This is a genomic window from Ruegeria sp. HKCCA4008, from assembly GCF_013033125.1.
Classification (GTDB): Bacteria; Pseudomonadota; Alphaproteobacteria; order Rhodobacterales; family Rhodobacteraceae; genus Ruegeria.
In genome coordinates, this window is sequence record NZ_WQDM01000001.1 from 339,218 (window position 1) to 394,964 (window position 55,747).

At 57.9% G+C, this 55,747-nt stretch carries 57 protein-coding genes (2 of these 57 cut by a window edge); 32 read left to right on the forward strand and 25 right to left on the reverse strand.

Features of this window, described 5'->3' with window-relative positions; translation table 11 throughout:
- The 9 genes in view from GOW60_RS01675 to GOW60_RS01715 are tightly spaced (at most 37 nt apart) and all read left to right on the forward strand, a layout consistent with a single transcriptional unit that may run on beyond the window.
- On the forward strand, window positions 1-205 hold the final stretch of the coding sequence (locus GOW60_RS01675) for a carbohydrate ABC transporter permease (RefSeq protein WP_171228010.1). The gene continues 743 nt to the left of window position 1, outside the view; only the last 205 of its 948 coding nucleotides appear in the window; its start codon lies off the left edge, out of view; the stop codon is at window positions 203-205.
- The gene (locus tag GOW60_RS01680) at window positions 202-1,140 is read left to right on the forward strand and encodes a carbohydrate ABC transporter permease (protein WP_171115165.1); all 939 of its coding nucleotides are present in this window, start codon (window positions 202-204) and stop codon (window positions 1,138-1,140) included. The genes GOW60_RS01675 and GOW60_RS01680 overlap by 4 nt, the downstream gene beginning before the upstream one ends.
- Window positions 1,137-1,325: a hypothetical protein gene (locus tag GOW60_RS01685; protein WP_058274732.1), complete on the forward strand. Its 189-nt coding sequence runs from the start codon at window positions 1,137-1,139 to the stop codon at window positions 1,323-1,325. Before GOW60_RS01680 ends, GOW60_RS01685 begins: the two co-directional genes overlap by 4 nt.
- A 2-nt stretch (window positions 1,326-1,327) precedes the next feature.
- A complete protein-coding gene (locus tag GOW60_RS01690; RefSeq protein WP_152458515.1) occupies window positions 1,328-2,425 on the forward strand; it encodes an ABC transporter ATP-binding protein in 1,098 nt (365 codons plus the stop codon).
- The gene (locus GOW60_RS01695) at window positions 2,418-3,410 is read left to right on the forward strand and encodes an ABC transporter ATP-binding protein (protein WP_171228011.1); all 993 of its coding nucleotides are present in this window, start codon (window positions 2,418-2,420) and stop codon (window positions 3,408-3,410) included. The genes GOW60_RS01690 and GOW60_RS01695 overlap by 8 nt, the downstream gene beginning before the upstream one ends.
- 11 nt (window positions 3,411-3,421) lie before the next feature.
- Complete coding sequence (locus GOW60_RS01700) at window positions 3,422-5,044, forward strand: dihydroxyacetone kinase subunit DhaK (RefSeq protein ID WP_171205509.1); 1,623 nt, start codon at window positions 3,422-3,424, stop codon at window positions 5,042-5,044.
- Window positions 5,045-5,081: 37 nt separating this feature from the next.
- Window positions 5,082-6,110 carry a LacI family DNA-binding transcriptional regulator gene (locus GOW60_RS01705; RefSeq protein WP_371808009.1) on the forward strand — a complete coding sequence of 343 codons (1,029 nt, stop codon included), beginning with the start codon at window positions 5,082-5,084 and terminating at the stop codon, window positions 6,108-6,110.
- Window positions 6,111-6,137: 27 nt separating this feature from the next.
- Complete coding sequence (locus GOW60_RS01710; protein ID WP_171228012.1) at window positions 6,138-7,193, forward strand: sugar phosphate isomerase/epimerase; 1,056 nt, start codon at window positions 6,138-6,140, stop codon at window positions 7,191-7,193.
- Window positions 7,193-8,347 (forward strand): Gfo/Idh/MocA family protein, encoded by a 1,155-nt coding sequence (locus tag GOW60_RS01715; RefSeq protein ID WP_171115177.1) that lies wholly within the window; start codon window positions 7,193-7,195, stop codon window positions 8,345-8,347. Before GOW60_RS01710 ends, GOW60_RS01715 begins: the two co-directional genes overlap by 1 nt.
- A gap of 111 nt (window positions 8,348-8,458) precedes the next feature.
- Here GOW60_RS01715 and GOW60_RS01720 read toward each other — a convergent pair whose 3' ends face one another.
- The 4 genes from GOW60_RS01720 to GOW60_RS01735 are packed head-to-tail and all read right to left on the reverse strand — an operon-like array spanning window position 8,459 to window position 11,451.
- Complete coding sequence (locus GOW60_RS01720) at window positions 8,459-9,025, reverse strand: TetR/AcrR family transcriptional regulator (protein WP_171228013.1); 567 nt, start codon at window positions 9,023-9,025, stop codon at window positions 8,459-8,461.
- Entirely contained in the window at window positions 9,016-10,092 is a 1,077-nt protein-coding gene (locus GOW60_RS01725; protein ID WP_171228014.1) for an NAD(P)/FAD-dependent oxidoreductase, read from the reverse strand. Before GOW60_RS01725 ends, GOW60_RS01720 begins: the two co-directional genes overlap by 10 nt.
- A 3-nt stretch (window positions 10,093-10,095) precedes the next feature.
- Window positions 10,096-10,779, reverse strand: coding sequence for an SDR family NAD(P)-dependent oxidoreductase (locus GOW60_RS01730; RefSeq protein WP_171228015.1), 684 nt, complete (start codon window positions 10,777-10,779; stop codon window positions 10,096-10,098).
- A gap of 3 nt (window positions 10,780-10,782) precedes the next feature.
- Window positions 10,783-11,451 (reverse strand): cupin domain-containing protein, encoded by a 669-nt coding sequence (locus GOW60_RS01735; RefSeq protein ID WP_171228016.1) that lies wholly within the window; start codon window positions 11,449-11,451, stop codon window positions 10,783-10,785.
- A 603-nt stretch (window positions 11,452-12,054) separates the two neighbouring features.
- Between GOW60_RS01735 and GOW60_RS01740 the strand changes: the two genes are divergently transcribed.
- From GOW60_RS01740 to GOW60_RS01755, 4 genes are all read left to right on the forward strand, one after another.
- Entirely contained in the window at window positions 12,055-13,005 is a 951-nt protein-coding gene (locus GOW60_RS01740; RefSeq protein ID WP_152458505.1) for a glycine betaine ABC transporter substrate-binding protein, read from the forward strand.
- Window positions 13,006-13,083: 78 nt separating this feature from the next.
- Window positions 13,084-14,121 carry a glycine betaine/L-proline ABC transporter ATP-binding protein gene (locus tag GOW60_RS01745; RefSeq protein ID WP_152458504.1) on the forward strand — a complete coding sequence of 346 codons (1,038 nt, stop codon included), beginning with the start codon at window positions 13,084-13,086 and terminating at the stop codon, window positions 14,119-14,121.
- Window positions 14,114-15,703 (forward strand): proline/glycine betaine ABC transporter permease, encoded by a 1,590-nt coding sequence (locus GOW60_RS01750; RefSeq protein ID WP_171228017.1) that lies wholly within the window; start codon window positions 14,114-14,116, stop codon window positions 15,701-15,703. Before GOW60_RS01745 ends, GOW60_RS01750 begins: the two co-directional genes overlap by 8 nt.
- Before the next feature lie 54 nt (window positions 15,704-15,757).
- Entirely contained in the window at window positions 15,758-16,738 is a 981-nt protein-coding gene (locus tag GOW60_RS01755; protein ID WP_152458502.1) for an arginase family protein, read from the forward strand.
- Here GOW60_RS01755 and GOW60_RS01760 read toward each other — a convergent pair.
- Together GOW60_RS01760 and GOW60_RS01765 are read right to left on the reverse strand one after the other, a co-directional pair.
- On the reverse strand, window positions 16,735-17,703 hold the full coding sequence (locus tag GOW60_RS01760) for an agmatinase (protein WP_152458501.1): 969 nt from the start codon (window positions 17,701-17,703) through the stop codon (window positions 16,735-16,737). The two genes, GOW60_RS01755 and GOW60_RS01760, sit on opposite strands and share 4 nt — an antisense overlap.
- Before the next feature lie 73 nt (window positions 17,704-17,776).
- Complete coding sequence (locus tag GOW60_RS01765; RefSeq protein WP_171228018.1) at window positions 17,777-19,297, reverse strand: trimethylamine methyltransferase family protein; 1,521 nt, start codon at window positions 19,295-19,297, stop codon at window positions 17,777-17,779.
- A 181-nt stretch (window positions 19,298-19,478) separates the two neighbouring features.
- Here GOW60_RS01765 and GOW60_RS01770 point away from each other — a divergent pair, with 181 nt between their 5' ends.
- The 5 genes from GOW60_RS01770 (at window position 19,479) to GOW60_RS01790 (ending at window position 26,470) form a co-directional block, all read left to right on the forward strand.
- Window positions 19,479-21,914 carry an FAD-dependent oxidoreductase gene (locus GOW60_RS01770; RefSeq protein ID WP_171228019.1) on the forward strand — a complete coding sequence of 812 codons (2,436 nt, stop codon included), beginning with the start codon at window positions 19,479-19,481 and terminating at the stop codon, window positions 21,912-21,914.
- Between the two features lie 90 nt (window positions 21,915-22,004).
- Complete coding sequence (locus tag GOW60_RS01775; protein ID WP_171228020.1) at window positions 22,005-22,976, forward strand: LysR family transcriptional regulator; 972 nt, start codon at window positions 22,005-22,007, stop codon at window positions 22,974-22,976.
- A 222-nt stretch (window positions 22,977-23,198) separates the two neighbouring features.
- The gene (locus tag GOW60_RS01780) at window positions 23,199-23,807 is read left to right on the forward strand and encodes a carboxymuconolactone decarboxylase family protein (protein ID WP_171228021.1); all 609 of its coding nucleotides are present in this window, start codon (window positions 23,199-23,201) and stop codon (window positions 23,805-23,807) included.
- Window positions 23,808-24,068: 261 nt separating this feature from the next.
- On the forward strand, window positions 24,069-24,992 hold the full coding sequence (gene ppk2, locus GOW60_RS01785; RefSeq protein WP_171205518.1) for a polyphosphate kinase 2: 924 nt from the start codon (window positions 24,069-24,071) through the stop codon (window positions 24,990-24,992).
- Between the two features lie 119 nt (window positions 24,993-25,111).
- Complete coding sequence (locus GOW60_RS01790; RefSeq protein WP_371813317.1) at window positions 25,112-26,470, forward strand: MATE family efflux transporter; 1,359 nt, start codon at window positions 25,112-25,114, stop codon at window positions 26,468-26,470.
- Here GOW60_RS01790 and GOW60_RS01795 read toward each other — a convergent pair.
- Complete coding sequence (locus tag GOW60_RS01795; RefSeq protein ID WP_171228023.1) at window positions 26,467-26,868, reverse strand: hypothetical protein; 402 nt, start codon at window positions 26,866-26,868, stop codon at window positions 26,467-26,469. The genes GOW60_RS01790 and GOW60_RS01795 overlap by 4 nt on opposite strands.
- A gap of 2 nt (window positions 26,869-26,870) precedes the next feature.
- Entirely contained in the window at window positions 26,871-28,073 is a 1,203-nt protein-coding gene (locus GOW60_RS01800; RefSeq protein ID WP_171228024.1) for a pyridoxal phosphate-dependent aminotransferase, read from the reverse strand.
- A gap of 92 nt (window positions 28,074-28,165) precedes the next feature.
- On the opposite strand from GOW60_RS01800, the gene GOW60_RS01805 reads away from it, so the two are divergent.
- From GOW60_RS01805 to GOW60_RS01815, 3 genes are all read left to right on the forward strand, one after another.
- The gene (locus tag GOW60_RS01805; protein WP_152458492.1) at window positions 28,166-28,558 is read left to right on the forward strand and encodes a helix-turn-helix domain-containing protein; all 393 of its coding nucleotides are present in this window, start codon (window positions 28,166-28,168) and stop codon (window positions 28,556-28,558) included.
- Between the two features lie 29 nt (window positions 28,559-28,587).
- On the forward strand, window positions 28,588-28,812 hold the full coding sequence (locus GOW60_RS01810; RefSeq protein ID WP_170344713.1) for a succinate dehydrogenase assembly factor 2: 225 nt from the start codon (window positions 28,588-28,590) through the stop codon (window positions 28,810-28,812).
- Between the two features lie 77 nt (window positions 28,813-28,889).
- Complete coding sequence (locus GOW60_RS01815; protein ID WP_371807722.1) at window positions 28,890-29,387, forward strand: MarR family winged helix-turn-helix transcriptional regulator; 498 nt, start codon at window positions 28,890-28,892, stop codon at window positions 29,385-29,387.
- A gap of 117 nt (window positions 29,388-29,504) precedes the next feature.
- Here GOW60_RS01815 and GOW60_RS01820 read toward each other — a convergent pair whose 3' ends face one another.
- A complete protein-coding gene (locus GOW60_RS01820; RefSeq protein WP_171228025.1) occupies window positions 29,505-30,206 on the reverse strand; it encodes a DUF1194 domain-containing protein in 702 nt (233 codons plus the stop codon).
- Window positions 30,203-30,631: a VOC family protein gene (locus GOW60_RS01825; protein WP_170343834.1), complete on the reverse strand. Its 429-nt coding sequence runs from the start codon at window positions 30,629-30,631 to the stop codon at window positions 30,203-30,205. Before GOW60_RS01825 ends, GOW60_RS01820 begins: the two co-directional genes overlap by 4 nt.
- A 175-nt stretch (window positions 30,632-30,806) precedes the next feature.
- Here GOW60_RS01825 and thyX point away from each other — a divergent pair, with 175 nt between their 5' ends.
- The gene (gene thyX, locus GOW60_RS01830) at window positions 30,807-31,715 is read left to right on the forward strand and encodes an FAD-dependent thymidylate synthase (protein ID WP_171228026.1); all 909 of its coding nucleotides are present in this window, start codon (window positions 30,807-30,809) and stop codon (window positions 31,713-31,715) included.
- 362 nt (window positions 31,716-32,077) lie between these two features.
- Here thyX and GOW60_RS01835 read toward each other — a convergent pair whose 3' ends face one another.
- Window positions 32,078-32,284: a cold-shock protein gene (locus GOW60_RS01835; RefSeq protein ID WP_152458488.1), complete on the reverse strand. Its 207-nt coding sequence runs from the start codon at window positions 32,282-32,284 to the stop codon at window positions 32,078-32,080.
- Between the two features lie 215 nt (window positions 32,285-32,499).
- Between GOW60_RS01835 and GOW60_RS01840 the strand changes: the two genes are divergently transcribed.
- Together GOW60_RS01840 and GOW60_RS01845 are read left to right on the forward strand one after the other, a co-directional pair.
- Window positions 32,500-32,817, forward strand: a complete 318-nt coding sequence (locus GOW60_RS01840; protein WP_171228027.1) for an ArsC/Spx/MgsR family protein — start codon at window positions 32,500-32,502, stop codon at window positions 32,815-32,817.
- Between the two features lie 40 nt (window positions 32,818-32,857).
- Window positions 32,858-33,226 carry a hypothetical protein gene (locus GOW60_RS01845; RefSeq protein WP_171228028.1) on the forward strand — a complete coding sequence of 123 codons (369 nt, stop codon included), beginning with the start codon at window positions 32,858-32,860 and terminating at the stop codon, window positions 33,224-33,226.
- Between the two features lies 1 nt (window position 33,227).
- Here GOW60_RS01845 and GOW60_RS01850 read toward each other — a convergent pair whose 3' ends face one another.
- From GOW60_RS01850 to thrS, 5 genes are all read right to left on the reverse strand, one after another.
- On the reverse strand, window positions 33,228-33,746 hold the full coding sequence (locus GOW60_RS01850) for a DoxX family protein (protein WP_152458485.1): 519 nt from the start codon (window positions 33,744-33,746) through the stop codon (window positions 33,228-33,230).
- Window positions 33,743-34,504, reverse strand: coding sequence for a DNA-binding domain-containing protein (locus tag GOW60_RS01855; protein WP_171228029.1), 762 nt, complete (start codon window positions 34,502-34,504; stop codon window positions 33,743-33,745). Before GOW60_RS01855 ends, GOW60_RS01850 begins: the two co-directional genes overlap by 4 nt.
- Window positions 34,501-35,358 (reverse strand): DUF692 family multinuclear iron-containing protein, encoded by an 858-nt coding sequence (locus tag GOW60_RS01860; protein WP_171228030.1) that lies wholly within the window; start codon window positions 35,356-35,358, stop codon window positions 34,501-34,503. Before GOW60_RS01860 ends, GOW60_RS01855 begins: the two co-directional genes overlap by 4 nt.
- 71 nt (window positions 35,359-35,429) lie before the next feature.
- Complete coding sequence (locus tag GOW60_RS01865; protein WP_152458482.1) at window positions 35,430-35,732, reverse strand: DUF2282 domain-containing protein; 303 nt, start codon at window positions 35,730-35,732, stop codon at window positions 35,430-35,432.
- Window positions 35,733-35,953: 221 nt separating this feature from the next.
- Window positions 35,954-37,912, reverse strand: coding sequence for a threonine--tRNA ligase (gene thrS, locus GOW60_RS01870; RefSeq protein WP_171205528.1), 1,959 nt, complete (start codon window positions 37,910-37,912; stop codon window positions 35,954-35,956).
- Window positions 37,913-38,105: 193 nt separating this feature from the next.
- Between thrS and GOW60_RS01875 the strand changes: the two genes are divergently transcribed.
- From GOW60_RS01875 to GOW60_RS01890, 4 genes are all read left to right on the forward strand, one after another.
- Complete coding sequence (locus tag GOW60_RS01875; RefSeq protein ID WP_171228031.1) at window positions 38,106-38,855, forward strand: alpha/beta fold hydrolase; 750 nt, start codon at window positions 38,106-38,108, stop codon at window positions 38,853-38,855.
- Window positions 38,855-39,847 (forward strand): carboxylesterase, encoded by a 993-nt coding sequence (locus GOW60_RS01880; RefSeq protein WP_171228032.1) that lies wholly within the window; start codon window positions 38,855-38,857, stop codon window positions 39,845-39,847. Before GOW60_RS01875 ends, GOW60_RS01880 begins: the two co-directional genes overlap by 1 nt.
- A gap of 44 nt (window positions 39,848-39,891) precedes the next feature.
- Window positions 39,892-40,506, forward strand: coding sequence for a hypothetical protein (locus GOW60_RS01885; RefSeq protein ID WP_171116493.1), 615 nt, complete (start codon window positions 39,892-39,894; stop codon window positions 40,504-40,506).
- Window positions 40,507-40,590: 84 nt separating this feature from the next.
- Window positions 40,591-41,301 (forward strand): alpha/beta fold hydrolase, encoded by a 711-nt coding sequence (locus GOW60_RS01890; RefSeq protein ID WP_171228033.1) that lies wholly within the window; start codon window positions 40,591-40,593, stop codon window positions 41,299-41,301.
- Here the strand turns inward: GOW60_RS01890 and GOW60_RS01895 are convergent.
- The gene (locus GOW60_RS01895) at window positions 41,298-41,891 is read right to left on the reverse strand and encodes a DUF6151 family protein (RefSeq protein ID WP_254430048.1); all 594 of its coding nucleotides are present in this window, start codon (window positions 41,889-41,891) and stop codon (window positions 41,298-41,300) included. The genes GOW60_RS01890 and GOW60_RS01895 overlap by 4 nt on opposite strands.
- Window positions 41,891-43,162, reverse strand: coding sequence for a polyhydroxyalkanoate depolymerase (gene phaZ, locus GOW60_RS01900; protein ID WP_152458477.1), 1,272 nt, complete (start codon window positions 43,160-43,162; stop codon window positions 41,891-41,893). The genes GOW60_RS01895 and phaZ overlap by 1 nt, the downstream gene beginning before the upstream one ends.
- Before the next feature lie 111 nt (window positions 43,163-43,273).
- Here phaZ and GOW60_RS01905 point away from each other — a divergent pair, with 111 nt between their 5' ends.
- The 3 genes from GOW60_RS01905 (at window position 43,274) to phaR (ending at window position 46,340) form a co-directional block, all read left to right on the forward strand.
- A complete protein-coding gene (locus GOW60_RS01905; RefSeq protein ID WP_171228034.1) occupies window positions 43,274-45,076 on the forward strand; it encodes an alpha/beta hydrolase in 1,803 nt (600 codons plus the stop codon).
- 130 nt (window positions 45,077-45,206) lie between these two features.
- Complete coding sequence (locus GOW60_RS01910; protein WP_171228035.1) at window positions 45,207-45,653, forward strand: phasin family protein; 447 nt, start codon at window positions 45,207-45,209, stop codon at window positions 45,651-45,653.
- A 135-nt stretch (window positions 45,654-45,788) separates the two neighbouring features.
- Entirely contained in the window at window positions 45,789-46,340 is a 552-nt protein-coding gene (gene phaR, locus GOW60_RS01915) for a polyhydroxyalkanoate synthesis repressor PhaR (protein ID WP_171115229.1), read from the forward strand.
- Window positions 46,341-46,404: 64 nt separating this feature from the next.
- Here phaR and GOW60_RS01920 read toward each other — a convergent pair whose 3' ends face one another.
- From GOW60_RS01920 to GOW60_RS01950, 7 genes are all read right to left on the reverse strand, one after another.
- A complete protein-coding gene (locus GOW60_RS01920) occupies window positions 46,405-47,619 on the reverse strand; it encodes a DegT/DnrJ/EryC1/StrS aminotransferase family protein (protein ID WP_171228036.1) in 1,215 nt (404 codons plus the stop codon).
- 113 nt (window positions 47,620-47,732) lie between these two features.
- On the reverse strand, window positions 47,733-49,037 hold the full coding sequence (locus GOW60_RS01925) for an FAD-binding oxidoreductase (protein WP_171228037.1): 1,305 nt from the start codon (window positions 49,035-49,037) through the stop codon (window positions 47,733-47,735).
- 8 nt (window positions 49,038-49,045) lie between these two features.
- A complete protein-coding gene (locus GOW60_RS01930; RefSeq protein ID WP_171228038.1) occupies window positions 49,046-50,404 on the reverse strand; it encodes a glutamine synthetase family protein in 1,359 nt (452 codons plus the stop codon).
- Window positions 50,404-51,084, reverse strand: a complete 681-nt coding sequence (locus GOW60_RS01935) for a type 1 glutamine amidotransferase (protein ID WP_171228039.1) — start codon at window positions 51,082-51,084, stop codon at window positions 50,404-50,406. The genes GOW60_RS01930 and GOW60_RS01935 overlap by 1 nt, the downstream gene beginning before the upstream one ends.
- Window positions 51,085-51,142: 58 nt before the next feature.
- Window positions 51,143-52,462, reverse strand: a complete 1,320-nt coding sequence (locus GOW60_RS01940; RefSeq protein ID WP_171228040.1) for a glutamine synthetase family protein — start codon at window positions 52,460-52,462, stop codon at window positions 51,143-51,145.
- Between the two features lie 133 nt (window positions 52,463-52,595).
- Window positions 52,596-54,782: a xanthine dehydrogenase family protein molybdopterin-binding subunit gene (locus GOW60_RS01945; protein WP_171228041.1), complete on the reverse strand. Its 2,187-nt coding sequence runs from the start codon at window positions 54,780-54,782 to the stop codon at window positions 52,596-52,598.
- 3 nt (window positions 54,783-54,785) lie between these two features.
- Entirely contained in the window at window positions 54,786-55,250 is a 465-nt protein-coding gene (locus GOW60_RS01950; RefSeq protein ID WP_171228042.1) for a (2Fe-2S)-binding protein, read from the reverse strand.
- A gap of 141 nt (window positions 55,251-55,391) precedes the next feature.
- Here GOW60_RS01950 and GOW60_RS01955 point away from each other — a divergent pair, with 141 nt between their 5' ends.
- On the forward strand, window positions 55,392-55,747 hold the 5' portion of the coding sequence (locus GOW60_RS01955) for a TetR/AcrR family transcriptional regulator (RefSeq protein ID WP_171228043.1). It continues 247 nt past the right edge of the window; 356 of the gene's 603 nt are visible here — the first part of the coding sequence; its start codon is at window positions 55,392-55,394; the stop codon falls past the right edge of the window.

The following is a 55,747-nucleotide window of genomic DNA, read 5'->3' on the forward strand; positions in this document are numbered from 1 at the left end:
CTTCAAAATGTTTGATCTGGTGGTGCAGTTGACCGGCGGTGGGCCGGGGTCCGTTACGGAACTCACTTCGATCAATCTCAAGCGAGAGGCGTTTGAGAAGTGGCGTACAGGGTATGCATCGGCTTATGCAATCATCCTGTTCGTCACCGTGTTCGGCCTTGCGTCGATTTACGTCAAAGCCCTGAACAAGGTGAAGCAGAGATGAGCGGCTTTTCCGTCACTGAACCTTCGAACCGGTCCAAATGGATCGCAGGAATCCTGGTCATCACTTATGCGCTGATCACGATGATCCCGCTGGTGTGGATTTTGCTGACCGGGTTCAAATCCCCTGCCGACGCGATCAGCTACCCGCCCAAAGTGGTCTTTGACCCAACGCTCGAAGGTTACGTCAATCTTTTCACTACGCGCACCAGGCAGACGCAGGAGTTTCTGGAAGCCAACCCGCCGCAGAACTGGGCCGATGAGATCGTCCGCCAATATGACATGGTGATCGTTGGGCCCTCCAAGTTCGGCGAGCGTTTCATGAATTCGGTCATCATCGGATTTGGATCCACGTTCTTGAGTATCTTCCTTGGCACGCTGGCCGCCTATGCATTCAGCAGGTTCAAGGTACCGCTCAAAGACGACCTTCTGTTCTTCATTCTTAGTACAAGGATGATGCCTCCGGTCGCTGTCGCCATCCCGATCTTCCTTATGTTCAGAAACCTTGGGCTGAGCGACACGCATCTGGGGATGATCCTCCTGTATACGGGCGTGAATATCTCCCTGGCGGTTTGGTTGCTGAAGGGTTTCATCGACGAAATTCCAAGAGAGTACGAGGAAGCCGCCCTTATAGATGGCTACACGAGGTTTCAGGCCTTCTACAAAGTGGTGCTGCCGCAAGCCGCCACAGGCATTGCGTCAACTGCGATCTTCTGCCTGATCTTCGCATGGAATGAATATGCTTTCGCCGTGCTGCTGACTTCGGCCAACGCGCAGACAGCGCCACCGTTCATCCCCACCATCATCGGTATTGGCGGTCTGGATTGGCCTGCGGTTGCGGCCGGTGCGACGATCTTCCTGATCCCTGTTATGATTTTCACCATCCTGATGCGCAAACACCTGCTGCGCGGGATCACATTCGGAGCCGTACGCAAATGAGCGAGTTTCTTACCGGATTGATGCGGCTCCGCCGCGGCCCGTGGGAGATGGTCGCCACCATCCTGATCGCACTGGGTGTCTTCATGCTGATGCAGCCCTTTGTCCTTTGGGCGTTCACCTATTCCTTCATCGTCACGCTGATCGGAACCGTCATGTTCATCATCGTCAGCCATTTTCCGGAGTAGAAATGGCCCAGATCATAGTCAAAAACGTAAAGAAGATGTTCGGCGATTTCACTGCTGTGCGCGAGAGCTCTTTTACAATTGAGGACGGTGAGTTCTTCATGCTGCTTGGGCCGTCGGGATGTGGAAAGACGACAACGCTCAGGATGATTGCGGGGCTGGAACTTCCGACTTCCGGCGAAATCTATCTGGATGGTGAAGAAATCAGCCAAAAGCCACCTTCAGAACGTGACATAGCGTTCGTTTTCCAGATGTTCGCGCTGTATCCGCACATGAATGTTCGCAAGAACATCAGCTATCCACTGATTTCACAAGGCATGTCACGTGCAGCCGTCAAAGCCAAAGTCGAAGAAGTTGCCGGAATTCTGGGGATAACTGACATTCTGGAAAGCCCGGTGGGGGGGCTTTCGGGTGGCGACAGGCAGCGCGTTGCACTTGGGCGGGCGATCGTTCGCGAGCCCAAGGCGTTCATGATGGACGAACCTCTTGGCGCTTTGGACGCCGAATTTCGCGAGCATATGGCCGAAGAGTTGCGCGCGCTTCACGATCGAATGGGAGCGACAACGGTTTACGTCACACACGATCAGCTAGAGGCCATGCAGATGGGCGACAAGATTGTTGTCATGAATAACGCAGTGATCGAACAATTCGGAACGCCGCAAGAAATCTACGACAAACCTGCGACCATGTTTGTGGCGGATTTCATAGGATCTCCGTCAATGAACTTCTTGCCGTTTCAGGGAAAAGTGGCACCCGGCTCTGAAAGGGTCAGGCTGAACGGCCATGACGAAGCGGTCCCGAAGCTGATGGAGGGGGCGGAAGGGGAACTGGTCTTCGGTGTCCGGCCGGAACATGTATTTTTGTCCGACGACAGTGACTATCGGGCCAAAGTTCTGGCAGCTGAATACCTGGGGACAACCCAGATCGTGACATTGCAAAGCCCGAACGGTGAGTTGAAGGCCCGCATCGGCGCAGGTGAAAAGGTTGCGCCGGGTGAAACCGTGGGATTGGATTTCCGTTCGACAACGGTGACTCTTTTTGAGCGCTCCACGGGCCGGGCGCTGAAGTCCGCGCTGAACGAAGAGGTGCTGAGCAATGGCTGAAGTCATTTTGCAGAACATCTCGAAGTCATTCGGAACTGTTCAAGCCGTCGACGGTATCTCGATGACAATTCCCGATGGTGCCTTCGTCGTGCTTTTGGGTCCGACAGGTGCGGGAAAAACGACAACGCTTCGATTGATTTCCGGACTCGAGAAGATGGACTCGGGATCGGTACGCATCGCCGGCCGAGATGTTGGCCTGGAAACGCCTGCCCAACGCGATGTGGCGATGGTTTTTCAGCAATATTCGCTGTACCCGCATATGACGGTACGCGAGAATCTGTCGTTTCCACTGCGTTCGCCGATCCTGAAAACCCCTGAGGATCAGATCAAGAAAAAGGTGAACGAAGTCGCGGAAATCCTGCAAATCCCGAACAAGCTGGACAACAAGGCCACGGAATTGTCCGGCGGAGAGATGCAGCGTGTTTCGATTGGCCGCGCATTGGTGCGGGATCCCCAAATTTTCTTGATGGACGAGCCGCTTAGTTCACTGGATGCCAAGCTGAGAGCGGATCTGCGCGTCGAGCTCAAGAGAATTCAGGCCGACCTTGGGTCTACGCTTTTGTATGTGACTCATGATCAGGTTGAGGCCATGACAATGGCAACGCATATCGGAGTTCTGGAAGAGGGCAGGCTGGTTCAGTACGGCACGCCAAGGGACATCTATGAAAACCCGTGCAGTGTTTATGTTGCCAGTCGATTGGGTCTGCCGCGGATAAATATCCTTCCGTCGGAGTTGTTCGGAGGAGATCACAAGGGCCCGCAGATTGGTCTTCGCCCGGAAAACATCATTGAAGGCGAAGGCAGTGACGCGCGCGTGATACGTGCCGAACACCTGGGTGACCAAACCCGACTTCATCTGGACTTGAATGGCCACCCGGTCGTGACGCTGATCGATGTCCATCAAGATTACCCCGCAGGTAAGACTATCAAAATTAGCCCACAAAACCCGTTGTATTTTGACGCGTCCGGCGCGCGCGTGAATTAAGGAGCAAAAGCATGGCCCAGTTCCTCAACACAAAAGAAACCCTCGTGACCGAGGCGATAGATGGTCTTCTTGCATCCTCAGGTGGGGCACTGACCAGATTGGATGGGTACCCTCATATCAAGGTTGTCTACAGATCGGATTGGGACAAATCGAAAGTCGCCCTGGTTTCGGGCGGAGGTTCCGGCCACGAACCTGCCCATGCCGGGTTTGTGGGCGCGGGAATGTTAACTGCGGCCGTATGCGGAGAGGTTTTCGCTTCCCCATCGGTAGAAGCTGTCCTGGCGGGCATTCTGGCCGTGACCGGTGAGGCGGGGTGTTTGCTGATCGTCAAGAATTATACTGGCGACCGGCTGAATTTTGGACTTGCGGCCGAGCGCGCCCGCGCATTGGGGCGCAAGGTGGAAATGGTGGTGGTCGATGATGACATCGCCCTTCCTGACCTTCCGCAACCGCGTGGCGTGGCAGGGACCTTGTTCGTGCACAAGATTGCCGGAGCATTGGCAGAACGTGGGGCTGATCTGGAAACTGTAACCAAGGCCGCTAAGAACGTAGTCGAGAAAGTAGTCAGTATCGGGATGAGTTTGGACACCTGCACCGTTCCGGGTTCCCCGAAAGAAGACAGGATTGCCCCCGGCAAAGCAGAGCTCGGGTTGGGTATTCACGGCGAGCCAGGTGTTGAGCAGGTGGAGTTCGCAAATGCCGTGACCGCAATGTCCACCGTCGTGGAAAAGTTGCAGCAGCGAGTGGGGGCGGGTGACTGCGTGGCGCTGGTAAACAATTTGGGGTCTACAACACCGCTTGAGATGTCTGTTTTGACGCACGCCTTGTCCGAAACCGGTATCGCGGGACATATTATCGGTCCGGCACCGCTGATGACTTCGCTGGACATGCATGGATTTTCTGTTTCGATTCTGCCGGTTGATCCGAGTGACTTGTTGGCGCTGGAAGAACCGGTCGAGTTGGTGGCATGGCCAGGGGTCAAAACGATAAAGCCGGTTCGAATTGCCCCTTTGCCTGATGGTTTGACCCCGATTGACCCCATCCCGTCGAACAACCCGACGACCAAGGAAACAATAAATCGCTTGGCCGAACTGCTGATCCAAGCCGAGAAAGACCTGAACGAATTGGACGCGAAATCCGGAGATGGAGATACAGGCAGTACCTTGGCGACAGCAGCCAGATCATTGCAGGGAAGCCTGGATCGAATGCCTCTTGCGGATCTGACGCAATTGTTTCCCGCGCTGGGCAATGAGCTGAGCCAGACCATGGGGGGATCTTCCGGTGTGATCCTGGCGATCTTTTTCAATGCCGCCGGAGATGCCTGTGCCAGTGGCGCTTCCATATCAAAGTCTTTGGTCGAAGGCCTGAACCGGGTCAGCCAGGTAGGTGGGGCCAAAGTTGGCGACAGGACAATGATTGATGCTCTGGCACCTGCGCTTGAGGCGCTGCCTTCAGGGCTGGTGCAAGCCGCGCAAGCCGCGCGCGAAGGAGCTGACAAAACCGCAAATATTCACCGTGCCAAGGCAGGCCGCGCAGCCTATGTTCCCGAAGAAAACCTGATCGGACATAACGACCCGGGTGCAGAAGCTGTTGCATTGTTGTTCGAAGGCTTGGCACGGGAGATTGAGGGCTGAAAGACACGTGGAAGACCAAAAGCAAAAACTAGAATTGGTGAAAAAGCCAACCGTAAACGACATCGCGCGCGTTGCGGGTGTCAGTCTGGCGACTGTTGACCGGGTCTTGAACAGGCGTCCCGGTGTGCGGGCGGTGACCGTGCAGAAAGTGCAAAAGGCGATTGATGAACTTGGGTATGTGCGCGACACCGCGGCTGCCAACCTCGCGCGGAACCGTGTCTACAATTTCGTCTTTATTCTGCCGGATGCCGGTAATGAATTTGTCGAGGCAATATGCGATCAGATAGCTGAACAATCGCGCGATCAGTTCATCGAAAGAACACGGGTCACGATAAAAAAGGTCGCTCCGTTCGAGCCTCAGGACATAGTCAACATTCTGGATGGGGTCGACCGCCTGAACGTCGACGGAGTGGCCGTATTCGGGCCGGAAACGCCTTCGGTCCGCGACGCTGTGAAGAGGGTCAGGGACAAAGGCATTCCAGTGGTTGCATTGGTGTCCGACTTGCCAAGCTCGGACAGAGATCATTTTGTCGGGATCGATAACGTTTCGGCCGGGCGAACCGCAGCTCAGTTGATGGGGCGCTTTGTGCATCGTCCGGGTAAGGTTTTGGTTCTGACGGGCTCACGTTTGGCACGTGATCATCTGGAGCGGCGCCAGGGATTTGATCTTGTTGTCGCTGAAGAATTCCCTCATCTGGAAGTCGTGGCGTCTGTCGAGGGCAGGGATGACCCGGATCTGATCTACAAGATGATGCCTGGGATATTTGAGACCTACCCCGACCTGGTCGGAATATACTCTTCCGCCGCCGGCAATGCGGGTTTGGTTCAATTTCTGTCAGAGAGCAGGATCAGCAAGGATCTGGTCATTATCGCGCATGAACTCACGCCGCTTAGTCGTGACGCGCTTCGCCGTGGCACCTTTGACGCGCTGATCTCGCAGGACTCCGGGCATCTGGTGCGGTCCGCCGTGCGTCTGTTGCGTGCAACATCGGACAAAGTGCCTTTCAACAAATCACAGGAACGCATCCGCATCGACATCTATCTGAAGGAAAACTTGCCGCCATAGAGGCATTGGTTTCGGGGAGGAAACTGAATGAAGACGATCAAAGGGCCTGCATTATTTCTTGCACAATTTGCCGGTGACGAAGCGCCGTTCAATTCATGGGACGCCATAACCAAATGGGCGGCGGATTGCGGATACAGGGGCGTTCAAGTGCCCAGTTGGGACGGGCGGTTGTTCGACCTTGAAACGGCCGCGACAAGCAAAGACTATTGCGATGACTTCAAGGGCAAAGCCCAAGAGAACGGCGTTGAAGTCACAGAATTATCGACGCACCTGCAAGGCCAACTTGTCGCTGTTCACCCGGCCTATGATTCGGCGTTTGATGGTTTTGCGGCCGAAAGCGTCAGGGGAGATCCCAAAGCCCGGCAGGAATGGGCCGTTGATCAGGTCAAGAAAGCGCTTTCAGCCTCACGGAATTTGGGTATCTCGGCTCATGCAACATTCTCTGGCGCGCTGGCCTGGCCTTACGTGTATCCCTGGCCCCAACGTCCTGCTGGTCTAATTGAAACCGCATTTGATGAGCTCGCCCGTCGTTGGGTGCCGATCTTGGACCACGCCGAAGACTGTGGCGTTGATGTTTGCTATGAAATCCACCCCGGCGAGGATCTTCATGACGGGGTGACATACGAAATGTTCCTTGAACGAACAGGCAACCATGCGCGGGCGTGCATGCTGTACGACCCGTCGCATTATGTCCTGCAATGCCTCGATTACCTTGACAATATCGACATCTATAAAGATCGCATCCGGATGTTTCACGTAAAGGATGCCGAGTTCAATCCGACCGGAAGGCAAGGTGTCTATTCCGGCTATCAAAGCTGGGTCGATCGCGCAGGGCGGTTCAGGTCACTTGGTGATGGACAGGTGGATTTCGGGGCTGTCTTTTCTAAGATGGCGGCAAACGACTTTGATGGCTGGGCCGTGGTCGAATGGGAATGCTGCCTGAAACATCCCGAGGATGGCGCGCGTGAAGGTGCTCAGTTCGTTTCCGATCACATTATTCGCGTGACCGAGAAGGCCTTTGACGATTTTGCCGACGGCGGCACCGACGAAGCGGCCAATCGGAAAATGCTGGGGATAGGCTGATGGTAACAGGACGCAACGAAGAAAGAACGGGGCGCATTCGCCTTGGTATGGTCGGCGGTGGAAACGATGCTTTCATCGGTGGTGTCCACCGCATAGCCGCGCGACTGGATGACAAGTTCGAGCTGGTTGCAGGCGCGTTGTCCTCGACGCCCGAAAAATCCCGGGAAAGCGGCGAGGCGCTGGGCCTCGAGCGGGTTTACGATGACTTCAAGCAGATGGCGATGCGAGAAGCGCGTTTGAAATCCGGGATCGAAGCTGTTTCGATCGTCACGCCAAATCACGTTCACTATGCTGCCGCGCGTGAGTTTCTGAAACGCGGCATTCACGTGATTTGCGATAAGCCGCTTACGTCGACCCTTGGTGATGCGAAGAAACTGGTCAAAACCGCTGAAAACTCAAACGCGCTGTTCATCCTTACCCATAACTACACGGGCTATCCAATGGTTCGGCAAGCGCGTGAGATGGTTGCCAACGGGGATATCGGTAAAATCCGCGTGGTTCAGGTTGAGTATCCGCAAGACTGGCTGACCGAGCCGCAGGATTTCAAGCAGGCCGAGTGGAGGACTGATCCGGAACGCTCCGGTGCCGGAGGATCAACCGGTGATATTGGAACTCATGCGTATAATATTGCCTGCTTTGTAACCGGATTGAGGGCAGAAAGCCTTGCGGCGGATTTGCAGGCTTTTGTGCCGGGTCGTCAGGTCGACGATAACGCGCATGTGTTGCTGAGGTTCCAAGGCGGAGCCCGTGGCATGCTGTGGTCTTCGCAGGTTGCGCCCGGTAACGAAAACGCTCTGCGATTGCGTGTGTACGGCGAAAAGGGCGGCATCGAGTGGGCTCAAGAAGACCCGAACTATCTTTGGTTTACTCCTTACGGAGAGCCAAAGCGTCTGATCACCCGAAATGGGGCTGCGGCAGGGGATGCGGCCAATCGGCTCAGCAGAGTGCCCCCGGGACACCCCGAAGGTTACCTGGAAGGGTTTGCCAATATCTATGGCGAAGCAGCCGAAGCCATTCTGGCGTTCAGAAACGGAAGTTCACCTGACGCATCTGTCGTCTATCCAACGGTCCGGGATGGGCTTGAAGGCGTCAGGTTTGTGGCCGCATGCGTGCAAAGCTCTGCCAGAAATTCGGCCTGGGTCAAGCTGGAGTGAGGCTTTCTGCTTTGCGGGTTGAATTGCGGGCCTCGTATGAAAAACCGGGTTGAGGCGGGCAGGCGCCTCAACAATCGACGCGGCCATTTTGAATAAGCAAACCAGGCCGTGTCACAAACAACGTGCTGATAGCGTTTCCACGGCGTCATCAAAGGTTTGGGCGCTCTTCTCGGCCCGCGCCGTCAGATGAGCGCCTTCCAGCAAAGCCAATGCCGCGCGTGCCTCTGCTTTCGGATCCTCAACGCCCGTGATCGAATGATCGGTTTTGCCAAGCGCAAAGACATTCTCGATCCACCGGGTTATCATGCGCCGGAACTCGCGGATTTTGTCTGTGACCTCATTCGACAAGCTTTCCCGGCTGATGATCAGCGACACACATAAGCACAGGGTTTTTCCGTCGTTCAAAGCCGTGCGATACAGCGCGATCAGTGCACGCATGCGCGCGCCCGCCGTTTCGCAAGATTCCTCGATCTCGTCGCAGCGTCCGGTAAGCTCGGTATGGTAGCGTGCCATCAAAGCGGCAGAAAGCGCGGCTTTGGTCGGGAAGTGATAGTGGATCGATGCCTTGCGGATACCCACATCATTGGCAAGGTCGGCATAGCTGAAGCCGTCGAAGCCTTTGCTACGTACGGCAAATTCGGCAGAATTCAGCAAAGCGGTTTTTGTATCTATTTCCATGCCACGTTCATCCTATTTGCGCTCAACAAAGCGGCGGTGTTTTCTGCCGCTTCCAATGCACCTTCCAGATATCCCCCAAATTGCGCGGCTGTTTCGGTGCCACTGAAAAGGATCCTGTCTTCCCAGATCCGCGTCATGGCCTTCGGCAGGCCGTATTGCGGATGGGCATATACGGGCTGAAGGTCCAGGTCGGTCGATGTGAAGCGATCAAACGCCCAGTCTTTTAGCAAAAGCACGCTGGGGCTGGTCGCCTTGCGCCCGAACAAGCGCCCCAGCTGAGCCAGAACCTGCTGCCGCAAATCCCCTTCATCCCGGCGCGCTTGCGCAGGGATGCCGATGAAACCGAACAGCGCGAAGGGACCACCGCTGGCAGGCGACGCGTCGTGGATTTCCACCATGGGACCGCGCCGGCTCATGGCATCCCCTGACAGTCCGTCTTCGCGCCAGAACGGAGTGTCATAGACCGCAACCGCTTTGGCCTGCCCGGCCATCCAGGTCGGGATGTGCCGCATGGCTGACAACGTGCCATCGGGCAGGGCGGGCTCATAGATCAACTCGGCCGCGATGCGTGGGGGCACGGCAAGTACCACACGGTTTGCCAAAATATGCTGCCCAGATTGCGTGGTGACCCGAACCCCGCCTTCGGTGCGGGCCAAGGCGGTGATCTGCGTGGACAGGTGAATTGCCCCATCCGGCAACCGTGCCGACAGCGCATCTGTCAAAGCAGCGAGCCCCCCGATCAGACGATAAGACCCTTCCATGGATGAAAACCCGCGGCCCCGCCCAACACGGCCCTGTTCATCTTCGAAACTCAGCGCGCCGGAACTGAATTGGTCAAACCGGTGCAGGCCCAGCCGGTCCGTCAGCGCTGCGATACGTGGCTGGCCGGGCCAGAACCAAGCCGGACCCATGTCCAGATGGGCGCTCCCCTGAACCTCGGTCAGAATGCGTCCGCCCAGACGGCTGCGCGCCTCAACAACCAGAACTTCCTGACCCTGATCCACAAGCTGTGTCGCCAGGCTGAGCCCAGAAAGCCCGCCGCCGATGATGAGCGTATCGGTGCGCATGGGTCAGAACCCCTCAGTTGAAGGACGCAGGTCCAGCTCTTGGGTCCAAGTCGACCGGGGTTGTTGCGCCAGTTGCCAATATACCTCGGCAATATCTTCGGGCTTCATCATTTTGGCTGGGTCCAGACTGTGCCGGTCGCGCGACCGGGCCGTGTCGATTATGCCGTCCAGTATGACATGCGTGATATGCACGCCCGCCGGTTGAAACTCTCGTGCAAGCGATTGTGTCAGCCCGCGCAGGGCAAACTTGGCCGAAGCAAATGCTGAAAACTGTGCACCACCGCGCAGAGAGGCGGTTGCACCCGACACGATCAAGGTTCCGCCACCGCCACGGACCATCGGCTGCATCACCGATTGCGCCAGCACGATCAGCGTTTGCACCATCGACGTCCAGCTGCGCTGGTAATCGTTCAGCGTTGTTTTCAGGAAGGGTGAGATCACCAGTTCTGCGGTGTTGTGCACCACGATCTTGGGCGGCCCGTAAGTGGCAATCAAATTGGCTATGACCGGTGCCGTTTCGCCGGGGTCGGACAGATCGACCTGATGAAAGGAACCGATTGGGTTGTCGGGTTGGGTTCGGCCCAGACCCACGGTCACCATGCCTTCGGCCTGGAAACGCGACACCAACGCCTGGCCAAGCCCAGCCCCCGCTCCGGCGACAAGCGCCAAGGGTTTTTGTTCAGCCATCGGTTACACCGCCGGCGGTTGGGCGTAAGGCAGGTGGCCTGTCTTCATCCAGATCTTGGCCCCGTTCGCCCCCGCAACGGCCGTCAGGCTGTGGCCTTCAGGCAGGCGCAGCCAATCGTTTTTGACCAGTTCGTCCCCGCCTTCAGTGACCGACCCGTCGATGATCAGAACCTCGATCCCGCCAGGGGCGTCCGAGCGCAGCGTCGCGCCCGCGTCCAGATGGGAGTAGGTCACGATCTCGCGCGCATCCTCATGCAGGACAGCGGTGGCGATATCGTTTGCGGGCGCGCGCAGCTCATCCACCATGTTTTTGCGAAACTGGGTTCGATCGTTCATGTCGAACTGCCAGAGCTTGACGAAGATCGTGCATCCCGGTTCCGACCCCGGTGTGTGTTGCGAGGTTGGCGGATTGCGCACATAGGTCCCAGCCGGATAGTCACCGTGTTCATCCTGAAATACACCGTCAAGGACAATGAATTCCTCACCGCCGGTATGGGTGTGGGCAGAGAAATGACTGCCCGGCGCATAACGCACGATAGTGGTGGCCCGTGCGACCTCGCCTCCGATCCTGTCCAACATCCTGCGATCCACACCCTTCATAGGAGAGGCCTGCCATTCCAGCTGGTCTGAGTGAACGACAACGCGGTCAGAGAAGTCCGAATTGATTTCCATGGGGTCAGGTCTCTTCCTTGGTTACGACGCACAGTAATATCTACTAGTAGGTAGGTAAACGCCAGCAGCAAAACTAGAATACTCGACACGTTTCACAGAGTGTTGAACGGTTTCTTGTCAGGGGGGCTTGGTCGCACGGTTAGGTGGCGCAACCGCCACGGAGAGGTTTCACGCCTCGTTTTGAGGGCGGGGCGTGCGCGACACGCATTATCAGGTGCAGCAATATCTGCTTGATATCAATTGCTTCCTGCAAAAGGAAAGCATCAAAAGCCGTTTTGAAACTGGCTGTGGTTTTCGTGCGAGGCAATTCAGTGCCTAAGAAACCAGCGGGTATCTTCGGTTTCAGAGGTTTCGGAAGTACCGCATTGAATTGCAAGAAGTCGAAACAAACTTATGATAATATCGCATTCATGAGGTAGAAGGACGTAACCCTTGATGGGCAACGCATCCGCATGCTTCACTTTCGGGGCTATGTCAGCATTTGGTTTTGCTGGCGCCAAAAAACCGAAAGGCACTACCTTTCCACACCAAAAACCTGAGCGCACCGCTGCCCGAGAGGGTGAGAAAAACAAGCGCGGAAGCTACCCAACACGGAGATATCAGATGAAAAAAATTGCAACGCTACTTGGAAGCGCGTCCTTCGCGATTGCCGGGCCGGCCATGGCCGCGGATATCGTGATCGGTGTGCCCAACTGGGCCTCGGTGAACGCCACGGCACATATTCTTGAGGTCGTGATCGAAGAAAACCTCGGCTTGGACGTGGAATTGCAAAATGGCACCAACCCGATTGTCTTCGAGGCGATGGACAGCGGTTCGATGCATGTCCATCCGGAAGTGTGGATGCCCAATCAGCAGAACCTGCACGATACCTATGTCAAGGAAAACGGCACCGTCGTCATGAACCAAAACCCGGTTCAGGCCGAACAGGGCATGTGCGTGCCGACCTATATCGCGGAACAATATGACATCAAATCGATTGATGACCTGAGCGACCCCGACAAGGTTGCGATCTTTGACACCGATGGCAACGGAACACCCGAGGTATGGATCGGTGCGCCGGGTTGGGCGTCGACCGTCGTCGAGAAGATCCGGGCCAAATCCTATGGCTATGACCAGATCTTCGAGCTGACGGAATACGAGGAAACCATTGCCTATGCCAATCTGGCAAATGCGACCAAAGCGGGCGACCCGTGGATCGGGTTCTGCTACAGCCCCCACTATATCTTCGTAACACAGGATCTGACGGTTCTGGAAGAACCGCCTCATGATCCGGCCACCTGGACAATCGTTCAGCCCACGGATGATCCAGACTGGTTGTCCAAGTCCGAGGCGTCCTCGGCCTGGAACGGAGCAACGCTTCACTTGCACTACGCCAAGGAACTGGAAGAGAGCTATCCCGAAGTGGCCGCCTTGTTCAGCAACTACCAGATGACAGGCGACGATCTTAGCGCGATGGGCAAGGCGCTGGCCGTCGACAACATCGAAGCTGCGGATTTCGCCAAGGAATGGGTGGCTGCAAATGAAGACACCGTCATCGGCTGGCTGACCAACTAAATCACCACTCTTCGGGCCGTCGCGCAAAACCGCGGCGGCCTTTTTCTGTCGGGCAGGGCATCGCCCTGTGGGGGATAAATGGACGAACCTGTCGTAAAATTAGAAAACGTTTGGAAGATCTTCGGCTCGCGTGCGGAAGAGGCAATGGAAGCGGTCAGAAACGAAGGCATAGGCAAGCCGGAGGTTCTGGAGCGGTTCAACTGTGTTGTCGGCGTTCAGGGCGCCACGTTCGAAGTGCCGAGGGGTGAGATTTTCTGTATCATGGGGCTGTCCGGCTCGGGCAAGTCCACATTGGTGCGACATGTGAATCGATTGATCGAACCCACGGCGGGTCGGATCGAGATTCTGGGTCACGATGTTTCGAAGCTGTCGGAATCCGAGTTGCGCCGCATTCGCGCCCAGCAAATCGGGATGGTCTTTCAGCACATGGCGCTGATGCCGCATCGTTCCGTGCGCGATAATGTGGCCTATCCGTTGGAGATCCGAAAGGTGTCCAAGTCAAAGCGCTGGGCCGTCTCGGATCACGCGCTGAGCCTGGTGAATCTGACAGGTTACGAGGACCGCCTGCCCAAAGAGCTTTCGGGCGGGATGCAGCAACGTGTGGGGATCGCGCGGGCGCTGGCCTCGGACCCGGAAATCCTGTTGATGGATGAACCTTTCTCTGCCCTTGATCCGCTGATCCGCCTGCAGTTGCAGGACCAGTTCAAAGCACTTGTGGCGCAGCTCAAAAAGACCACTCTGTTCATCACCCACGATCTGGACGAAGCCATTCGGATCGGCCACCGGATTGCGATCATGAAGGATGGCGTCATCGTACAGATCGGAACCCCAGAAGACATCGTCATGAACCCGTCCGACGATTACGTGCGCGAATTCGTTCAGGGCATCTCAAAACTCAAACTGGTCAAGGCGCATTCCATCATGGAGCCGGTGGACAGTTATTCAGGGCCACTTGACGGCGCGCCCCGAGCCGACGAGGGCGCGGATCTGGATCAATTGATCGACCTGGCCGTGAATTCTGATCTGCCGGTCGTCATCACGGATGCGGGTATCGATGTGGGTGTCGTGACCAAGCCGCGCCTGTTGCGCGGTATCCAGGGGGGCAAAAATGACTGATGCTGCAACAGAGATGAAAGTAACCGCCGCCTCTGATATCGAGGTCGATCGCGAGGCGCTGGACCTTTCCATCAAAGAGTTCGCGGGCCCGAACGGTGACTACTATGTCAATGCGTTCCACAAGATTCATGATGCGACCAGCGCAATTCCCAACACATTCAACAAGTGGGCCGCGGTGCTGGGGCCATTCTGGTCTGCGTCACGCGCCATTTGGGGCATGTTCTGGACCTTTCTGATCCTTGAGATCATCGCGTGGGTCCAGATCGGCAGGGGCGCGTGGGGCAATCCCGGCGCGGATTTCGCCGAGCGCGCTGCGCGTCAGCAGGAACGTGCGGCCGAACTGTTGGCGCGCGCAGCGGATGCCACGGAACAGGCCGATATCGACCGTTTCACCAAACTGGCCGAGAACATACAGAAAGCCGCGGCCACAAGCCTGGAAAGGGCCGCCGCCGCCCAGTCCGAGGCGGCAGGCATCCTGATTACGGGGTTGCTGATGTTGCTGGTGTTCAAGTTGGTTCAAGGGTTCTACGCCGACCGCGTCTACGAAAAACAGTATTCGAACTGGCGTATCGATCCGGACAGCACTGAAAGCGGGCGTTCGACCCGTAACATCGTCATGGGTGCGATCCTTGTCGCAGCAATCGGACCATTGATCGTGTACAAGTTCACCGTGAACGCATCCCTTCCATTGTTGGACGCGTTCCCGGAACAGCAAGTGTCTGCGATGTTTCTTGGCGAGGGCAACGGCACGCTGTTCTCGAGCCTGGCAAACTTGATGGAGGCCAGGATTGATGCGGCCGCTGCGGCGGGCGGCGACATCTTTGACGGGATCGTGGCGGGCGTGCGATCGGTGCTTGATGCGCTGACGATTGCACTGATCGGGTCGCCCTGGCCGGTGGTCATGCTGGTCATCTGTGTGACGGCCTGGCGTGCGGCGGGACCAAGGGTTGCCATCTTCACCGCGTCTTCCCTGGCCTATATCGCGTTGCTGGGGTATTGGGACGTGGCGATGGAAACGGTTGCTCTGGTCGGTGCGGCGGTGTTGCTGTGCGTCGTCTTCGGCATTCCGCTGGGTATCTGGTTCGGAAAGTCGCAGCGCGCTTATCGCGCGGCGGAACCGGTTCTGGACCTGATGCAGACGCTTCCCGCCTTCGTCTACCTGATCCCGATCATCGCCTTCTTCGGCACCGGCAACCCGCCGGGGATTCTGGCCACCATCATCTTTGGCATGCCGCCGGTGATCCGCCTTACGGCACTGGGAATGCGGGGGGTGCCTGAAAGCATCAAAGAAGCTGCCGTCGCCTTTGGCGCGTCGAAATGGCAACTGTTGAAGGATGTTGAAATCCCGCTGGCGCTGCCATCGATCATGACCGGTGTGAACCAGACGATCCTGATGTGCCTGTCCATGGTCGTGATCATCTCACTGATCGGCGGGGGCGGTTTGGGCAAGGAAATCCTCGAGGCGCTGCAATACGCGGCCAAGGGGCCGGGCCTGCTGGGGGGCTTTGCGATCCTGTTCCTTGCCATGGTCATGGACCGGATCGTGCAGGGCGCGTTCCGACGAGAAGACGAAAAACTCTGAACGCAAACGCCCCCGGTTCTGATCGGGGGCGCTTTTCTTTGATCCGAGGAAATCATGACCGACCCGTATGAACAATCGATGATGGACAACCTGTATTGGTGGGGCGTGCCCACACTGTTCCGTTGTCCCAATGTCGGGCCCGAAGGGCAGGATATCGCACTGGCGGGCGTGCCGCATTCGACGGGCAACGGCACGACCGAAAGGGACCAGCACCTGGGACCACGCGCGTTGCGGCATGTCTCGGCCGTACAACGCAGGGTGCATTCGGTCTTTGAAATTGATCCTTGGCAGAGTGCGCGGATCGCCGATGTTGGTGATGTGCCTTTTCCAAAGGCCAACGACAACGAAGACTGCATCGAACGCATCACTGAATTCTACAAGACCATAGACGCGGCCGGAGCGCGCCCCGTTTCCGTCGGAGGTGACCATTCCATCACCGGTGGCATTGTTCAGGCCCTGGGTGGCGGCAAGCTTGCAGGCGGGCAGCCGGTCAGCTTTCTGCATCTGGACGCGCATACGGATGTCTTCACCAAGGTTGATCACTTTCTTGGTGCCAAGAAATCAGCGGCTCACTGGGGGGCCTATCTGGCCGATCAGGGGCAGGTGGATCCAACCCGGTCGATGCAGATCGGTCTGCGGGGGCATCCACGCAGCCTGGACTGGCTGCAACCGTCTTATGACTACGGGTACAATATCGTCACAATGCGAGAGTTCCGACAGCGCGGGTTGGCCGATGTGGTCGCGCAGACCAAAGAGGTTTTGGGTGACCGCCCGGTTTACATCACCTTCGATCTGGACTGTCTGGACCCAACCGTCGCGCCGGCCGTGTCCAATCTGGAACCGGGTGAGAAGGGGTTTGACATCGATGAGGCGGTCGGCATCCTGCGCGCGGCGCGCGGATTGAACATCATCGGCGGCGATGTGGTCTGCATGATGCCCACCAAGGACAGCCCCAACAACATCACCGCGCTGACGGCGGCGGCCGTGATGTTCGAGATGATTTCGATGATCGCCGAGAACGTCGCGCGGGCCTAGCGCCGCGCGTCGATCGCCTGTGCCAGAACGCAAAGCAACTCGAACATCAGCGAGATGCCAAGCCACGCCGTTCCACCTTGGGGGTCGAATGGCGGTGACACTTCGACAAGATCGGCGCCGACAAGGTTCAGCCCGGACATCCTGCGAATGACCTGCTGGGCCTGAAAGCTGTTGGGCCCGCCGATTTCGGGTGTGCCGGTTCCTGGGGCGTAAGTTGGATCAACAAAGTCGATGTCATAGGTGCAATAGGTCGGCCGCATGCCAACGATATCGCGTACCTCGGTCATGACATCGTCGATGCCGCGGTCGAACAGCTCTTCGATGCGGATGATGCGGATGCCCTGCGCCTCGCCCCATTCGATATCTTCAGTGTTGTAGGCCGTGCCGCGAATCCCGACTTGTACAAAACGCTTCGGGTCCACCAACCCTTCCTCGACCGCGCGGCGGAACGGGGTGCCGTGGGTGAATTTGTGACCTCCGAAATAAGTGTCGAACAAGTCCGTGTGACTGTCGAACTGGATCAGGCCAACCGGACCCGAAGCGGCCAGGGCTCGCAGGACGGGCAGGGTGGTCAGGTGATCTCCTCCGGCGGTCAATGGTGTGATGTTGCGGCTTCGAAGATCAGTGTAGAAACGCGTGACCCGATCCAGCGTGTCTTCTATGTCGACGGGGTTGGGGGCGACGTCTCCTAGATCTGCGCAGTTCACCATTGAAAACGGTGCCACACCCGTAACCGGGTTCATCGCCCTGATCATCGTGGAATAATCTCTTAATTGCCGCGGACCATGCCGGGCGCCGGGGCGATTGGTGGTTCCGCCGTCCCAAGGGATACCGACGATGCCCAGTTCGACCTCCGAGATCCGTTCGTGCGCCAGATCCAGCATGGGCAGGCGCATGAATGCGGGAATGCCGGCAAATCGGGCCAGTTCCATGGCGGACACCGGTTGAAAAAATGAATCGGCCATGATGCCCCATCCTCTGCAAGTTTCCTCAGTGACCCTAACGGTTCAGGACCGGGCTGGAAATGCCCGCCGCTCTTCAAGACAGGATATGAAAACGCCGGCGGATTTCGGCGTCTTGTTCCGGGGTGAGATATTCGGGGTAATGCGTGCTCAACACCTCTTGAGCGGCGCGCCGTGCGGATGACCACGCATCCATCGCACCATCGGTTTGCCAGGTGCGGGGCTCCTGACGATCGGCGAGTTTCGGATAGAAATAGTCTCGTTCCATGGCCTCATAGGTTTGCTCGCTGCCCAGAAAATGCCCATCGCCCAGAACCGAATGGCATATGGCGTCAAAGCCAAGATTCGCTTCGGTGACCTCGATCCCGCGCAAGACACGATAGGTGTGCGAGTGCATTTCGTTGTCCAGAACGAAAGCCTCGAAGCTGACCCCGAGCAAAGACGCCGTCATCCCCGAGCTTTCATAGATCAGATTGCCTCCTGCCAGCGCTGCCGCCAGCGACGTGATGCCTTTTTCAGCCCCATGCTGGGCGTCGATGGCTTTGGCATCGGCCATCGAAGCGGCCACGCCCGACGGCAAACCCAGCCAGTTCGTGATTTGCGCCGACGCCGCATTCAGGATTGCGGTCTCGCCGCTGCCCACTGCGAAAGAGCCGGTCCTGAGATCCACGATGAAGGGCCAGTTGGAAAAGACCATCGGAAAGCCGGGTTTGATCGCATTGACCATCACGAGACTGGCCAGCGTTTCGGCCAGTGATTGCGCCAGAAATCCGGCCAGAGTTGCCGGGGCGGTTGCGCCCGCCTGCGCGGCCGTGATGCAGGACATGGGTATGTTATGGGCGATGCATTCATAAACCACGTCCACGGCATCCTCGCCGTATCGCATTGGCGAAATGATCGGGCTTATATGCGCTTTCAGGAAGGGGCGTTTGGCGAATTCCCCGGCCCCTCCGGCGACGATATCCAGCATCTCGACGATCGGGCCGACATGTTCCGCCAACGTGAAAGACGTTGCCATTGGCTTGGTTGTGTTGCGTACCAAAGCGTAAACGGTGTTCACGTCCAGATCGAACACATCCGGGATGTCGGTTGCCACGCAGCATCGGGTAAACCAACTGACATTGGCCAGCGTGTCCTGTAGCCGGGTGAAATCATGCAGATCGGCCAGGGTGGAGGGGCGATAAAGCCCACTGTTGATATCAAGGGTCTGAACCGCAGCACCGCCGGTGCCAAAATACACGCGGTCGCCACCCACCTCGATGGATCGTTTTTCATCCCGGCCATGAAAGGTAAAGCTCTTCGCGGCCGAGGCAATGGCCTGTTTCACCATTGAACGGGGAAAAATCAGCCGGTTCTGTGCCCGATCCTGGGCACCCGCCGCCCTGAGATCGATGGCCAGCCTGTCCGGCACGTCTCCCATCCCCAGCTCTTCCAGCAAACGCAGCGCCGTGTCATAGATTTTCTCGATTTCCGATAGGCTCAAGGGCTTGAATGCCCCGCCTTTCTGACCGGGCGGGCAAGGATCAATGACGGGCTTGGCCGCACGCTGTGCATGCCGTGCTTTGCGTCCGCTTCGTTTGATGCTGTCGGATGGCATGTGTTTTCGTTACCTTGCGTTTTCCTGCACCGTAGGACCCAAGTTGTCCCGGTATCAAAGAAGAAGTGCCGTTTTCAGAATCCGAAATCGCGGTTTCGATTTTCCGGCACCCGCATCTGCCCTGTTGTCTGCCCATCCCGTTATTCAGCAAGACTGGTGCCGAAGTTGAAGGAGCAATGCCATGAAGTCGCGTACCAGAGCCGTTGTGATAGGGGGCGGGATCGCCGGATGTTCGACGCTCTACCACCTGACCCAGGAAGGGTGGACCGATGTGGTTTTGGTCGAACGGAATGAACTGACCTCGGGCACGACATGGCATTCGGCGGCGCAGGTCACCAATTTCGGCATGAACCAGACGATGGTCGGCCTGAAATCTCATTCGATCCGTCTGTACAAGGAACTGGCCGACGATCCGGATTACCCTATCAACTATCACCACGCAGACGGTGGGATCCGTCTGGCCAACACCGAAGGGCAGATGCAGGGCTATCGTCACTTTGCGTCCATGGCGCGGGGGATGGGCGTGCATTTCGAGGTGATAGACGCGGATGAATGTGCCCGGAGACACCCGTTGATTTCGACCGATAATCTCATCGGTGGGCTTTGGGATCCGCTGGACGGCGACATCGATCCGGCGCAATTGTGCCAGGCCCTTGCGCGCCGGGCACGCAAGGCGGGCGCCGAGGTGTATCGAAATACGCCGGTGACCGCGCTGACACAGCACAGCGATGATACCTGGACCGTGCATACCGAGCACGGGGATATCGACTGTGATGTCGTCGTCAACGCCTGTGGTTACAGGGTCAACGAAGTCGGCGCCATGATGGGTGTTCATCATCCCGTGTCGTCCATGGAACATCAGTATTTCCTGACCGAAGAAATCGAGGCTATCCGGGATGCCGGGCATCGGATGCCGCTGCTGCGCTGCCCGATCAGCGACTATTATTGCCGACAGGAAAAGAACGGGCTGCTACTCGGGTTCTACGAGCAGGGATGTAAGACCTGGGGTATGGACGGGATCGATCCGAACTTCGTGAACGCTTTGTGCCCGGATGATCTGGACCGTGTGACCGATGTGCTGGAAGGGGCCTTCGCGCGCATGCCTGCCTTGATGGAGGTTGGTATTCACACCGTGGTCAACGGGCCAATCACCTACACAATTGACGGGGCGCCTCTGGTCGGTCCGATCCCGGGAAAACGCAACGCGTTTTGTATCATTGGCCTGCGGGCCGGGCTGGGTGAAGGTGGCGGTCACGGATGGTTGCTGGCACAGCAGATCGTGCATGGCGAGGCATGTTATGACACGTGGTGCCTCGATCCCCGAAGGTTCGCCGGACATGCAAATGTGGAACTCACGGCACTAAAGGCGATTGAAGATTACCAGAACGAATTCAGGTTCCACTTTCCGCATGAACATCGCCCTGCGGGCCGACCCGCCAAGACGACCCCTCTGACGCCTGTTCTGGCATCCGAAGGGGCCGAGTTCACTGTGGTCAACGGGTGGGAGAGGGTGGACTATATCAAACCCGATCCCGGATTTTCGCCGACGCTTGGTTTCGATTTTGACGAAACCTTCGACTTGGTAGCTGCCGAAGTCGAAAGTATTCGAACCGGCGTCGGGCTTGCAGAGGTCAACGGGTTCAACCGCATCGAGATCACAGGATCCGACAGGCACGCATTTCTGGACCGGTTGTTTTGTGGATTGGTCTCTCGGCGTGACGGGCGTGTCGGGTTGGGATACCTGTTGAACGACCACGGTATGATCAAGGCAGAAGCGACGATTGCTAATCTGCCCGCCAGCGACCGGGGACCGGCCCGCGTTTGGTATGGCTCTGCCGCAGCGAGCGAATTTCACGACATGGATTGGTTGCGGCAGCATCTGCGCAGCAATGAAGACGTTCAGTTGCGCAGCCTGACGAACGATCAGACCATTCTGGTTCTGGCCGGCCCGAAGTCGCGTTCTGTCTTGTCAGCCTGCGCCAGAGGAGATTGGTCGGCAGATGCGTTCCCTTGGCTCAGTGTGCGCGAGTGCTTTGTTGGTATTGCTTCTGCAACGGTTATGAACCTCAGTTTCTCGGGCGAGTTGGCCTATGAAATCCATGTTCCCAACGCCTCGCTCTATGCGGCCTATCTTGCCTTGCGCGAGGCGGGCGAAACGCACGGGCTGAAACTGTTCGGTGCCAGGGCTGTCGAGTCCATGCGCATGGAGAAGAGTTTTTTGCATTGGAAAGCCGATCTGATCACGGAATTTGATCCCTTTGAAACCGGTCTGGATCGGTTTGTCCGACTGGACAAGGGCGCCTTCGTGGGGCGTGATGCCCTGTTGAGACGGAAATCGGATGGACCGCGACGCAAGCTGGTCCCGTTGCGCATCGATTCGACCCTTGGCCCGGCGCATCCCGGCGCATCGCTGATGCAGGGTGATACTGTCGTTGGCACCATCACGTCGGGCGAATGGGGGTATCGCACGGAGCTGAATCTGGCGCACGCTTTCATTCATCCGTCCCTGGCGCAGCTTGGCCGCGAAATGGAGCTGGACTGCTGCGGGAAACGGATTGGCGCGACGGTTATCAGCCCAAGCCCGTACGACCCGGATTTTGTGCGGATGAAAGCCTAGAATCGACCGTTTCGATCAACTTCTTCATTGCCGCATGGGCAAAACTTTGCTTCGCTAGTTTCGAACAAATCGAAACAATGGTCGGTTGCCGTGTCCAAATCTCTGAGTCTTCGATGGCTGGAAGTGTTTCAGCTGATCGCCAAATCCGGATCAATTCAGCAAGTCGCATCAGAAACAGACTTGTCGATCAGCACGGTTTCGAACCACCTGCGCAGCCTCGAACGCGCGTTGGGGATTGAATTGGTCGACCATGGGCGCCGCCCGATGGGTCTGACGCCCGCGGGCGAGGTGTTTGCCCGCTATGTGCGAGAGGGTCTGACTGTGCTGAAACGCGGTGAGGCCGAGATTCGAACGGGAAACTGGCAGCATGCGACGGATCTGCGGCTGGCTTTGATCGACGATTTCGACAACCAGATCGCGCCCGACCTTGTTCGTTTTCTGGCGCAGGCTCTGCCGCGGTGCAATTTCCGCCATTTCACGCGCCCGAGCCACGAAATTCTTGCCAAACTTCAGGAACACAAGCTTGACGTGGGCGTCGCCACACGACCGCTGGGTCGTACCGAGGGGCTGATCGAATATCCGTTGATGAGAGATCCCTTCATCGTCGTGGTTCCCAACAAGTTCGAAGGGTCCCCGGAAGAGCTGTTCAACCCGGATGCCGACCTGCCATTGTTGAGGTATTCGCGCGACTATGTGATCGGCAAGCAGATTGAAACTCAACTGTCCCGAAGCAAGTTCAGCCTGCCCAACCGGTTTGAACTGGAGTGCAACCAATCCATCATCGGCCTGGTCGCACAGGGCAGTGGCTGGGCAATCACGACGGCGGCGTGCTTTCACCGAACGCAGAGGTTTCACAACAGCGTAAAGGCCATGCCCTTTCCCGGCAGCAACTTCGTTCGCACGGTGTCGCTGTTTACAACCGAAGTATACCCGGCAACAACGTCGGTGCTGATCCAGAAGGCCATGAGCAAATTGATACGCCAGCATTTCACAAGACCGATGTGTGCCCGGCACAATTGGCTGAAGAATGAGTTCCGCACCATGGAGATAGAGGGCGTCTAGCCCAATCTGACCGGGGTGCCGAACGGCTGATGGTTTAGGGCGGATGCTCGCAGGGCTAAAACTGGACTTGCCGTGTTGGTGTTTCGGGAAACCGGGCCGATGTTCGAATTGCGGTCTGTGCTGGTCCGGGTTCTTTCTGACGGGGTGTCGAATTCGTCTCGCCTCGGGCTCAAAGCGCTTCTAGTCTCTGAAGGACAGGCAATCACGTCAACAGGAAACCAAATGAGCTGGATCAGAACCATCCCATTCGAGCAGGCCACAGGCAGGCTGAAGAAACTCTATGACCGCGTCACGGGCCCGGGCAACAATGTGGACAATATCATGATGGCGCATTCGTTGCGTCCGCATTCGATGGAAGGGCACATGGCGATCTACAAGGCGGTGCTGCATCACTCGGGCAACAAGATACCGAAATGGTTTCTCGAGGTGCTGGGCGTGTGGGTCAGCTCTCTGAACCGAAGCGGATATTGCGTCGAACATCATTTCGCAGGGTTGCAGCGGTTGCTGGCCGACGAAGAACGGGGAAACGCGATCCGGGCGGCGATCGAAGCCCGCGATCCGGCCGCCGCGCCATTGGATGCAGCGCAGGTGGCGGCCATGGCCTATGCGCGCAAGCTGACCGAGGATCCGGGCGATCTGGTCGAAGCGGATGTGATCGCGCTGCGCATGGCAGGTTGGGATGATGGAGAAATCCTCGAGATCAATCAGGTCTGTTCCTACTTCTCTTATGCGAACCGTACGGTTCTGGGGCTGGGATGTTCGACGGAAGGCGACGAATTGGGTCTGTCGCCCAACAACTCTGACAACCCTGACGATTGGGGGCATAGATAAAGCCCGAAACAACGGGATCAGCGATCCGGTGCGCCAAACGGGCGCCAGCCTTGGCCATGTTGGCCGACGTCGATTAGACGATCCTATTGAGGATTCAGGCAAGGGCCGCTCGCGCGCAGCTTGAAAAACGGCGTTTGTATCGGAACCTTGTATCCAGTGCGGAATTTATGGGTTTTTAAGGCATCAATTTGACCCCAATCAAAGCGCATCCGTGGCCTTTCTGCTAGCTCCTTTCCGGGACAACAGAAAAGGAAAGATTTCATGGAAGCCATTGCTCGGGTCGAAACAAATTCAACTCAGGTCAAGACCAGGCCGACGCCGGTTGCAGAGGTCGCAGAGCCCAGCCCTGAAAAGATCCGGCAGGCGTTTGAAAGCGGCAAGTACCCCTATGGCCGCAAGATGGCGCGGTCGGTGTACGAAGAACAGAAGGCCAAGCTTCAGGCAGAGTTGCTGAAGGTTCAGTTGTGGGCGCAGGAAACCGGGCAGCGTTTCGTTCTGCTGTTCGAAGGGCGCGATGCTGCCGGCAAGGGCGGTACGATAAAGCGGTTTATGGAGCACCTCAATCCGCGTCAGGCCCGGGTCGTGGCCTTGAATAAACCCACTTGGGAGGAAAAGGGGCAATGGTATTATCAGCGCTATATTCAGGAACTGCCAACGGTTGGCGAAATGGTGTTCTACGACCGGTCCTGGTACAACCGCGCGGGTGTCGAGCGGGTGATGGGCTTCTGCTCTCCCAATGAATATCTGGAGTTCATGCGGCAGACGCCAGAGTTGGAGCGGATGCTGGTGCGTTCGGGCATCCAGCTTTACAAATACTGGTTCTCGGTCACGCAGGAAGAACAGCAGCGTCGTTTCAAAAGTCGCGAGACGGATCCTCTGAAACAGTGGAAATTGTCACCGATTGACAAGGCCAGCCTCAGCAAGTGGGACGATTATACCGAAGCTAAAGAGGCCATGTTCTTTTACACCGATACCGCGGACGCACCGTGGACGATCATCAAGTCGAATGACAAGAAACGCGCGCGGCTGAATTGTATGCGCCATTTCCTGTCGACGCTGGACTATCCGGGCAAGGATCACGACATTGTGGGTGAACCCGATCCGTTGATCGTGGGGCAGGCGCATCACGTGATTCACCGATCCGAGCATATTCTGGGTACAGCGCTGCATCCGGACGCTCGTTAATCACGCCGGTGCCCGCCTCGACCGCGCAAGCGGGCACCGGAGTCTCAAAATGAAATTGTGGTGATCCTCTCTTGTCTCGCGCCAAGCCCGCGCATATGGCTGGGGCAATGACAAAAGTGATGACATATCCGGCCCACTTTCGGGCAATTGCCGTGCTTGGCCTGCCGTTGATCGGTGGCCATCTGGCGCAGTTCGCCATCGGCCTGACCGATACCGTCATGCTGGGCTGGTACGGGGTCGAGGCGCTGGCGGCGGTTACCCTGGCCAGCAGCTATTATTTCGTTCTGTTTTTGTTTGGTGCGGGGTTTGGCTGGGCCGTCATGCCGATGGTTGCCACCGCCGCGGCAGAAGGGGACGAAACCAGCATTCGCCGCTCGACCCGCATGGGGCTGTGGTTGTCACTGCTATACGCTGCGGTGGTCATGCCGTTGTTGTGGTGGTCCTATCCGATCCTGATCGCCATGAAACAAGAGCCGCATATCGCTGAAACCGCATCGGAATATTTGCGCGTTGCCGGTTGGGGGTTGTTTCCGGCGCTCATCGTGATGGTGTTGAAATCCTACCTAGCGGCTCTGGAGCGAACTCAGATCGTGCTGTGGATCACGGTTACGGCGGCGGTTGTGAACGGGTTTACCAACTATGCGCTGATCTTTGGCAACTGGGGCGCGCCGGAACTGGGCGTGATGGGCGCTGCGATCGCTTCGATCGCGACGCAGGTCGTTTCACTGGTTGCGGTTGTCGTCTATGTGGTCCGGACCTTGCCGGAACACAGTCTGTTCCAGCGCTTCTGGCGTCCGGATTGGGAAATGTTCATCAGCGTGTGGAAACTGGGCGTGCCCATTGGCCTGACCACCCTGGCCGAGGTGTCGCTGTTTGCAACATCCGCCGTGATGATGGGCTGGCTGGGTCAGGTCCCGCTGGCCGCGCACGGGATCGCCCTGAATCTGGCGTCGGCCACATTCATGGTGCACCTGGGGCTGTCAAATGCGGCCACCATCCGGGCCGGCAACGCGTTGGGCCGCCGGGACAGGGCGCATCTGGAGAAAGGTGCGATTGCCGTGACGGGCATGTCGCTGGTCATGTCCGTCGTGACCGTCATCCTGTTCCTTACATATGCCGAGCCGCTGATTTCCCTGTTCATGGAGGCCGATGATCCGCAGCGCGGACAAATTCTGGCAATCGGGACAGGATTGCTGGCCATGGCTGCCCTGTTCCAACTGGTCGACGGGGCGCAGGTGATTGCGCTGGGACTGTTGCGTGGTTTGCAGGATGCCAAGATACCCATGGTTATGGCGGCGCTCAGCTATTGGGTGGTGGGAATTCCGGCGTCCTACTATTTCGGCTTCGTCCGTCAGATGGATGGCATCGGTGTCTGGCTGGGGCTGGTGCTTGGCCTGGCCTTCGCGGCAGTGCTGCTGATGGCCCGGTTCTGGATGCATTCGGTGCGGCAGATGCAGGCGCCGGCGGAACCTGCCTAGTCTTTGTTCAACCGGTCGGCCTTTTTCCGAACCAGAACCGTGCGCAGATCGTGCATCGCCATCAGCAACCTGTCGGTTACATCCTCAAGCTGTTCATCGCTTGCCTTGGACTGCGCCCATTGCGTTGTCAGATTCAGATAGTCGACAGCGCGGTGAATGTCGTCGATGTCGCGCTGGGCCAGTATGGCCCGGCGCTCGTCCATCCATCGGGCGATCTCTGCCTGATCCCGTTCGGACAAAACCCGTTGCCCGTGCGGCTTGACCTCACCGTTGCGGATGTTGATGACGGCGATCTGGTCCATCTCGATCCGGCGCTGGCGGTTTTCCGTATCGATCCGAAACACCGCGGCCCCGTTTTCACGGATGCGAAAATAGTATTCGGGCAGGTCGGCAGACATGTTTACCTCAGAGACGCACAAAAGCGCTGTATACGAGCGCAGGCTTCGGTCAGGGCTGCGTCGGACGTCGCATAGCTGACCCGGAAGTTGGGTGACAGGCCGAAGGCCGCGCCAAACACGACGGCGACATCCGCCTCTTCCAGCAGGGCCGTGGCAAAGGCTTCATCGTTTTCGATGACGGTTCCCGCAGGTGTCGTTTTGCCAATCAGCCCGGCGATCGCGGGGTAGACATAAAACGCGCCCTCGGGTGTCGGGCAGGTTATGCCGTCAATCTCGTCCAACATGCGCACCACCAGATCACGGCGGCGTTTGAACGTTTCATTGTTCGGGGCCAGAAAATCCTGTGTTCCGTTCAGCGCTTCTACTGCCGCCCACTGGCTGATCGAGCAGGGGTTCGAGGTGGATTGCGACTGGATCTTGCGCATCGCCGAGATAAGTTCGACCGGACCGGCCGCATAACCGATGCGCCAGCCGGTCATGGCGTAGGCTTTCGAAACACCGTTGCAGGTGAGCGTCCTGTCATACAGGCCGGGCTCCACTTCGGCAGGCGTGCAGAATTCAAACCCGTCATAGGCCAGGTGTTCATACATGTCGTCCGACATGATCCAGACATGCGGATGGCGCATCAGAACATCGGTGAGGGCCTTGAGCTCATCCCGGCTGTACCCTGCGCCTGTCGGGTTCGAGGGCGAGTTGAAGATGAACCACTTTGTCCTTGGGGTGATGGCGGCTTCCAGTTGTTCTGCCGTCAGCTTGAAGCTGTTGGCCAGCGTCGTTTCAACAACAACCGGCGTTCCACCTGCCAGCAAAACCATGTCGGGGTAGCTTACCCAATACGGCGCGGGGATGATCACCTCGTCACCGTCATTCATTGTTGCCATCAAGGCGTTGTACAGCGTCTGCTTGCCGCCCGTTCCAACCGAGATTTGCGCGGGCGTGTAGTCAAGCCCGTGATCGCGCTTCATCTTGGCGCAAACCGCCTGCTTCAGTTCCGGAATGCCGTCCGGTGCGGTGTACTTGGTTTTTCCGGCTGCAATCGCTGCAACGGCGGCGTCCTTGATGTTTTGCGGGGTGTCGAAATCCGGCTCACCCGCGCTCAGGCCGATCACGTCGCGCCCGGCGGCTTTCAACTCGGCGGCCTTGGCTGTCATGGCGATCGTAGGCGATGGTTTGACGCGTGACAGTGTCGCAGACAGGAAACTCATGGATGGCCTCGGTTTGTATGTTCAACCCGACTGTCATAGGGTGCGCCGGAATGACGATCAAGCCGAATGGACAATGTGAATTGGAGACCCCGATGAATGATGAAAAAGACTGGTATGGACCTGAGTCTGCGACATTCGGGGACCGTTTGGCGGGCGCGCGCGAAGCGGCCGGAATGACCCAGGCAGAGCTGGCGCGCCGCCTTGGGGTCAAGAAGACGACGATTGTCGATTGGGAAAACGATCTGTCCGAGCCGCGTGCGAACCGGTTGTCGATGATGGCAGGGCTGGTCAATGTCTCGATCATGTGGCTGCTGACCGGTGAGGGCGAAGGCATGGATGCCCCGGTGGAAGAGGGCGAAGGTGGAATGGAGCTGTCGACCGCGGTGGCCGAACTGCGCGCCATCCGAGGAGAGATGCGGGTTTGCGCTGAACGTGCGGCGCGTCTGGAAAAGAAAATGCGTCTGATGCTGGAGCAGAAGAATTGAGTGAACCCCGGGACGTACGTATCAAGCGAATGAAAATGCGATCCATGCGGCGCGGGATCAAAGAGATGGACATCATCCTGTCCGCTTATGCCGATCGCAACCTGGCCGATATGGATGCGGCCGGGCTGGATGTCTTTGACGCGCTGCTGCACGAAAACGATCAGGACCTTTATCAATGGGTCACAGGTCAGGTGCAGCCGCCGGCGCAGTTTGCCAGTCTGATTTCAAACATCGCGCAGACCTTTCAGAAATAAGAAAATACCGGCTTAACCGATTTTTCGGACTTTCAGGTCATCGTGTCTCAAACAGCACGACTGAATCGGAGGGTCGGATGAGTATGGAAATGCAGGTCTCCGGGCTGGAAGCCAAGGGGTTCATGACCAGCTATCTTGAGGCGCTGGCCCTGGTGGAGCGGCTGCACCGGTTGCTGCTGGATGTCATCAAGGATGAATTCGAGCGCGTCGGCGTGCTGGAAATCAACGCGGTTCAGGCGTTGCTGCTGTTCAATATCGGCGATCACGAAGTGACGGCGGGTGAGCTGAAAAGCCGCGGCTACTATCAGGGCAGCAATGTCAGCTACAACCTCAAGAAGCTGGTTGAGATGGGGTATATGCACCACCAGAGATGCGAGATTGACCGCCGCTCTGTCCGCGTGCGTCTGACACCGCGAGGCAGGGAAATCCGCAATATCGTGTCCGACCTGTTTGCGCGTCACGCCGAAGGATTGCAAAGCAGGGGCGTGTTGGAGTTGGAAGGTATCGAAGACATCACCACGTCGCTGCGCCGCGTGGAGCGATATTGGACGGACCAGATCCGATACATCTACTGACCAGGGTTGTGCGTCGCGCAGAACCTAGCCCGTCCTGCACTGATGCACAGGCCTGGCGGCCTTGTTCAAATGCCGGTCCAGAGAACAGGCCCGCAAAAGCAGCACTCCGGCGCGGATTTATTGCGGGTCTTCATCAAGTGCACCAATCTGCAAACCGCTCAATTCCCGTTTCAGCTTTTTCCGCATGGCCCGTTCGAAGTCTTCGAACCCCTGAGCGACCTCCAAAAAGGCACCGGGACCATGCAGGACGTTGTTTTCAAAAAACGGGATAAGAAAAAGTTCGCCTTCAAAATCAGCCGCGTTGATCACGAGGCCATTGACCACCACATTCTGAAAAGCGAAGTGCCGATAGGCTATCCGTGGTCCGTAGCCATCATTGTTGGAACCATCTCCGGACAGGTCAATCGTTTGAAACAAGCACTGGGGTGCCTGGCTTATCAAGGTTGACCCGAAAGCCAGGGCATGGCCCATGGCGGTCGCGGAACCGGAATCTGACCGCACGGAACCACTTATCTGAACGGAGGCGAACAGCAGGTCGGCAACATCTTCTATTAGCAACCAATTCAAAATGACGTGCTGGGTGGAACGACCGCTCCATTCGTAAACAGCCAAAGCAACCGGCATAGGAGAGGAGAAAAAAGCCTCCTGCACTTCGGGTGCGATCAGCGCAGCGGCCAAACCCTGCCGTTGCAGCACGTCCTCGGCCTCATCGACCGAAACCGAAATGTCCATGGCCAGTGCAAGGGCCAGACGACACGTCTCGGCCTTGATCGGGCTGGCCAGCACGGCCAACCCAAGTGTTATGGCCCACCGGATCACCAGTGGCCAACGCTTTCCATGCTGGCCCAGGGTTCCTTCGGCTCCAGAGCATCGCCGTTCTGCAAAAGCTCGATCGAGATATTGTCGGGTGAGCGTACAAAGGCCATGCGACCGTCACGCGGAGGGCGATTGATCGTGACGCCATTGTCCTGAAGGTGCTGGCAAACCTCGTAGATGTTGTCGACGCCGTATGCGAGGTGACCGAAATGGCGGCTGTCGCTGGGAAGGCCATCATCACCGTCCCAGTTGTAGGTCAGCTCGATCGGCGCATCCTCCTGCCCCGGAGGCGCCATGAATATCAGTGAAAACCGCCCGGCTTCGCTGTCATAGCGGCGTGTTTCCTTCAGGCCCAGAAGCTTGTAAAACGCCATGGATTTTTCTAGATCCTTCACGCGGACCATGGTGTGAAGATATGTCAGCGCCATTTTGGTCATCCTTTTCGACTCAGTTTGCAAAGAGCTTAGCGCGCCGACCTAGTGTGTCGAGACCGCCAGGTCTGGTGAACTGAATTTTGCATGGGTTGCGGCATATATCGCGGTTTCGATGTTGCAGCTGGCGAGATATAGTAGGGGGCGACTCATTGCCAGAAAGGAAAACTTGATGCCGCTGTCCGCTGACCAACAGGCCGAGATCGAAGCGCAACGTGCCCAATCGCATCCCACTCGTCGCGTCGTTTCAGCGGGAATGGAAGATCACCTGTACGCCGCGCATCAGGTTCTGGATCACGGCTTTGTCCGCGTGATTGATTACATGGGCGATGATGCGGCCATCTGTCAGGCCGCGCGTGTGTCTTACGGCAAGGGAACCAAATCGGTTCAGAATGACGAAGGTCTGATCCGGTACCTGATGCGGCACTGGCATTCGACCCCTTTCGAAATGTGCGAGGTCAAACTGCATGTAAAGCTGCCGGTCTTCGTGGCGCGGCAGTGGATTCGGCACCGTACGGCCAATGTAAATGAATACTCAGCGCGATATTCGATTCTGGATCGTGAGTTCTATATTCCCGCACCCGAACATGTGGCCGCCCAATCAGAGGTGAACAATCAAGGCCGTGGCTCTGCTTTGGAAGGTGAAGAGGCCGCGCGTGTTCTGGACGTCCTCAAGGCTGACAGCGCGCGGTGCTATGACAATTACGAGGCGATGATCAGCCAGGACGGGCAGCAGGGGCTGGCACGTGAACTTGCCCGGATGAACCTGCCCGCAAACATCTATACGCAGTGGTATTGGAAAGTGGACCTGCACAACCTGTTCCATTTTCTGCGGCTGCGCGCTGACCCTCATGCTCAATATGAGATCCGTGTCTACGCTGATACGATGTGCAAGATCGTCGCCGACTGGGTGCCCTTTGCCTATAAAGCCTTCGAGGATTACCGCCTTGGGGCCGTCAACCTGTCGGCTCAGATGGTTGAAAGCCTGCGCCGCATGCTGGCGGGTGAGGACGTCACGCAGGAAAGCTCGGGCATGACGGCTCGGGAATGGCGCGAATTCGAAGAGATCATTCGCAAATAGTATTCGAATTGCAGGGCGCTAGTTTCTTTGGATTGTCGTGCCAAGCGGCCCATTGACGAAGCAGAGTGTGGGCTTTTGCGACGCATGCACGATGACCTGAAATCGGAACGAAGGGCGTCGCAACGTGCCAGCGTCGCCCCGAGCACACAATGAAAGCCTGGGAAATCCGGTTTGCGGGCGGGGCTGGGATCTGGTCGCAGGAGCCCGGGGTATCCGACACCACTGCAACGGATATACACCATCGACGCCGCGCAAATGAACAATCCGCGCGGGTAATGGAACAGGCCCGGTAGGGGGTGGTTGACGGCCGGAAATTGGCCGCCATCCTTAATGGATCCATCCCGCGATCAGCGGGGATGTCGTTACAACGGCTTCAATTCCGCAGCCATTTGTCGGCCGTCGCGTCCGTCCTGCAACTCGTACGAGACTTTCTGATTGTCTGCGAGTCCGGTGAGGCCGGACCGTTCTACGGCCGAGATATGTACAAACACATCTTTGCCCCCTTCATCAGGGGCAATAAAACCATAACCTTTAGTGGTATTGAACCATTTCACGGTGCCGGTTGGCATGTCCCGTGTCTCCTTCTACTTGCGCATTGTCCCACAAATTGGTGGGGGCTGTGGTCAGCGTCACCACAAAAAAAGACTGTTTGGCACTTTCTGAACAGTCCGTTTCGTGTGTTTCGCCTTTTTCAACATTGCACGGTGAAGTAAAAAATCAAGAATAACCGCCTGAAACTGGCAAGTTTGCCTAAAATGCAATCAATTGCAGGAGCAGTAAAAACATGCGCCTATATGGGTTGAAAACCTGTGACACCTGTCGCAAAGCATTGAAAACATTGCCAGACGCAGAGTTCGTAGATGTCCGCAGCGATGGCGTGCCGGATGCTGTGCTGTCGCAGGCTCTTGCTGACTTCGGCGACGCTTTGCTCAACACCAGGTCAACGACATGGCGCGGATTGGATGACAACCAGCGCGCGAAAGCACCTTTGGAGCTATTGAAACAGCATCCCACCCTGATGAAGCGCCCGTTGATCGAGAAAGGCGGAGAGCTGTTTCTTGGCTGGACCGCGGAAACACGCACGCAGCTTGGTATTTCTTAAGGAATGCTTATGTGCCTGCAAGCAACAGTGAGGACGTTCAATGCGTAATGCCGCCATGATCTTGGGCGTGATTGCCGGGCTGATCGGGATGATCGTCGGTTTTTTCGGATATGCGAAGGTGGTCGTCATCGATCACGTCGGCGAGATCGACGGCGTTCTGATGCAGGTGGACAACCCTGACCTGATTCAGGCTGTTTCGATCATTGCACCTTTGTTGGCCATTGCCGGGGGCGCGATGGCGCCCGCGCGCGCCCTTGTTGCCGGGATCCTGCTGCTGATTTCAGCGGCGGCGATGTATTACGCATTCGGATTTGGTGTGTTCACCATGTTCCCGATCGCGTTTGCCGGGGTTGCCGGGGTGCTTGGGCTGGCGGCAGGTAAACCAGACCAGCCCAAAGCGCATTTTTAGGTCATTTCAGACGCAGGATTCGATCAAGTGAGATGGGGCCTGCACCGTTGATCACGATCACCAGCATCAGGAACGTCCACATCGTGCGCTGATCCATAATGGATGGCGCCGCGTCGAACAGGCTGCCCAGTTTCACGCCATGGCCGGTGACGTCGACCAGGGTCTGCACCCAGATGAAACCGATCATACCCAAGGCCGCCAAGCGGGTGAACAGACCGACCAGCAGCAGCGCGGGAAGGACGAATTCTGCGACCGTGCCAAAGAAAATGACGACCCGTTGAAAGAACGTCATTTGGGATACGTCGTAAAGGACGGCTTCGGCGGCTTTGGGGAAAATCTGACCGAAGGCACCGGCCGAAGGTGAAAAGATCGAGCCGTCGATCTTCAGCATCGCCGAGTTCCAGTAATAGACCAGAAGAACCGCGACAAAGACCAGTCGCGCCAGCGTGGGTGTAAGCCAGTTGGACGCCAGGTCCACCTTTCCCAGAACGTTGTTGTGAAGTGAGATCAGGGCAGTCATGTCTCCAGCCTTTCGATAGTCACAGAAGTTATTGCACCGCCCTGCAAAAGCAGTGCCAGAGTGGTTCCAAGGTCAAATTCCGGTTGCGCCGCAGCGGTTTTTTCAAATGCTTCGCCGATCATGTCGCCGCCTTGCATATGGGCGATCCAATCGGCGCCGCCGGCGGGCAGCAACTGGGCAACCGGGTCGAATTCCGGGCGTGTGATCAAAACATCCTCGGCGCGCGCATCGGGTTTCGGCGCGTCGGTTTCCGTGTTGAAACGCCAGATCGCGTGAATGGGCCAGTCCGAGCGTACCACCCGCATGGCCGGGGCAAAACGCAGCCGGGCTCGCATGACCTGTTCAGGGTCTACGGCCAGCGCGTCTGCCGGGGCGGGTTGGCTGTCGGCGGCGTGGTACGACTTGCGCAACGCAAGTTCCAGCCGCGCCACATCCGGCAGGTAACCAAGATGGGAAAGCTGCTGCATTCCGGCCAGAAATTCGGGAAAGGCTTCACCGTAGAACATCATCAACGGTGATGAAGGCGGGTGCTGGCGAAGAAATATCCCGGCCAGCCCGTCCATGTTCTGTGGCCCCAGCAACTTGGTGATGACTGGAAACGCCTGATGCATCGCTTCGGTCAAGGACACGGCGACATTGTTGCGATAGACGCTGAACCGACGACCGGCTGGCTGCGCCTGGGCGTCCAGCAAACCTTCGGGGACAGGGGCTGACGCATCCATCATGGCCGCGCGAAATTCGGATTGCGAAACGCTCATGCCGGGATCCGTTCAAGGGCGGTCTGCGCGCGAACGGCCTCTTCCCGCAAAATGGACCAGTCCGGTACGTCGGTGTCCCACTCGATCAGGACGGGCTTCGGCCCCGAACGTTCCAGCACGTAATCCAACAGCGCCCAGACCGGATCGACGACTTCACGCCCGTGGCTGTCGATCAGCAGCGGGTGGCCGTGATCGTCTTCATCCTCGTCATGACCTCCAAGGTGAATTTCCCCCACTTTTTCCAGTGGATAGGCATCGATGTAACCCTGGGGAGAGAAATCCAAATTGGTGGCAGAGACAAAGACGTTATTGACGTCCAGCAACAAGCCACACCCGGTGCGACGTGAAATTTCGCGCAGAAAGTCCGGCTCGGACCAGGTGCTTTCTTCAAAAGCCAAATAGCTTGAGGGGTTTTCCAACAGCATCTGCCGTCCGACGGTGTCCTGAACCTGATCGATATGATCGCAAACGCGCGTCAGTGTTGCGTCGGTATAGGGCAAGGGCAGCAGGTCGTTGTAAAAATGGGTGTCATGTGTGGACCAGGCCAGGTGTTCGGAAAAGCTGGCGGGATTCAGCCAACCCATCAGATGTTTCAGCCGGGCCAGGTGATCAGGGTCCAGCGCGCCTTCGCCGCCGATGGACAGGCCAACGCCATGGACCGAGATCGGGAATTGTTCGGAAAGGTGGCGCAGCTGCGCCAGAGGCCGCCCGCCGTCGCCCATGTAGTTCTCGGCATGGATTTCCAACCATGCGACGGGCTGTGCGTGTTCAAGTATCTGAGCGAAGTGTTGCGGCTTGTAACCAACGCCCGGCGCTGCGGGCAGACGGTTCGACCGGTGGGCATCATCCAGCATGGGTCAGTTCCTTGATCACGAAAGGGAAGGGGCGGGCGATGGTGCCCGCCCCTGAATTCGTCAGGCCGATCTTATGCGGGCAGATCGCGATCCAGGGCCTCCAGCGAGCCTTTGCGCGGGGTGCCGTCTGCCTGTGCGGGCAGTTCGATATCCGCGCAAGTGCCTGCGTCAACCAGGGTCCATGCGTTGCCCTGATAATCAACGGTCGAGGTGCCCGCGCAGGTGGTGCCGGGGCCCGCGGCGCAGTCGTTCTGACCGGCCAGCGATACGCCATAGCATTTTTCCTTTGCCTGAGCGGATGCAGTGGTTGCGGCGCCCGATACGGCGGCTGCGACTGCGGTTGCGATAACCAGGGACTTGGCTGTGTTCGACATCTCGGTAATCCTCTTGATGACTGGGTATGTCTGCTTGTGACAATGACAAAGGTAGTAGCTTGATAGACAGAGTTGAATTCACGAGCCCGTGTCTCACAAGCACGTCAAAGGGCGGCGTGCCCTCTTGCAGCGTAATGCATTGTTTTTGATGAAGAAAGAGTGAATTGTTTCAATCTGGCCCCAATTCGGGGGCCAGATTCCCAGCAATATGCTGCCGATTGTTACAGCAAATCCGGCGGGGTGGCTGCCTGCGACAGCTCGTTTGTTACAACGTCAAGCGGTTGGACCTGCGTCTGTTTTTCGCCCAGACGCCGGACACTGACGGTGCGGTCTTCAACTTCGCGATGGCCGACGGCCAGAATGACCGGAACTTTGCCGACCGAGTGTTCACGAACCTTGTAGTTGATCTTTTCGTTGCGAATGTCGGCTTCGGCCCGCACACCGGCGCCGCGCAGCGTTTCGACCACTTCGGCGACATAGCCATCCGCATCGGAGGTGATGGACGCAACCACGACCTGACGCGGCGCAAGCCAGAAGGGCAGCTTGCCGGCGTGTTCTTCGATCAGGATACCGATGAAACGCTCGAACGAGCCCAGCGTCGCGCGATGCAGCATGACGGGGCGGTGTTTGCCGCCGTCAGCGCCGATATAGGTGGCATCAAGGCGTTCGGGCAGCACGAAGTCAACCTGATGCGTACCGCATTGCCAATCGCGACCGATCGCATCCGTCAGAACAAATTCCAGCTTGGGACCATAAAAGGCGCCTTCACCGGGGTTGAGCTCCGGCTCGATCCCGGCAGCACGTGTAGCGCTGAGCAACGCGGCTTCGGCCTTGTCCCAGACTTCATCCGACCCCGACCGTTTCTCGGGGCGATCCGAGAATTTGACCGAGAAGTTCTCGAATCCGAGATCCTTGTAGATCCGGGACAGGAACCGGATGAACTCTGCGGTTTCAGACTCGATCTGGTCTTCGGTGCAGAAGATGTGCCCATCATCCTGGGTAAAGCCGCGCACACGCATGATACCGTGCAGCGCACCTGACGGTTCATAGCGGTTGCAAGACCCGAATTCGGCCATGCGCAGCGGCAGGTCGCGATAGGATTTCAGGCCCTGATTGAAAATCTGCACGTGGCAGGGGCAGTTCATCGGCTTGAGCGCGTTGATCGCCTTTTCGCGGGCATGTTCCTCGTCCACTTCGACGATGAACATGTTTTCCTGATACTTGTCCCAATGGCCCGATGCTTCCCACAGCTTGCGGTCCACAACCTGCGGCGTGTTGACCTCGACATAGCCGCCGTTGCGTTGCTGGCGGCGCATGTAGTCCTGCAACTGGGTGTAGATCGTCCAGCCGTTGGGGTGCCAGAAAATCTGGCCCGGGGCCTCTTCCTGCATGTGGAACAGGTCCATCTCGCGGCCCAGCTTGCGGTGGTCGCGCTTGGCGGCCTCTTCTAGCATATGCAGGTGCGCTTTCAGCTTTTCCTTTCCGGTGAAGGCCACACCATAGATACGCTGCAACATCGCACGGTCGCTGTCGCCACGCCAATAGGCGCCGGCGATGGACATCAGCTTGAACGCATCCCCCGGAACCTGACCGGTATGTTGCAGGTGCGGACCCCGGCACAGATCCTGCCAGTGCCCGTGCCAGTACATGCGCAGCGGCTCATTGCCGGGAATAGCCTCGATCAGCTCGACCTTGTAGGGTTCGTTGTTGGCCTTGTAGAACTCGATCGCGCGCTCACGGTCCCAGACCTCGGTGGTGACGGGATCACGCTTGTTGATGATCTCTTTCATCTTTTTCTCGATGAGGCCGAGATCCTCCGGCGTGAACGGTTCTTCACGGTCGAAGTCATAATACCAGCCGTTTTCGATGACAGGGCCGATGGTGACCTTGGTCGCGGGCCAGATCTCCTGAACTGCGCGGGCCATGATATGGGCCAGATCGTGGCGGATCAGCTCGTTGGCCTGGGCTTCATCCTTCATGGTGTGGATGGCGATCTGCGCGTCGGATTCGATGGGCCATTGCAGGTCCCAGTGCTGACCGTCAACGGTGGCCGAGATGGCCTTTTTGGCCAGCGAGGTTGAGATGTCGGCAGCCACCTGCGCGGGCGTGACGCCTGCGGCGTAGGTGCGTGCATTGCCATCGGGAAAGGTGAGAGAGACGGATTGAGAATCCAGGGCCATATCGGCTCTCCTCGTCGGTTTGGCGCCCACTGAACGCCCGGTTGCGGGTTATGTGTGTTCGGCCCATGTGGCAGGTGCAACAATTACTGTCAAGTGTCGCAAGGTGCGTAGCTGACGCAACGGGAAATCGAATTCCGGAATTGCGACCATCGTGCTGCCGTGCATGATGTTGCCTAAAGAGAAAGAGGATTTCATGGCAGCGACGGATTTTCTGGAGACGCCGCAGGGGCGGCGACTGGCTTATCACAAGACCGAAGGGGCAGGACCGACCATCGTTTTTCTGGGCGGGCTCAAATCGGACATGGAAGGCACCAAGGCCGTGCATCTGGAAGCCTGGGTACAGGCGCGGGGGCAATCGTTCTTGCGGTTCGATTATTCCGGCCACGGCGAAAGCTCGGGCGCGTTCACCGAGGGCTGTATCGGTGACTGGCATCAGGACACATTGGCTGCGGTAAAGGCATTGACGGACGGACCTTTGATCGTGGTTGGCTCATCAATGGGGGGATGGCAGGCATTGCTGCTGGCCAAGGTCATGCCCGAGCGAATTGCAGGCATGGTGACAATCGCCGCCGCGCCGGATTTCACCGAGGACGGGTATTGGGCTTCGTTCAGCGATGAACAAAAAGCTGCGCTGGACACTGTCGGCCATGTCGAGCTGCCGTCCGACTATATGGAACCCTATGTCATCACCAAGCGCATGATCGAAGACGGACGCCAGAATTTGGTTCTGCGGGGCGCTCTGGATCTGCCGTTCCCGGTTCGGTTCCTGCAAGGCACCGCAGACACGGCCGTTTCGACCGAAACAGCCGTGCGGCTGCTGGAGCATGCTGCGGGTCCTGACATGCGGCTGCTGTTGGTCAAGGGGGCCGATCATCGCTTTTCAGACGAGAAGTGCCTGGGTTTGATCGAGACCGCGGTTCTTGATGTGTTGGGAGAAGCCTGATGCGGCGCTTTGGTTGGCTTCTGGGGCGCGCTCTTCTGGCGCTGGTTGTTCTTGGCGGCCTGGTCTACTGGTTCGGCCCGCGCGAGGAAGTGAACCTGCACCCGACTTTTGATTCTCGGAAATTTGGTGAAGGTGTTCAGGTTTATTTTGAAAGCACCGAGTCCGCCTATGATGACATCGTTCCGGGTGTCGAAAAGCGCGTGATCTGGCAGGACGGATACAAGGAACAGCGCACGCCGTATTCTGTTCTGTACATCCACGGTTTTTCAGCAAGTTCCGAGGAAATCCGCCCCGTGCCTGATCTGGTGGCTGACGCTTTGGGCGCCAATCTGGTCTACACCCGGCTGCAAGGTCACGGTCGGGATGGGCCGGCAATGGCCGAGGGTACGGCCTCGGGCTGGATGCAGGATACCGCAGAAGGGCTGGCAGCGGCGCGCGCGGTCGGGGAAAAGGTGATCGTCATGTCCACCTCGACCGGAGGAACGCTGGCGGCGGCCGCTGCGTTGGATGCCGACCTCAGCCAGGATGTGGTCGGCATGGTTTTTGTTTCGCCGAACTTTGGTGTGAATACCGTCGCGGCGTGGGTGCCTTCGTTGCCTTGGGCAAGAAGCTGGTTGCCCGTTCTCATGGGGAAAGAACGCGATGTGTCAGGGCCGGACCCAGAGAAGAACAGGTACTGGACGTCGGTCTACCCGTGGGAAGCCGTCGTGCCGATGTCCGTGCTGGTGGATACGGTCTATGCGCTGGATTTCTCTGACGCCCTGATACCCGCCTTGTTCTGGTTTTCTGATGATGATCAGGTTGTGCGGCCGGACCGGACGCACAAGGTTGCCGAGGCCTGGGGCGCTCCGGCAACGGTCAAGCTGGTGACGATGGGGCCGGGTGACGATCCGTCTTCACATGTTATCGCGGGGCGGTTGATGTCGCCGGGTCAAACCGATGCAGCAGTTGCTGGTATTCTGGAGTGGCTGAAGGGCTTGGGGGTGGAATAAACCCTGATCGGAAAAAAGGATGCAAGATGCGTAAGCCGGGCAGCATGTGGAGCCTTGAGACCCTGGGTCGTGTCCGCTTGTCCCGGCACTTCTTCATGCGCGATTTTCTGTATTCGGAAATCGGCAACTTCCACCAAAAGCAGAATATTCCGGACAACCCGGATCTGGCGATCGAAACAGGCCGCGCGTTTTGCGAAACCCTTCTTGACCCATTGGAAGAGACATTTGGCCGGGTCGCGGTCAGGTCGGGTTATCGTTCATCGTCCTTGAACCGGTTTGGCAATGAAAACAAGCTGAACTGCGCCCGAAACGATCACCCGCTGGAATGCCATATCTGGGATCGCGGGGAAGGGGATGCGCGGATTGCCGGGGCATCTATCGTTATCCCGTGGTTCGCGGATCAATATGCGCAGGGCAGGGACTGGCGAGATCTGGCGTGGTGGATGCACGATCATCTGGAGTATTCCGAAATCTGGTTCTTCCCCAAGCTCTGTGCGTTCAATCTTGTGTGGCGGCCCAGGCCGCATCGCCGGATCGACAGCTATATTGCTCCGCGTGGGTGTCTGTTGAGGCCCGGCGCTGAACCCGGTGAAGACCTTGCGACGCGGCAAGCCCGTTACGCCGATTTTCCGGCATTTCGCGCCATCGCCTACCCGTGAAGTTTTCCTTGCCCGGCTGCGGCAAAACTCTCATCCTGACAACAACTGGAAGGACTCGGAAAACCGAGCAGATGGAGCCCCCGCGTGAACGAACCGCTGGTGTTGTTGCCTGGGTTGATGTGTGATGCCCGGCTGTTTCGACCTCAGATCGAGGTGTTGTCACGGTCACGGCCCGTCACTGTTGCACCTGTTTCCGGAGGCGAGCGAATTGAAGAGATCGCCTCGGGGCTGTTGGATCAGCTTCCACATCGGTTTGCATTGGCGGGCCTAAGCATGGGTGGTGTTGTGGGGCTGGAACTGATCCGGCGGGCACCGGAACGGGTGACGCGCCTGTGCCTGATGTCGACGGATGCACAGGCGGACACACCTCAGATCGCGGCCAGTCGCGAGGATCTGATCATCGGGGCCCTGGGTGGGCGGTTGGAAGAGGTCATGCGCCAACTGGTCGGCACCGATACTTTGGCGCCGGGGCCCAGGCGAATCCCCATTCTGAATGATCTTTTGGCAATGGCGAATGATCTGGGCGCCGAGACATTTGTGCGCCAAATGCGTGCCTTGCAGCGCCGACCCGACCAACAGGGATCGTTGCGCCGCATCAAAGTCCCCACTTTGATCATGTGCGGTGCCCATGACACGCTGACCCCGGTCAGACGGCATTCTTTCATGTCTGACCTGATACCGGAGGCCGCGTTTGAAATCGTCGAAAATGCCGGACATCTGCTGCCGCTTGAAGCGCCCGATGCCGTGAACAAAGCCTTGGAAACCTGGCTGAATATCCCGCAAAGGTTTGTCTAGGGGCAAAGCGCCGCGCGTTCGTCTTTCGAAATGACATTCGGTACGACCGCAGGATCGCCGGTCTCGGGGTCGAAAAACGGCGTTTTCTTCCACCGTCCTGACAGGCGCGATAGCAGGGCGCGGCGCAAAAGGCCAAAAGCCGCAAACCTGACCTTTTCGTGTTTTTGTTTTCCATCGGGTCGAGGGACAAACCCACGGGTCGTGACCGGCCCCAATGCGGAAACATCACCGGTCATCCTGCCGACGATAAACCCTGCAAAGGGCAAACGTGCAGTCTGTGGCGTCGTCGCCAGCGGGGCGTTGCAGCAGCTGGCATACCATCGCAGCATACCATTTGGGCTGAGCTTCATGGCGGAAAGGAATTGGCCTCCGGCGGTGATTTCGATTTCATCCGGTGCCATCTGGAAGATGTCGACCGGGCCTGGGGCCGGGTCGGGCTGCCCGAAATACAGCTGCGCCGCGCGGCAGTCATGACAAAAACACTCGACATGGGTTCCAAGCCGAACGCCCCGGTCCGAGATTTGACCCTTCAACTGGCCGCAACTGCACGAAAAGGCGAGGCCACCATGTGCCGGCCCGCCCATGTTCATCAGGCGACCTTGTTGGTGTTCGCTGCGCGGCGAGGTTTCTTGCGGCTGTTTTCATTCATGAAATCAATCACAAGCGGGCGAATGTTGTCGCGCCAGCTGCGGCCCGCGAAAATGCCATAGTGGCCCGCTCCGGGTTCTACGTGGCTGGCCTTTTTGCTGTCTGGCAAGCCGGTGCACAGGTCCAGGGCAGCAATACATTGACCGGGCGCCGAGATATCGTCATTCGCACCTTCGACCGATTTCACGGCAACATCGGTGATCTTGCCGATATCCACCTTGTGGCCGGCGACAACAAATTCGTTGCGTGCGATCTCGCGGTTTTTGAACACGCGTTCGACCGTCGACAGATAGAACTCGGCCGTCATGTCCATCACCGCAAGATATTCGTCATAGAAACGGTTATGGGCATCCAGGTCCGAGGCTTCGTTGCGGATAACACGCTGAATCTGATCGGAAAACGCTTTGGAGTGGCGATCGGCGTTCATCGACATGAACGACGCCAGTTGCAGCAGGCCGGGGTAAACCATACGCCCGACACCTTTGTACTTGAACCCGACTCGTTGAATCATGGTTTCTTCCAGCTGACCCATCGTCACACGGCGTCCAAAGTCGGTGACGTCGGTCGGGGTCGCGTCCGGGTCCACTGGCCCGCCAATCAGTGTCAGAGTGCTGGGTTGAGCCTTGGGCTCGACCTCGGCCAGATAAGCGGTGGCCGCCAGTGTCAGCGGGGCGGGTTGACAAACCGCCACGACATGCGTGTCCGGCCCCAGTTCCTTCATGAAATCTACAAGGTAGAGCGTGTAGTCTTCGACATCGAACTTGCCGGCAGACACAGGAATATCGCGCGCATTATGCCAATCGGTGATGTAAACTTCGCAATTAACCAGCAGGCTTTTGACGGTCGAGCGCAGCAGCGTGGCGTAGTGGCCGGACATGGGCGCAACCAGCAGGACCTTGCGCGGTTGTTCTTCCCGGCCGTTGACACGGAAGTGAACCAGATCGCCGAAGGGGCGTTCCAGAACGGTCGTGATCTCGACCAGATGGTCCTTTCCATCCTCGCAGGTGAAGGTACGAATGCCCCAGTCAGGTTTGACGATCATTCGCTGGAAGGTTCGTTCGGTGACTTCGCCCCAGGCAGCCATCCAACTGAACGCCGGGTTGGGTGTCATGGAAAACAGCGGGTAGGACGCCATCGCGCTTGCGGTTGCACCAAGCCACTGGTTGGTGTTACGCATGGACTCCATAAGGTCGTAGGTCATCATATAGCGCATAAATGGGGCCTCCTGAGTGTCATCCTGAGAGTTCGGACCATTCGTCGCTTTGCCCCCCAGCACCCACGACGTTATTCTGCATGGCAGCGAGGTTAGGGTGGAATTGTTAAAATGACAACAAGTGAAGACCAAATGCCGGACGTGTCCGAAGAACATATTGAACGCATTAAAGAAAATATGGAAAAGGTCGAGCAGCTCTCGAAGCGCCTGATTGAAATTATGGCGTCAAAAAAGTCGCACACCCCAGCGCTGGACGGCCCGAATCAAGAGCTTTTCGCACGAGCAGCAACAGCGTATTGGGCCGATGCATGGCAAAATCCCGCCAAACTGTTGGAGCAACAGATAGAATTCTGGGGCAAGTCGGTTCTCAACTTTGCCGAAGCGCAGAAAGCGCTGACTACGGGTGATGTGGAAACCGAGGAAACCAAGCCCGGTGACAAGCGGTTCTCCAATCCCCTTTGGGAGACAAACCCTTATTTCCGACTGATCCGGCAGCAATACCTGACGAACGCGGAAGCGATTGCGCAGGCTGTCTCGTCGGTCGATGATCTGGATGCCAAGGACAAACGACGCCTACAGTATTTCTCGCAGCAGATCATCGACATGATGGCGCCCACGAATTTTCTGGCGACCAACCCAGATGCCCTGCAAAAAGCGGTCGAGACCGAAGGTCAGTCGCTGATAAAAGGGTTGGAGAACCTTGTTTCAGACCTCGAAGCCAATGATGGCGAGTTGGTCGTCAAACTGGCGGATGAAAGCGCGTTCGAGGTTGGTGGAAACCTGGCGACAACGCCGGGCGAGGTCATATATCGCAACCGGATGATGGAGCTGATTCAGTACAAGCCGGTGACTGAAACGGTTTATGAGACGCCCATCGTTCTGTTCCCGCCCTGGATCAACAAGTTCTATATTCTGGATCTGAAAGCCCAGAACAGCATGATCAAATGGATCACCGAACAGGGCTATACCCTGTTTGTCGTAAGCTGGGTGAACCCGGATGAAAGCTATGCCGAAACCGGCATGGAAGACTATATTCAGGACGGTTTCCTGACCGCAATCGAAACGGCCAAGAAGATCTGCAAGGTCAAACAGGTCAACGCAGTGGGTTATTGCATCGCGGGCACGACGCTGAGCCTGACCTTGTCCTTGCTGAAACAGCGTGGCGACAAATCGGTCAAATCCGCAACGCTGTTCACGGCCCTGACGGATTTTTCCGATCAGGGTGAGTTTACGCCATTCCTGCAAAACGACTTCATCGACGGAATCGAAGAGGAAGTAAAAAAGGAGGGCGTTCTGCGGTCTTGGATCATGGCGCGCACCATGTCGTTCCTGCGATCACGCGACCTGGTTTATGGTCCGGCCATTCGCAGCTACATGATGGGGGAAGTGCCTCCGGCCTTTGATCTGCTTTACTGGAACGGCGATGGTGCAAACCTGCCTGCAAAAATGGCCGTGGAATATCTGCGAGGCCTCTGCCAGCGCAACGAGTTCGCGACCGACGGTTTCGAGTTGATGGGGCACAAGCTGAAACTCGAAGATGTGGATGTGCCGCTGATGGCCATAACCTGCGAAACCGATCACATCGCGGCATGGAAAGACTGTTACCGCGGCGTGCAGAAAATGGGCTCGCGGTCCAAAACCTTCGTGGTTTCAGAATCGGGTCATATTGCGGGTATCGTGAACCCGCCCAGCAAGAAGAAATATGGCCACTACACCAACCCGGATATGAAGTCGGACGCCAGCACCTGGCTGAAAGAAGCTGATTTTCACGAGGGGTCCTGGTGGCCCATGTGGGACGCGTGGTTGAAGAAGCGGTCCGGCAAGCAGGTTCCGGCCCGTGAGCCGGGTGATTCGAAGCACCCGAGCCTTGCATCCGCACCCGGGACTTATGTTGTGGCGAAACCAAACGCCTGATTTCATTTTGAAACTTAAAAATTCTGCGTCGCAGCAAGAAAAAACTTGCAATGCTGCGGTGCAGCAATCATATTGTCCTCAAGCTGATGAAACCCGGGGTGGGCCCGGACCGGCTAAAAGGATTAGGACAATGGCAAAGACCCAAGACTTTACCGCGATCATGAAAGACATGATGGGTGCATTTCCGGTGGACACCACCGCAATGGAAGGCGCATTCAAATCGACCGCTTCGCTGAACGAGAAGCTGTCGGGCGTTGCCCTGGACGCTGCTGAGAAATCGGCCGAGATCTCGAACAAATGGACCAAGGACACCCTGGCCAAGCTGAGCGAGATGTCGAAAGCCAAGGCAGAGCCTGCTGACTACGCAAAAGCCGCAACCGACTTCGCAAGCGCGTCGGCTGAAGTTGCAGCTGAAAACCTGGCCGCTTTCGCTGAAATCGCGAAAAAAGTTCAGACCGAAACCGTCGAGCTGCTGATGGCTGCCGGCAAAGACGCTGCGGAAGAAGCAACCGCTGCCGTCAAAAAGGCGACCAACGAGGTCACCACCGCAGCCAAGAAAGCTGCAACTGCAAAGTAAGAAACGTCCGCGAAGCGCACCCAACCCTCCCATTAGGTGCAATCGCGTTGGGCAGGTCCATTGACCTGCCCTTTCTTTTTGTGCTGCACTCGCATAACCTGTGCTGCAACGCATCATCCTTGGGGAGGGAACCCGGTGTCGGACCAAGAAAAACCGCTGCTTATCAAGCGCTATGCCAGCCGTCGGCTGTATAATACCGAGACCAGCGATTACGTGACGCTCGAAGATATCGCGGGCTTCATCCGCGACGGGCGCGAAGTGCAGATCATTGATCTGAAAACAGGCGATGACCTGACACGCCAGTATCTTCTGCAAATCATTGCCGAACATGAAAGCCGGGGTGAAAACGTGCTGCCGGTGAATGTACTGAATGATCTGGTGCGCAGTTACATGCTGCCGGGCGGGGGGATGATGCCCCAGTTTCTGCAAAGCTCGTTCGAGATGCTGCGCGAAAGCCAAAACAAGATGATGGAAAACATGAGCGCGATGAATCCGATGTCTCAGATGCCGGGTTTTGACGCGTTGCAGGCGCAGCAACAGGCTTTCCTGAAGGCGATGACCAGTGGGCTGTCCAGCGGATGGTCCAGCCCGGAAAAGGAAGAGGAAAAGTCCGAACCGAAAGAGGATCTGGACGACATCAAGAAACAGCTGGCCGAGTTGCAGCAAAAACTGTCCAAGCTGAACTGATCCGTTCCGAACAAAGAAACAGGCCCGCATTGTGCGGGCCTTTCTTGTTCAAAATGCCATTGCTTTAAGTGCCATAAACCGGCATCGGGCCGGTCACTTCGCCAACCGATGCCAGCAGGATGTCTGCAATCACGTCCAGCTCTTCGCGGGTCAGGCGGACGGGCAGGCGCACGTCACAGGCCTTCATCAGCATGTCGCGCGTCTTGGGCAGGTCGAAAGTTTCCGGAAGGAATTGCCAGTTCCAGAAGGCGCGGGCGTTGTCTTCGCTCAGACCAAAAACCTGAACCTTGACGCCGCGTGCCTCGGACGCTGCGGCAAAGGCGCGGATCTCATGTTCCTGCATTCCGACAAGATTGAACTGGATCGAATCCGGCGCACGCTGCTCGGGGGGCAGGGGGGCGGGAACCTCGATATGAGACGAGGTGTTCAGGCGACCGGCCACGTAATCGTGGTTCGCCAGGCCATCGCGGACGCGGCGCGCCAGTTCCGGAAGTTGCGGACGGATCACCGCCGCGCTGAGGTTGCTCAGGCGAAGATTGTACAGCGGCAGCTTGTTTTGCCAGCGGGCGAAGGCCTCTTGCAGTTCGGGTGAGTTGTCACCCTGAGGACCTTTGTGCTTCTTCCAATTGTGCTCATACGCGCCTGACATGATGACGGCCCGCGCGACAAGATCTGCATCATTCGTGATCAGGATGCCACCTTCGCCGGCATTGATCATCTTGTAGGATTGGAACGAGAAACATCCGACCTTTCCGATCGTACCGATATTGCGGCCATGCCATGTGGTGCCCAGCGAATGCGCGGCATCCTCGATCACCGGAATGTTTCGTGTGTCGCACAAGGCCATGATCGCATCCATGTCGGATGTATGCCCACGCATGTGGCTGATGATGACTGCCTGAACGTTGTCCAGCTTGGCCTCGAAATCGGCCATGTCGATGCGATAGTTTTCACCCACTTCGCACAGAACCGGAATGCAGTCGGCGTGGACGACCGACGACGGCACGGCCGCGAAGGTGAAGCCGGGGATCAGAACACGCGCATCGCGGGGAAGGCCCAGTGCTTTGAGCGACAGAAACAGCGCGGCCGAGCAGGACGACACCGCCAAGGCGTATTTCGTGCCCAACAGTTCCGCGAACTCGGCTTCCAGCAGGGCCACCGGGGCATCCTGCGGTGCGGTATAGCGGAACAGGTCACCTGACTGCATCAGGGCCTCGATCGCGTCCTTGGCGGCGGCAGGGATGGGTTCGGCGTCGTGAACGTTGGGGGGCAGCGTCATATTTGGAATTCCCGAATTCTATCTTTGGGAAAGATAAAGATAATCGAAAGGCAATCCAAGCCCCCAATCGCCGGGCAGGCGAAAATTCACCAATCTGTCGCAATTTACGTGGATCAGACCCCAAGCCGGTCGCGCAGTGCGAACCATGTCATGGCCAGCACCAGAAGCGGGCTGCGCAGGGCGGGGCCGCCGGGGAAAGACAGCGCGGGCACCCGTGCCATCGTGTCAAACCCTTCGGCCTGACCCTGAATCGCCATCGCCATGAGGTGTCCGGCATGGGTCGCTGTGCCGACACCGTGACCGGAATATCCCGAAGCCGAAAGAATATTGGGTGCGACACGGGCCAGATACGGCATCCGCCGCATGGTGATGGCCAGCGTTCCGCCCCAGGCATAGTCGATCTTCACATCCCGCAAATGCGGGAAAATCTCGGTCATCGGTTTGCGGACCTTGGCGGCGACATCTGATGGAAAGCGATAGCCATAGCTTTCGCCGCCTCCGAACAAGAGGCGGCCATCGGCGCTGAGGCGAAAATAGTTCACCACGAATTTCGTATCCGCAACCGCCACATCCCGGGTCAAAACCCGGGCGGCGTCCTCTCCAAGGGGTTCGGTGGCCGCAATGAAATTGTTGATGGGCATGACCCTGGCGGCGACGGAACGATTGAGGTCGCCCAGATACCCGTTGCAGGCCAGAATGACGTGCTCGGCCCGAACGTTGCCGTGTGCAGTTCGGATCACTGCCGTCTGGCCCTCGTCGATCCCGGTCACTTCGGTGCTTTCATGGATGCGAACGCCCGCTTTGGCCGCAGCTTGCGCCAATCCCAACGCAAAGTTCAAAGGGTGCAGATGCGCCGCACCCATATCCAGATACCCCCCGTGATAGGCGGGCGACGGGCACAGCGAATGACCCGCGTTTTCGTCCAACAGCTCGATCTGGTCGTATCCGTACCGCTCGGAAAGATGGCCGGCATGGTCATGCAGTTCTTTTTGTTCGGATTTGCTCAGGCCCAGAACGGCGACACCGGGTTTCAAGTCACAGGCGATCTTGTGTTTTGCAATCAGGGATTTGACCAGATCCTTGGCGTCTTCGGCCAACTCCCACAGCTTGGCGGCGTCAGCGTCGCCTACAAGACGCTCGAGGTCTTCCTGGTCCATCCGCTGCGCGCTGCCCAACTGGCCGCCGTTTCGGCCCGACGCGCCAAAGCCGACGCGGTGCGCTTCAAGCAGCACGACGTCGAATCCGGCTTCGGCCAGATGAAGGGCCGCGGACAGCCCCGTATAACCGCCACCGACAACGCATACATCCGCCTTGGTGTCTTCTGACAACGCGGGAAAGCGATCCATCGGATGTGCCGTCGCGGCATACCAGCTGTCAGGGTACTGGCCCTTGCGGTCATTGGAATAGAGCAGGTTCACGGAAGGTCTCAGACGTTGATCAGCAGATGTTCACGTTCCCACGGAGAGATGACCTGTAGGAACTCCTCGTACTCGGCCCGTTTGACGATGCCGTAAACGCGGGCGAATTCGGGGCCCAGAACTTCGTGCAGGGCAGTGGCCTCGTCGAACAGGTCCAGCGCTTCGCCCATGACCTGCGGGATATCGCCCTCGCCTTCATAAGCGTCGCCATAGAACTGACGACGTGGGCGTTCCTGCTCGACCAGGCCAAGATAGCCGCAGGCAAGCGACAGCGCGATGCCCAGATACGGGTTGCAGTCCATCCCGGCGATGCGGTTCTCGACGCGCCGCGATTCCGGGCCGGACAGGGGCACGCGAATACCGGTGGTGCGGTTGTCACGGGCCCATTCAAGATTAATCGGTGCCGCGTGATCCTTCACATAGCGCCGGTAGGAATTCACATAAGGTGCCATGACCGCCAGACCAGCGGGCAGGTGGTTCTGCAGACCGGCGATGAAGTGGTAAAACGCGTCCGTCTCACCCCCTTGAGGACCAGAAAAGATGTTCTGACCGGTTTCCATATCGATGATCGAGTGATGGATATGCATGGCCGAGCCCGGCTCTTCCTCGATCGGTTTGGCCATGAAGGTGGCAAAACAATTGTGGCGCAGCGCGGCCTCGCGGATCAGGCGTTTGAAATAGAAGACTTCATCGGCCAGTTTCACCGGATTGCCGTGACGCAGGTTGATTTCCAACTGCCCGGCGCCGCCTTCCTGCGTGATGCCGTCGATCTCGAACCCCTGATGCTCGGCGAAATCATAGATGTCGTCGATCACCGGGCCAAACTCGTCCACGGCCGTCATGGAATAGGCCTGCCGCGCCGCGGCCGGACGGCCGGAACGCCCCATCATGGGTTTGATGCCCTGCGCCGGGTCCACGTTGGGGGCAACCAGAAAGAACTCCATCTCTGGTGCAACAACCGGCTTCCATCCCTTGTCATGATAAAGCTGCACAACACGCTTGAGCACGTTGCGCGGGCTGTAGGGGATCGGATTGTCATCCCGGTCGTAGGCGTCGTGGATCACCTGCAATGTCCAATCCCCCGTCCACGGCGCAGCGGAAGTGGTCGAGAAATCGGGCTTCAGGATCATATCCTTTTCGATGAACCCGTCATCGCCGGCCGCTTCGCCCCAGCCCCCTGTGATGGTCTGGTAGAAGATGCTGTCGGGCAGGTGGAAATAGGATTGCTTTGCGAATTTTGTTGCAGGCACCGCCTTGCCGCGCGCAATGCCCGGCAGGTCCGAAATGATGCATTCAACTTCGTCCAGTCGTTGCCCGTGGAAATATGCCTTTGCGGCTTCCGGAAGTTTATCGGTCCAATCAGCCATCAGGCTCTCTCTTTCTTTAGAAACTCGGCCATGTGGCGCGCGATTTTGGCGTTGTCGTCCGGGGCCGTCTCGCGATTTGCGGCTTCGCGCATCAGGTCTTCGGGTACCACGCCCTTGCCCCGTGTCCGCATCAGGCCTGCGACGAATCCGTTGGTGAATTCCGGGTGGGCCTGAACCGTCCAGATTGTATCCCCATAAGCCAGCATCGCGTTTTCGCAGAAGGCATTCCGGCCCAGAACCCGCGCTTCTTTCGGCAATTCGACAACCTGATCCTGGTGCCAGGCATTCAGCCATAATCTGCTGCCGTCATATTCGTATTCCGTACGACCTACGGCCCATCCTTTCGAGAATTTCTCGACCTTGCCACCCAGTGCCTGAGCAATGATCTGGTGGCCAAAGCAAACGCCGATCAGGGGTTTTCCACTTTCCCGGATCTCGCGCACCAACGCTTCCAGCGGGGCGATCCAGGGAAGGTCCTCGTAAACCCCGTGGCGCGATCCGGTAATGATCCATCCATCCGCATCATCCGCACCATCGGGGAAAGTGCCGTCCACGACGGCGAAGGTCACGAACTCGAACCCGTTGTCACGCAGCAACGCGGGGAAAAGTTCGTCATAATCCCCGAATTCTTCCTGTAGCACTTCGGGGGTGTGGCCGGTTTGTAGAATACCGATTTTCATGTGTCACCAAATTTGATCAAATTAATCCTAACCGAGACTGGTTGACGCGGCAAGGGGGTCAAACCGTCTCGAGATAGCACAGCCAGTGATCCTCGGGCGGGATGTTCGCAAATCGGGTGATCTCTTGTCGCTTGGTCATGGTCAGATAGCGGATCAGGTCAGCGGGGAACAGCCGGGCCACCAGGGGATCCGTGGCGAACCTGTCAATCGCGCTCGACCAATCCGGCATCAGTTGAGGCAGGTCCGCGATGTCATAGGCGTTCCCCGTGATCGGGGCAGGTGGGGTCAAGCCGTCCTCGATGCCGACAAGTGCCGCGCCCAGAACCGCGGTCAACATCAGATACGGGTTTATGTCCCCGCCGGCGACGCGGTGTTCGATGCGCCGTGCGGCCGGGGCTCCGCCCGGGATGCGAATGGCAGCGGTTCGGTTTTCATAGGCCCAGCAGGCGCCCGTGGGCGCATGTGCACCCGGTATGAGCCGTGTGTAGGAGTTGCCGTGAGGTGCAAATATCAGCGTACTGCCCGGCATGGCCGCGACACAGCCCGCTACGGCAGACCGCAATATCTCGGTGCCTTCCGGCCCGTTGTTGTCGAACACATTGTGTCCGTTCTGGTCCAACACCGAGAAATGCACATGCATTCCGTTGCCCGCGTCATCGGCATAAGGCTTGGACATGAAGGTGGCCGCAAATCCGTGCCTGCGCGCCAATCCACGCGTCAATGCCTTGAAAAGCCACGTATCATCGGCACAGCGCATGGCGTCCTGATGGTTCAGGTTGATTTCGAACTGGCCGATGCCGCTTTCGGAAATGGCCGTCTGCGCGGGGATGCCCATTGCGGCGCAGCCATCGTACAGGTCGGTGAAGAACGCCTCGAACGCGTCCATTTCGGCAACCGACAGAACGGCCTCATTCGCAAGGCGCCGCCCTGTGATCGGATTCACCGGCGGTTGCGGCTGCGCGCCAGAAGCGTCAACGAGTGTGAACTCCAACTCCGTCGCGGCAACAACGGACCAGCCGAATTGCGCATAGCGGTCGAGTATGGCGGACAGGGCATGCCTCGGGTCGCCCGGGAAGGGTACGCCGTCATCATCATACAGACACATCGGCACCAGCGCTGTTTCCGTATCCAGCCAGGGCACGGGGACCGGGCCGCGTTCGGTCGGGCGCAGCACCCCATCTGCGTCGCCGGTTTCAAAGACCAGCGGGCTTCCTTCGATGTCAGCGCCCCACAGGTCTACGTTCAGTGCCGAAAACGGCATTCGCACGGCGCCTTTTCCCAGTTTGTCGGCATAGCCGGGGGGCACGCGTTTGCCTCGCATCTGACCGTTCAGGTCACATGCGGCAACGCGAAAATTGTGCAGGGCTCTCAGATCCATTGGGGGCTCCGTCGGTGAAACTCCCCAGTGATTTACTTCAATGGATGTGCTTTGTCACCAAATTTGATCAAATTTTGGCTTAGGGCTTCAAGGAACGCCCCGCGCCGGTATTGACCGGCGCGGAGAGCTGTTTTCAGGCGAAGCTTACGCCATGTTCTTCCATGGGCAATTGCGCCACATGCAAACCTGACAGGGCCTTGATCGCATTGGCCAAAGCCGGTGCCGACGGTGGCGTGCCGGGTTCTCCGACGCCGGTCGGCGCTTCGGCCGATGGCACGATATGCACGTCGATTGCGGCAATATCCCCGATGCGCAGCGGTTCGTAATCCGGGAAGTTGTATTGATCCACGGACCCGCTTGTCAGGGTGATCTGGTCACGCATCACATGGCCGATGCCATAACCGATGCCGCCTTCCATCTGGGCGCGCACGATATCGGGGTTCACGGCGATACCGCAATCCACGGCACAGGTGACCTTTTCGATCCTGATGCCATTTTCCGGATCGCCCGAGATTTCGACCACTTCAGCCGCGTAAGACCCAAAGGACTTGTGAACGGCAATCCCCTGCGACCGGCCTTCTGGCGCATTGCCCCAGTTCGCCTTTTCTGCCGCCAGCTTCAAAACAGCTGCCTTGCGCTGCTGGTCCGGGTTGCTGCTGTCGGACAGATGGGCCAGACGGAACTCCACCGGGTCACGACCGGCGGCCTCGGCCACCAGATCCATCATGGTTTCCATCGTATAGGCGGTGTGGGTGTGCCCGACCGAGCGCCACCACAGAACCGTCGTCGCCTTTGGCGTGTCGGTCAGACCCACCGCCATGCCGGGGATGCTGTAGGGGCTGTCCGAAACGCCTTCGACCGAGCTGTGGTCGATGCCGTCATGAACCAGAACAGCCTCGAACGGGGTGCCCTTGATCACGGATTGGCCGGCAATCTGGTGCTGCCACCCGACGATGTTGCCTTCGGCGTCCAGACCCACGCGGACCTTGTGGCCAAAGGCCGGTCGGTAATACCCGCTGCGAATGTCGTCTTCGCGCGTCCAGACCAGTTTCACCGGGCGCGAGCGGTCAGTGACGACAAAGGCCAGGGCGGCCTCGACCTGATAATCCGCATCCGGGGTGGCGCGGCGCCCGAAAGACCCGCCTGCCAGCATGGTTTTGATATGGATCTTCTCGGCGGGCAGGCCAAAGATCTGCTGGTAGGCCATATGAGGTCCCGTCGGCATTTGTGCCCCGTCATGCAGAACGATGTCTCCGTCTGCGGTCTGCTCGATGGTGCAGTTCAACGGTTCCATCGGGGCATGGGCCAGCAGTGGGAAGTAGAACGTTTTTTCGACGACCTTGTCCGCGCCGTCGATGGCGGCTGCCACAGCGGCAAAATCCGCCTTGTTGACGTTATACGTGGGCTCTGCCTCCAGCGCGGCCATGATCTCGGCCTTGATCTGGTCCGAGTTGCGGGTTTCCGCGCCGGACATGTCCCATTCGACCTCAAGCGCATCGCGCGCCTGAATCGCGGCCCATGTGTTCTCGGCGTACACCGCGACGCCTGCCTGATTGGGCAGAACCGCGGCGCTGATATAGCCTTTGACCTCTTTCGATGCGCTGTCATCAAAGCCCAGCGCGATGCCGCCCTTCGCTTCGGGGCGTTTGATCATGGCGATCATCTGGTTGGGCAGGTGAACGTCCATGGCAAACATCGCCTGGCCGTTGCTTTTGATCGCCGTATCCTTGCGGCGCACCGTTTCATTTCCGATCAGACGGAATTCGGACGGGTCCTTCAGGCGTGGCTCTGCCGGAGCGTCCAGTTGCGACGCAGCGGACACGAACTCAGCGATCGGAGCCGACTTGTCGCCTGCCTTCACGATGCCGTCTTCGATGATGATGCCGGATGCATCCACGCCCCAGCTTTGCGCGGCGGCGTTGATCAGCATCTCGCGCGCGGCAGCACCGGCCTGACGGTATTGCAGCCACGAATTCGCCATCGCGGTCGAACCGCCGGTGCCCTGGAACGGGCCGAACAGCAGGTTGTTGTAGACATTCGGATCCGAGGGGGCGAACTCGTATTCGATCTGGTCCATGGTCAGGCCGATTTCTTCGGCAATCAGCGTCGGCAGTCCGGTCGCCGGGCCCTGACCTTTTTCAAAATGTTTGACGATGGCGGTCACGGTGCCATCGGCATCGATCTTCACAAATGGATTGAACTGGGCGGTCTCGGACGAGGCCGCGGCCAGCGCACCGTCCGGACGGGTGCCGACCAGCAGGACGGCACCGGCAGCGGCGGCGCTTTTCAGAAACCCACGGCGAGAGGTGTTGATGGTCATGGATCAGGCCTCCAGAATTTCAGACGCGCGCTGGATGCCGGCGCGAATGCGTTGATAGGTGGCGCAGCGGCAGGCATTGCCGGACATGTACTCGTCAATCTCCTGGACCGACGGTTTCGGGTTCTCGGACAACAGCCCGACTGCCGACATCACCTGGCCCGACTGGCAATAGCCGCACTGGACGACATCCAGTTCGACCCAGGCCTGTTGTACCGCGGCACCGATCTTGTCGTCACCGACAGCTTCGATGGTCGTGACTTCGGCGTCTTCGACGTCTTCAATGAATGTCTGACAGGAACGGACGGGCTCGCCATTCACGTGCACGGTGCAGGCCCCGCAGGATGCCACGCCGCAGCCGAATTTCGTGCCGGTCAGTTTCAGTTCGTCTCGGATCACCCAGAGAAGAGGCGTTCCGGGTTCGGCATCAACCTCGTGGGTCGCGCCGTTCAGGTTCAATTTAAGAGCCATGATGAGGGGGTCTCCTGTTGGTGCTGGTTTCCGCAATTGGTAAACTCGCGGGTTTACTCATGGCATATAATTTCGCCCTTGTAAACTCCTGCGTTTACCTAGTGTTTGACCGGGGCACGTCAATAGGTCTATAGCTCTGACATGAACGAATGCAGCGCACAGAATGCGTCCAAACGCGCACAGATCATCGAAGCTGCCGTGGCCGAGTTCCAGGAAAAGGGCTTTGCCGCGGCCAGTATGGATCGCATTTCAGCAAGGGCCGAAGTGTCCAAGCGTACGTTGTACAAGTACTTTGAAAGTAAAGAAAACCTGTTCCGCTCCATCGTGGTCGAATTGTCCAGCCGCTTTGCTGAAGTGCTGGAAATCCGGTATGAAAAAGGTCGCGATATTCGTTCGCAACTGACTGAACTGGCCTGGGCCGAAGGGCGCATTCTGATGCGGCCTGATGTTATCGCAATGGCCCGGATGGTGATCAGCGAAACCTTGCGCAACCCGAC

What these genes read in the sequence shown, in the direction of transcription:
- GOW60_RS01680 (WP_171115165.1), top strand. Translation starts at nt 202, where the DNA reads ATGAGCGGCTTTTCCGTCACTGAACCTTCGAACCGGTCCAAATGGATC.
- GOW60_RS01685 (WP_058274732.1), top strand. Translation starts at nt 1,137, where the DNA reads ATGAGCGAGTTTCTTACCGGATTGATGCGGCTCCGCCGCGGCCCGTGG.
- GOW60_RS01690 (WP_152458515.1), top strand. Translation starts at nt 1,328, where the DNA reads ATGGCCCAGATCATAGTCAAAAACGTAAAGAAGATGTTCGGCGATTTC.
- GOW60_RS01695 (WP_171228011.1), top strand. Translation starts at nt 2,418, where the DNA reads ATGGCTGAAGTCATTTTGCAGAACATCTCGAAGTCATTCGGAACTGTT.
- GOW60_RS01700 (WP_171205509.1), top strand. Translation starts at nt 3,422, where the DNA reads ATGGCCCAGTTCCTCAACACAAAAGAAACCCTCGTGACCGAGGCGATA.
- GOW60_RS01710 (WP_171228012.1), top strand. Translation starts at nt 6,138, where the DNA reads ATGAAGACGATCAAAGGGCCTGCATTATTTCTTGCACAATTTGCCGGT.
- GOW60_RS01715 (WP_171115177.1), top strand. Translation starts at nt 7,193, where the DNA reads ATGGTAACAGGACGCAACGAAGAAAGAACGGGGCGCATTCGCCTTGGT.
- GOW60_RS01720 (WP_171228013.1), bottom strand. Translation starts at nt 9,025, where the DNA reads ATGGAAATAGATACAAAAACCGCTTTGCTGAATTCTGCCGAATTTGCC.
- GOW60_RS01725 (WP_171228014.1), bottom strand. Translation starts at nt 10,092, where the DNA reads ATGCGCACCGATACGCTCATCATCGGCGGCGGGCTTTCTGGGCTCAGC.
- GOW60_RS01730 (WP_171228015.1), bottom strand. Translation starts at nt 10,779, where the DNA reads ATGGCTGAACAAAAACCCTTGGCGCTTGTCGCCGGAGCGGGGGCTGGG.
- GOW60_RS01735 (WP_171228016.1), bottom strand. Translation starts at nt 11,451, where the DNA reads ATGGAAATCAATTCGGACTTCTCTGACCGCGTTGTCGTTCACTCAGAC.
- GOW60_RS01740 (WP_152458505.1), top strand. Translation starts at nt 12,055, where the DNA reads ATGAAAAAAATTGCAACGCTACTTGGAAGCGCGTCCTTCGCGATTGCC.
- GOW60_RS01745 (WP_152458504.1), top strand. Translation starts at nt 13,084, where the DNA reads ATGGACGAACCTGTCGTAAAATTAGAAAACGTTTGGAAGATCTTCGGC.
- GOW60_RS01750 (WP_171228017.1), top strand. Translation starts at nt 14,114, where the DNA reads ATGACTGATGCTGCAACAGAGATGAAAGTAACCGCCGCCTCTGATATC.
- GOW60_RS01755 (WP_152458502.1), top strand. Translation starts at nt 15,758, where the DNA reads ATGACCGACCCGTATGAACAATCGATGATGGACAACCTGTATTGGTGG.
- GOW60_RS01760 (WP_152458501.1), bottom strand. Translation starts at nt 17,703, where the DNA reads ATGGCCGATTCATTTTTTCAACCGGTGTCCGCCATGGAACTGGCCCGA.
- GOW60_RS01765 (WP_171228018.1), bottom strand. Translation starts at nt 19,297, where the DNA reads ATGCCATCCGACAGCATCAAACGAAGCGGACGCAAAGCACGGCATGCA.
- GOW60_RS01770 (WP_171228019.1), top strand. Translation starts at nt 19,479, where the DNA reads ATGAAGTCGCGTACCAGAGCCGTTGTGATAGGGGGCGGGATCGCCGGA.
- GOW60_RS01780 (WP_171228021.1), top strand. Translation starts at nt 23,199, where the DNA reads ATGAGCTGGATCAGAACCATCCCATTCGAGCAGGCCACAGGCAGGCTG.
- ppk2 (WP_171205518.1), top strand. Translation starts at nt 24,069, where the DNA reads ATGGAAGCCATTGCTCGGGTCGAAACAAATTCAACTCAGGTCAAGACC.
- GOW60_RS01790 (WP_371813317.1), top strand. Translation starts at nt 25,112, where the DNA reads ATGACATATCCGGCCCACTTTCGGGCAATTGCCGTGCTTGGCCTGCCG.
- GOW60_RS01795 (WP_171228023.1), bottom strand. Translation starts at nt 26,868, where the DNA reads ATGTCTGCCGACCTGCCCGAATACTATTTTCGCATCCGTGAAAACGGG.
- GOW60_RS01800 (WP_171228024.1), bottom strand. Translation starts at nt 28,073, where the DNA reads ATGAGTTTCCTGTCTGCGACACTGTCACGCGTCAAACCATCGCCTACG.
- GOW60_RS01805 (WP_152458492.1), top strand. Translation starts at nt 28,166, where the DNA reads ATGAATGATGAAAAAGACTGGTATGGACCTGAGTCTGCGACATTCGGG.
- GOW60_RS01810 (WP_170344713.1), top strand. Translation starts at nt 28,588, where the DNA reads ATGAAAATGCGATCCATGCGGCGCGGGATCAAAGAGATGGACATCATC.
- GOW60_RS01815 (WP_371807722.1), top strand. Translation starts at nt 28,890, where the DNA reads ATGAGTATGGAAATGCAGGTCTCCGGGCTGGAAGCCAAGGGGTTCATG.
- GOW60_RS01825 (WP_170343834.1), bottom strand. Translation starts at nt 30,631, where the DNA reads ATGGCGCTGACATATCTTCACACCATGGTCCGCGTGAAGGATCTAGAA.
- thyX (WP_171228026.1), top strand. Translation starts at nt 30,807, where the DNA reads ATGCCGCTGTCCGCTGACCAACAGGCCGAGATCGAAGCGCAACGTGCC.
- GOW60_RS01835 (WP_152458488.1), bottom strand. Translation starts at nt 32,284, where the DNA reads ATGCCAACCGGCACCGTGAAATGGTTCAATACCACTAAAGGTTATGGT.
- GOW60_RS01840 (WP_171228027.1), top strand. Translation starts at nt 32,500, where the DNA reads ATGCGCCTATATGGGTTGAAAACCTGTGACACCTGTCGCAAAGCATTG.
- GOW60_RS01845 (WP_171228028.1), top strand. Translation starts at nt 32,858, where the DNA reads ATGCGTAATGCCGCCATGATCTTGGGCGTGATTGCCGGGCTGATCGGG.
- GOW60_RS01850 (WP_152458485.1), bottom strand. Translation starts at nt 33,746, where the DNA reads ATGACTGCCCTGATCTCACTTCACAACAACGTTCTGGGAAAGGTGGAC.
- GOW60_RS01855 (WP_171228029.1), bottom strand. Translation starts at nt 34,504, where the DNA reads ATGAGCGTTTCGCAATCCGAATTTCGCGCGGCCATGATGGATGCGTCA.
- GOW60_RS01860 (WP_171228030.1), bottom strand. Translation starts at nt 35,358, where the DNA reads ATGCTGGATGATGCCCACCGGTCGAACCGTCTGCCCGCAGCGCCGGGC.
- GOW60_RS01865 (WP_152458482.1), bottom strand. Translation starts at nt 35,732, where the DNA reads ATGTCGAACACAGCCAAGTCCCTGGTTATCGCAACCGCAGTCGCAGCC.
- thrS (WP_171205528.1), bottom strand. Translation starts at nt 37,912, where the DNA reads ATGGCCCTGGATTCTCAATCCGTCTCTCTCACCTTTCCCGATGGCAAT.
- GOW60_RS01875 (WP_171228031.1), top strand. Translation starts at nt 38,106, where the DNA reads ATGGCAGCGACGGATTTTCTGGAGACGCCGCAGGGGCGGCGACTGGCT.
- GOW60_RS01880 (WP_171228032.1), top strand. Translation starts at nt 38,855, where the DNA reads ATGCGGCGCTTTGGTTGGCTTCTGGGGCGCGCTCTTCTGGCGCTGGTT.
- GOW60_RS01885 (WP_171116493.1), top strand. Translation starts at nt 39,892, where the DNA reads ATGTGGAGCCTTGAGACCCTGGGTCGTGTCCGCTTGTCCCGGCACTTC.
- GOW60_RS01895 (WP_254430048.1), bottom strand. Translation starts at nt 41,891, where the DNA reads ATGAACATGGGCGGGCCGGCACATGGTGGCCTCGCCTTTTCGTGCAGT.
- phaZ (WP_152458477.1), bottom strand. Translation starts at nt 43,162, where the DNA reads ATGCGCTATATGATGACCTACGACCTTATGGAGTCCATGCGTAACACC.
- GOW60_RS01905 (WP_171228034.1), top strand. Translation starts at nt 43,274, where the DNA reads ATGACAACAAGTGAAGACCAAATGCCGGACGTGTCCGAAGAACATATT.
- GOW60_RS01910 (WP_171228035.1), top strand. Translation starts at nt 45,207, where the DNA reads ATGGCAAAGACCCAAGACTTTACCGCGATCATGAAAGACATGATGGGT.
- GOW60_RS01920 (WP_171228036.1), bottom strand. Translation starts at nt 47,619, where the DNA reads ATGACGCTGCCCCCCAACGTTCACGACGCCGAACCCATCCCTGCCGCC.
- GOW60_RS01930 (WP_171228038.1), bottom strand. Translation starts at nt 50,404, where the DNA reads ATGGCTGATTGGACCGATAAACTTCCGGAAGCCGCAAAGGCATATTTC.
- GOW60_RS01935 (WP_171228039.1), bottom strand. Translation starts at nt 51,084, where the DNA reads ATGAAAATCGGTATTCTACAAACCGGCCACACCCCCGAAGTGCTACAG.
- GOW60_RS01940 (WP_171228040.1), bottom strand. Translation starts at nt 52,462, where the DNA reads ATGGATCTGAGAGCCCTGCACAATTTTCGCGTTGCCGCATGTGACCTG.
- GOW60_RS01945 (WP_171228041.1), bottom strand. Translation starts at nt 54,782, where the DNA reads ATGACCATCAACACCTCTCGCCGTGGGTTTCTGAAAAGCGCCGCCGCT.
- GOW60_RS01950 (WP_171228042.1), bottom strand. Translation starts at nt 55,250, where the DNA reads ATGGCTCTTAAATTGAACCTGAACGGCGCGACCCACGAGGTTGATGCC.